The organism is Streptomyces sp. NBC_00090 (assembly GCF_045160815.1).
Lineage (GTDB): Bacteria > Actinomycetota > Actinomycetes > Streptomycetales > Streptomycetaceae > Streptomyces.
On the sequence record NZ_CP108224.1, the window covers coordinates 3,778,106 to 3,833,479 of the forward strand.

General features: G+C 70.3%; 58 protein-coding genes and 1 tRNA gene (1 of these 59 running past the window's edge). 22 read left to right on the top strand and 37 right to left on the bottom strand.

The features are described from left to right. Window positions 1-2,097 carry the 5' portion of a penicillin acylase family protein gene (locus OG361_RS16545; protein ID WP_405854299.1) on the bottom strand. Its footprint begins 651 nt before the window's first position, so only the first 2,097 of its 2,748 coding nucleotides appear in the window; its start codon is at window positions 2,095-2,097; the stop codon falls past the left edge of the window. 259 nt (window positions 2,098-2,356) lie between these two features. On the opposite strand from OG361_RS16545, the gene OG361_RS16550 reads away from it, so the two are divergent. The 6 genes from OG361_RS16550 to mscL all read left to right on the top strand — a co-directional run bounded on the left by OG361_RS16550 (window position 2,357) and on the right by mscL (window position 8,261). After that, window positions 2,357-3,925, top strand: a complete 1,569-nt coding sequence (locus OG361_RS16550; RefSeq protein WP_405854301.1) for a potassium/proton antiporter — start codon at window positions 2,357-2,359, stop codon at window positions 3,923-3,925. Window positions 3,926-4,176: 251 nt separating this feature from the next. After that, window positions 4,177-5,448, top strand: coding sequence for an MFS transporter (locus OG361_RS16555; protein WP_405854303.1), 1,272 nt, complete (start codon window positions 4,177-4,179; stop codon window positions 5,446-5,448). Window positions 5,449-5,516: 68 nt separating this feature from the next. After that, the gene (locus tag OG361_RS16560; RefSeq protein ID WP_405854305.1) at window positions 5,517-5,867 is read left to right on the top strand and encodes an FmdB family zinc ribbon protein; all 351 of its coding nucleotides are present in this window, start codon (window positions 5,517-5,519) and stop codon (window positions 5,865-5,867) included. 136 nt (window positions 5,868-6,003) lie between these two features. After that, a complete protein-coding gene (locus OG361_RS16565; RefSeq protein ID WP_405854307.1) occupies window positions 6,004-6,849 on the top strand; it encodes an S-methyl-5'-thioadenosine phosphorylase in 846 nt (281 codons plus the stop codon). 257 nt (window positions 6,850-7,106) lie between these two features. Beyond that, the gene (locus tag OG361_RS16570) at window positions 7,107-7,598 is read left to right on the top strand and encodes a hypothetical protein (RefSeq protein WP_405854309.1); all 492 of its coding nucleotides are present in this window, start codon (window positions 7,107-7,109) and stop codon (window positions 7,596-7,598) included. A gap of 117 nt (window positions 7,599-7,715) precedes the next feature. Further along, complete coding sequence (gene mscL, locus OG361_RS16575; RefSeq protein ID WP_405854311.1) at window positions 7,716-8,261, top strand: large conductance mechanosensitive channel protein MscL; 546 nt, start codon at window positions 7,716-7,718, stop codon at window positions 8,259-8,261. 19 nt (window positions 8,262-8,280) lie between these two features. Here mscL and OG361_RS16580 read toward each other — a convergent pair whose 3' ends face one another. From OG361_RS16580 to OG361_RS16610, 7 genes are all read right to left on the bottom strand, one after another. After that, entirely contained in the window at window positions 8,281-8,502 is a 222-nt protein-coding gene (locus OG361_RS16580; RefSeq protein WP_384572008.1) for a hypothetical protein, read from the bottom strand. A gap of 132 nt (window positions 8,503-8,634) precedes the next feature. Further along, window positions 8,635-9,030 (bottom strand): hypothetical protein, encoded by a 396-nt coding sequence (locus tag OG361_RS16585; RefSeq protein WP_384572005.1) that lies wholly within the window; start codon window positions 9,028-9,030, stop codon window positions 8,635-8,637. After that, the gene (locus tag OG361_RS16590) at window positions 9,027-9,683 is read right to left on the bottom strand and encodes a Rieske (2Fe-2S) protein (RefSeq protein WP_405854314.1); all 657 of its coding nucleotides are present in this window, start codon (window positions 9,681-9,683) and stop codon (window positions 9,027-9,029) included. Before OG361_RS16590 ends, OG361_RS16585 begins: the two co-directional genes overlap by 4 nt. Then, the gene (locus tag OG361_RS16595; RefSeq protein ID WP_405854316.1) at window positions 9,680-10,282 is read right to left on the bottom strand and encodes a 4Fe-4S dicluster domain-containing protein; all 603 of its coding nucleotides are present in this window, start codon (window positions 10,280-10,282) and stop codon (window positions 9,680-9,682) included. The genes OG361_RS16590 and OG361_RS16595 overlap by 4 nt, the downstream gene beginning before the upstream one ends. 7 nt (window positions 10,283-10,289) lie before the next feature. Further along, a complete protein-coding gene (locus tag OG361_RS16600; protein WP_405854318.1) occupies window positions 10,290-12,614 on the bottom strand; it encodes a molybdopterin oxidoreductase family protein in 2,325 nt (774 codons plus the stop codon). Continuing rightward, window positions 12,611-13,681, bottom strand: coding sequence for an MFS transporter (locus OG361_RS16605; RefSeq protein WP_405862284.1), 1,071 nt, complete (start codon window positions 13,679-13,681; stop codon window positions 12,611-12,613). Before OG361_RS16605 ends, OG361_RS16600 begins: the two co-directional genes overlap by 4 nt. Before the next feature lie 163 nt (window positions 13,682-13,844). Then, a complete protein-coding gene (locus OG361_RS16610) occupies window positions 13,845-14,120 on the bottom strand; it encodes a hypothetical protein (RefSeq protein WP_405854320.1) in 276 nt (91 codons plus the stop codon). Between the two features lie 39 nt (window positions 14,121-14,159). Between OG361_RS16610 and OG361_RS16615 the strand changes: the two genes are divergently transcribed. The 3 genes from OG361_RS16615 (at window position 14,160) to OG361_RS16625 (ending at window position 17,711) form a co-directional block, all read left to right on the top strand. Next, window positions 14,160-15,335, top strand: a complete 1,176-nt coding sequence (locus OG361_RS16615) for a low temperature requirement protein A (protein WP_405854322.1) — start codon at window positions 14,160-14,162, stop codon at window positions 15,333-15,335. Window positions 15,336-15,664: 329 nt separating this feature from the next. Continuing rightward, a complete protein-coding gene (locus OG361_RS16620) occupies window positions 15,665-16,762 on the top strand; it encodes a P1 family peptidase (RefSeq protein ID WP_384571985.1) in 1,098 nt (365 codons plus the stop codon). Between the two features lie 106 nt (window positions 16,763-16,868). Next, on the top strand, window positions 16,869-17,711 hold the full coding sequence (locus tag OG361_RS16625; protein WP_405854325.1) for a DUF6227 family protein: 843 nt from the start codon (window positions 16,869-16,871) through the stop codon (window positions 17,709-17,711). A gap of 58 nt (window positions 17,712-17,769) precedes the next feature. Here OG361_RS16625 and OG361_RS16630 read toward each other — a convergent pair whose 3' ends face one another. After that, on the bottom strand, window positions 17,770-18,954 hold the full coding sequence (locus OG361_RS16630) for a glycosyltransferase (protein WP_405854327.1): 1,185 nt from the start codon (window positions 18,952-18,954) through the stop codon (window positions 17,770-17,772). Window positions 18,955-19,234: 280 nt separating this feature from the next. On the opposite strand from OG361_RS16630, the gene OG361_RS16635 reads away from it, so the two are divergent. After that, window positions 19,235-20,671 carry a hypothetical protein gene (locus tag OG361_RS16635; RefSeq protein WP_405854329.1) on the top strand — a complete coding sequence of 479 codons (1,437 nt, stop codon included), beginning with the start codon at window positions 19,235-19,237 and terminating at the stop codon, window positions 20,669-20,671. Window positions 20,672-20,826: 155 nt separating this feature from the next. Here the strand turns inward: OG361_RS16635 and OG361_RS16640 are convergent, their stop codons facing one another. Then, window positions 20,827-22,365, bottom strand: coding sequence for an MFS transporter (locus OG361_RS16640; protein WP_405854331.1), 1,539 nt, complete (start codon window positions 22,363-22,365; stop codon window positions 20,827-20,829). A gap of 62 nt (window positions 22,366-22,427) precedes the next feature. Here OG361_RS16640 and OG361_RS16645 point away from each other — a divergent pair, with 62 nt between their 5' ends. After that, window positions 22,428-23,387 carry a helix-turn-helix transcriptional regulator gene (locus OG361_RS16645; protein WP_405862286.1) on the top strand — a complete coding sequence of 320 codons (960 nt, stop codon included), beginning with the start codon at window positions 22,428-22,430 and terminating at the stop codon, window positions 23,385-23,387. Between the two features lie 186 nt (window positions 23,388-23,573). Here the strand turns inward: OG361_RS16645 and OG361_RS16650 are convergent, their stop codons facing one another. Continuing rightward, complete coding sequence (locus OG361_RS16650; RefSeq protein WP_405854333.1) at window positions 23,574-24,575, bottom strand: RNA polymerase sigma factor RpoD/SigA; 1,002 nt, start codon at window positions 24,573-24,575, stop codon at window positions 23,574-23,576. Between the two features lie 499 nt (window positions 24,576-25,074). Here OG361_RS16650 and OG361_RS16655 point away from each other — a divergent pair, with 499 nt between their 5' ends. Beyond that, the gene (locus OG361_RS16655) at window positions 25,075-26,103 is read left to right on the top strand and encodes a questin oxidase family protein (protein WP_405862288.1); all 1,029 of its coding nucleotides are present in this window, start codon (window positions 25,075-25,077) and stop codon (window positions 26,101-26,103) included. 87 nt (window positions 26,104-26,190) lie between these two features. Here the strand turns inward: OG361_RS16655 and OG361_RS16660 are convergent, their stop codons facing one another. Further along, window positions 26,191-26,988, bottom strand: coding sequence for a dioxygenase (locus tag OG361_RS16660; protein WP_405854335.1), 798 nt, complete (start codon window positions 26,986-26,988; stop codon window positions 26,191-26,193). A gap of 94 nt (window positions 26,989-27,082) precedes the next feature. On the opposite strand from OG361_RS16660, the gene OG361_RS16665 reads away from it, so the two are divergent. Continuing rightward, a complete protein-coding gene (locus tag OG361_RS16665; RefSeq protein ID WP_405854337.1) occupies window positions 27,083-27,589 on the top strand; it encodes a MarR family winged helix-turn-helix transcriptional regulator in 507 nt (168 codons plus the stop codon). 123 nt (window positions 27,590-27,712) lie between these two features. Here OG361_RS16665 and OG361_RS16670 read toward each other — a convergent pair whose 3' ends face one another. Both OG361_RS16670 and OG361_RS16675 read right to left on the bottom strand, forming a co-directional pair. Beyond that, on the bottom strand, window positions 27,713-29,242 hold the full coding sequence (locus OG361_RS16670) for an MFS transporter (protein WP_405854339.1): 1,530 nt from the start codon (window positions 29,240-29,242) through the stop codon (window positions 27,713-27,715). 156 nt (window positions 29,243-29,398) lie between these two features. Beyond that, the gene (locus OG361_RS16675; RefSeq protein ID WP_405854341.1) at window positions 29,399-30,064 is read right to left on the bottom strand and encodes a TetR/AcrR family transcriptional regulator; all 666 of its coding nucleotides are present in this window, start codon (window positions 30,062-30,064) and stop codon (window positions 29,399-29,401) included. Between the two features lie 382 nt (window positions 30,065-30,446). On the opposite strand from OG361_RS16675, the gene OG361_RS16680 reads away from it, so the two are divergent. After that, the gene (locus OG361_RS16680; RefSeq protein WP_405854343.1) at window positions 30,447-31,718 is read left to right on the top strand and encodes a M6 family metalloprotease domain-containing protein; all 1,272 of its coding nucleotides are present in this window, start codon (window positions 30,447-30,449) and stop codon (window positions 31,716-31,718) included. On the opposite strand, the gene OG361_RS16685 is transcribed toward OG361_RS16680, so the two are convergent. Further along, window positions 31,705-33,345, bottom strand: a complete 1,641-nt coding sequence (locus OG361_RS16685) for a class I adenylate-forming enzyme family protein (RefSeq protein WP_405862290.1) — start codon at window positions 33,343-33,345, stop codon at window positions 31,705-31,707. The two genes, OG361_RS16680 and OG361_RS16685, sit on opposite strands and share 14 nt — an antisense overlap. Before the next feature lie 391 nt (window positions 33,346-33,736). On the opposite strand from OG361_RS16685, the gene OG361_RS16690 reads away from it, so the two are divergent. Further along, window positions 33,737-33,809, top strand: a tRNA-Arg gene (locus OG361_RS16690). Window positions 33,810-33,880: 71 nt separating this feature from the next. Here OG361_RS16690 and OG361_RS16695 read toward each other — a convergent pair. The 12 genes from OG361_RS16695 to OG361_RS16750 all read right to left on the bottom strand — a co-directional run bounded on the left by OG361_RS16695 (window position 33,881) and on the right by OG361_RS16750 (window position 40,794). Then, window positions 33,881-35,026 (bottom strand): tyrosine-type recombinase/integrase, encoded by a 1,146-nt coding sequence (locus tag OG361_RS16695; protein ID WP_405854345.1) that lies wholly within the window; start codon window positions 35,024-35,026, stop codon window positions 33,881-33,883. Beyond that, on the bottom strand, window positions 35,026-35,229 hold the full coding sequence (locus OG361_RS16700) for a helix-turn-helix domain-containing protein (RefSeq protein WP_405854347.1): 204 nt from the start codon (window positions 35,227-35,229) through the stop codon (window positions 35,026-35,028). The genes OG361_RS16695 and OG361_RS16700 overlap by 1 nt, the downstream gene beginning before the upstream one ends. A gap of 2 nt (window positions 35,230-35,231) precedes the next feature. Continuing rightward, window positions 35,232-36,635, bottom strand: coding sequence for a replication initiator protein RepSA (gene repSA / locus OG361_RS16705; protein ID WP_405854349.1), 1,404 nt, complete (start codon window positions 36,633-36,635; stop codon window positions 35,232-35,234). 5 nt (window positions 36,636-36,640) lie between these two features. Next, the gene (locus OG361_RS16710; RefSeq protein ID WP_405854351.1) at window positions 36,641-36,823 is read right to left on the bottom strand and encodes a hypothetical protein; all 183 of its coding nucleotides are present in this window, start codon (window positions 36,821-36,823) and stop codon (window positions 36,641-36,643) included. Window positions 36,824-36,914: 91 nt separating this feature from the next. Next, a complete protein-coding gene (locus OG361_RS16715; protein ID WP_405854353.1) occupies window positions 36,915-37,463 on the bottom strand; it encodes a GGDEF domain-containing protein in 549 nt (182 codons plus the stop codon). Between the two features lie 5 nt (window positions 37,464-37,468). Then, window positions 37,469-37,786 (bottom strand): SpdD-like protein, encoded by a 318-nt coding sequence (locus tag OG361_RS16720; RefSeq protein WP_405854355.1) that lies wholly within the window; start codon window positions 37,784-37,786, stop codon window positions 37,469-37,471. Window positions 37,787-37,799: 13 nt separating this feature from the next. Continuing rightward, window positions 37,800-37,955, bottom strand: coding sequence for a hypothetical protein (locus OG361_RS16725; RefSeq protein ID WP_107097478.1), 156 nt, complete (start codon window positions 37,953-37,955; stop codon window positions 37,800-37,802). A gap of 19 nt (window positions 37,956-37,974) precedes the next feature. Continuing rightward, a complete protein-coding gene (locus tag OG361_RS16730; RefSeq protein WP_055602982.1) occupies window positions 37,975-38,163 on the bottom strand; it encodes a mobile element transfer protein in 189 nt (62 codons plus the stop codon). Between the two features lie 6 nt (window positions 38,164-38,169). Further along, window positions 38,170-38,346: a hypothetical protein gene (locus OG361_RS16735; RefSeq protein WP_327164216.1), complete on the bottom strand. Its 177-nt coding sequence runs from the start codon at window positions 38,344-38,346 to the stop codon at window positions 38,170-38,172. A gap of 20 nt (window positions 38,347-38,366) precedes the next feature. Further along, on the bottom strand, window positions 38,367-39,038 hold the full coding sequence (locus tag OG361_RS16740) for a DUF2637 domain-containing protein (RefSeq protein WP_328487827.1): 672 nt from the start codon (window positions 39,036-39,038) through the stop codon (window positions 38,367-38,369). A gap of 80 nt (window positions 39,039-39,118) precedes the next feature. Next, window positions 39,119-40,459 (bottom strand): FtsK/SpoIIIE domain-containing protein, encoded by a 1,341-nt coding sequence (locus OG361_RS16745; protein ID WP_405854359.1) that lies wholly within the window; start codon window positions 40,457-40,459, stop codon window positions 39,119-39,121. A 2-nt stretch (window positions 40,460-40,461) separates the two neighbouring features. Further along, window positions 40,462-40,794, bottom strand: a complete 333-nt coding sequence (locus tag OG361_RS16750; RefSeq protein ID WP_367822071.1) for a hypothetical protein — start codon at window positions 40,792-40,794, stop codon at window positions 40,462-40,464. A 153-nt stretch (window positions 40,795-40,947) separates the two neighbouring features. On the opposite strand from OG361_RS16750, the gene OG361_RS16755 reads away from it, so the two are divergent. From OG361_RS16755 to OG361_RS16775, 5 genes are all read left to right on the top strand, one after another. Then, window positions 40,948-41,742 carry a GntR family transcriptional regulator gene (locus OG361_RS16755; RefSeq protein WP_405854361.1) on the top strand — a complete coding sequence of 265 codons (795 nt, stop codon included), beginning with the start codon at window positions 40,948-40,950 and terminating at the stop codon, window positions 41,740-41,742. Next, a complete protein-coding gene (locus tag OG361_RS16760) occupies window positions 41,739-42,419 on the top strand; it encodes a YdcF family protein (RefSeq protein WP_405854363.1) in 681 nt (226 codons plus the stop codon). Before OG361_RS16755 ends, OG361_RS16760 begins: the two co-directional genes overlap by 4 nt. 582 nt (window positions 42,420-43,001) lie before the next feature. Then, on the top strand, window positions 43,002-43,466 hold the full coding sequence (locus OG361_RS16765; RefSeq protein ID WP_405854365.1) for a hypothetical protein: 465 nt from the start codon (window positions 43,002-43,004) through the stop codon (window positions 43,464-43,466). Window positions 43,467-44,282: 816 nt separating this feature from the next. After that, a complete protein-coding gene (locus tag OG361_RS16770; RefSeq protein ID WP_405854367.1) occupies window positions 44,283-46,727 on the top strand; it encodes a restriction endonuclease in 2,445 nt (814 codons plus the stop codon). An 81-nt stretch (window positions 46,728-46,808) separates the two neighbouring features. Continuing rightward, window positions 46,809-47,102 (top strand): hypothetical protein, encoded by a 294-nt coding sequence (locus OG361_RS16775; protein WP_405854369.1) that lies wholly within the window; start codon window positions 46,809-46,811, stop codon window positions 47,100-47,102. Here the strand turns inward: OG361_RS16775 and OG361_RS16780 are convergent. The 10 genes from OG361_RS16780 to OG361_RS16825 all read right to left on the bottom strand — a co-directional run bounded on the left by OG361_RS16780 (window position 47,077) and on the right by OG361_RS16825 (window position 54,018). Then, window positions 47,077-48,228 (bottom strand): tyrosine-type recombinase/integrase, encoded by a 1,152-nt coding sequence (locus OG361_RS16780; protein WP_405854371.1) that lies wholly within the window; start codon window positions 48,226-48,228, stop codon window positions 47,077-47,079. The genes OG361_RS16775 and OG361_RS16780 overlap by 26 nt on opposite strands. Beyond that, a complete protein-coding gene (locus OG361_RS16785; RefSeq protein WP_405854373.1) occupies window positions 48,228-48,419 on the bottom strand; it encodes a helix-turn-helix domain-containing protein in 192 nt (63 codons plus the stop codon). Before OG361_RS16785 ends, OG361_RS16780 begins: the two co-directional genes overlap by 1 nt. Then, the gene (repSA, locus tag OG361_RS16790; RefSeq protein WP_405854375.1) at window positions 48,416-49,807 is read right to left on the bottom strand and encodes a replication initiator protein RepSA; all 1,392 of its coding nucleotides are present in this window, start codon (window positions 49,805-49,807) and stop codon (window positions 48,416-48,418) included. Before repSA (OG361_RS16790) ends, OG361_RS16785 begins: the two co-directional genes overlap by 4 nt. Window positions 49,808-49,897: 90 nt before the next feature. Then, window positions 49,898-50,218 (bottom strand): SpdD-like protein, encoded by a 321-nt coding sequence (locus OG361_RS16795; protein WP_405854377.1) that lies wholly within the window; start codon window positions 50,216-50,218, stop codon window positions 49,898-49,900. Window positions 50,219-50,244: 26 nt separating this feature from the next. Continuing rightward, window positions 50,245-50,403, bottom strand: a complete 159-nt coding sequence (locus OG361_RS16800) for a hypothetical protein (protein WP_104860443.1) — start codon at window positions 50,401-50,403, stop codon at window positions 50,245-50,247. 13 nt (window positions 50,404-50,416) lie between these two features. Further along, window positions 50,417-50,611: a mobile element transfer protein gene (locus tag OG361_RS16805; RefSeq protein WP_405854379.1), complete on the bottom strand. Its 195-nt coding sequence runs from the start codon at window positions 50,609-50,611 to the stop codon at window positions 50,417-50,419. A gap of 17 nt (window positions 50,612-50,628) precedes the next feature. Then, window positions 50,629-51,285 (bottom strand): DUF2637 domain-containing protein, encoded by a 657-nt coding sequence (locus tag OG361_RS16810; RefSeq protein WP_405854381.1) that lies wholly within the window; start codon window positions 51,283-51,285, stop codon window positions 50,629-50,631. Window positions 51,286-51,373: 88 nt separating this feature from the next. Beyond that, window positions 51,374-52,741, bottom strand: a complete 1,368-nt coding sequence (locus OG361_RS16815) for an FtsK/SpoIIIE domain-containing protein (protein WP_405854383.1) — start codon at window positions 52,739-52,741, stop codon at window positions 51,374-51,376. A gap of 2 nt (window positions 52,742-52,743) precedes the next feature. Then, window positions 52,744-53,100 carry a hypothetical protein gene (locus OG361_RS16820; RefSeq protein WP_405854385.1) on the bottom strand — a complete coding sequence of 119 codons (357 nt, stop codon included), beginning with the start codon at window positions 53,098-53,100 and terminating at the stop codon, window positions 52,744-52,746. A 138-nt stretch (window positions 53,101-53,238) separates the two neighbouring features. Continuing rightward, window positions 53,239-54,018 (bottom strand): GntR family transcriptional regulator, encoded by a 780-nt coding sequence (locus OG361_RS16825; RefSeq protein ID WP_405854387.1) that lies wholly within the window; start codon window positions 54,016-54,018, stop codon window positions 53,239-53,241. Window positions 54,019-54,036: 18 nt separating this feature from the next. Between OG361_RS16825 and OG361_RS16830 the strand changes: the two genes are divergently transcribed. Next, on the top strand, window positions 54,037-54,507 hold the full coding sequence (locus OG361_RS16830) for an NUDIX hydrolase (protein ID WP_405854389.1): 471 nt from the start codon (window positions 54,037-54,039) through the stop codon (window positions 54,505-54,507). Further along, window positions 54,504-54,860 carry a hypothetical protein gene (locus tag OG361_RS16835; protein ID WP_405854391.1) on the top strand — a complete coding sequence of 119 codons (357 nt, stop codon included), beginning with the start codon at window positions 54,504-54,506 and terminating at the stop codon, window positions 54,858-54,860. The genes OG361_RS16830 and OG361_RS16835 overlap by 4 nt, the downstream gene beginning before the upstream one ends. The last annotated feature ends 514 nt before the right edge of the window (window positions 54,861-55,374 follow it).

Below are 55,374 nucleotides of genomic sequence, written 5' to 3' on the forward strand. Positions count from 1 at the left end.
GATGCAGTCGCCCTCGACGCGGAGCTCCTTGGGCAGCTTGTTCCCGAAGGCGAGCTTGAGGACGTTGCGCCAGACCGCGTTGAAGTAGGCGGCGGCGGCCGAGTCGGGCTCCTGGGTGTAGTCCCAGCCCTCCAGGAGCTTCTGCGCCTCGCGGACGTACGGGTCCGAGATGTCGATCTTCAGCAGGAGCGGGTTGAGCAGCGTCGCGATCTCGCTGCGGTTGTCCGTCTGCATGGTCCGCATGTCGTCCGGCGAGATCTTTCCGCCGTCCTTGATCTTCGACTCGATGAGGTCGTTGATCCGCTGGCTGCGCGAGCCGTAGCCCCAGTCCTTGGTGAGCAGGTCCGGGTAGGTCTTCTCGTCGATCACGGCCTGGTTGGCGGTGACGACGTAGCCGCGCTCCGGGTCGTACTCGTACGGCAGCTGCTCGAAGGGGATGTACCCCTTCCACCGGTAGGAGGAGTCCCAGCCCGGGGCCGGGAGGGTGCCCTCGCCCTTGGTGCGCTGCGGGATCTTGCCCGGGGACTGGTAGCCGATGTGGCCCGCGGTGTCGGCGTAGACCAGGTTCTGCGAGGGGACCTCGAAGTTCTTGGCCGCGGCCCGGAAGGTGGTGAAGTCCTTGGCGCGGTCGAGCGCGAAGATCGCGTCCATCGACTTGCCGGGCTGGAGCGCCGTCCACTGGAGGGAGACGCCGTAGCCGGTGCCGCGGTCGGGGGCTGCGTTGCCGACGGGGGCCTTCTGGCCGACCTTCTCCAGCTCGGAGTTGCGGTCGGAGACGAGGGGGCCGCGGTCGGTGGAGCGGACCGTGATCTTCCGGTCCTCGCCGCCCGCGACCTTGATGACCTCCTCGCGGCTCTTGAACGGCTTGACCTTGCCGTCGACGAGGTAGCCGTCGGGGCCGATCTTCTCCAGGTAGAGGTCGGTGACATCGGCGCCGAGGTTGGTGAGACCCCAGGCGATCTTGTCGTTGTGACCGATTATCACGCCGGGCATGCCGGAGAAGGTGTAGCCGGCGACGTCGTAGCGGCAGGTGGCCGAGACCGAGCGGCAGTGCAGACCCATCTGGTACCAGAGGGACGGCAGCTGGGGCGCGAGGTGCGGGTCGTTGGCGAGGAGCGGCTTGCCGGAGGTCGTGTACTTCCCGGAGACGACCCACGAGTTCGAGCCGATGCCGTTGCCGTTGGGGCCGAGCAGGGCCGGGATCCCGTCGAGGACCTCGGAGAGCGCGCCGAGCTGGGAGCCGATGCCGTCGGAGCTCCCGGAGGAGCCGCCCGGGCCCGTGCCCGGGGTGTCGCCGGTGGTCGCCCCGTCGCCCTCGCCGGCCTCGGCCGCCGGGTCGAACGTCCCGGTCGACTCGTCGACCGCGCCCTTGTCCATGATCGGCTGGTGGAGCGCGTACGGGTACGCCGGGTACAGCTCCTTGATCTGGCTCGCGCTCAGCCGGCTCGTCATCAGCGAGCGGTCGATCTCGTCCTGCATGTTGCCGCGCAGGTCCCAGGCCATCGCCTTGAGCCAGGCCACCGAGTCGACCGGGGTCCACGGCTCGATCGCGTAGTCGTTGGTGAAGGACAGCGCCGCGTACTCGACCGAGATGTCCTCGGGGGCCCGGTCCTTGAGGTAGGCGTTGACGCCCTCCGCGTAGGCCTGGAGGTACTTCTTCGTCTCGGCCGACAGGACCGTGTCGTACTCCTGCTGCGCGACCCGGCGCCAGCCGAGCGTGCGCAGGAAGGAGTCGGTCTCGACCTGGCCCTCGCCGAACATCTCGGAGAGCCGGCCGGCGGTCACGTGCCGCCGGACGTCCATCTCGTAGAAGCGGTCCTGCGCCTGGACGTAGCCCTGGGCGCGGAAGAGGTCCGTCTCGTTGTCCGCGTAGATCTGCGGGACGCCGTTCGCGTCCCGCTTGACCTCGACGTCGGCGGAGAGGCTGTCGAGCCTGATCTCGCCCGTGGTCTGCGGGAAAGAGGCCCGGACGGTGCTGACCCCCCAGTACCCGGCGAATCCGATGCCCGCGGCCAGCGCAAGGACCAGGAGCAGGACGATCAGGCGGGCGCGCCGCCCCTTCTTCTTGGCGGGGGGCGCGGTCGTGTTGGAGGGCATCGCTGTCCTTCGAGGGGCAGGGTGGTCCTGGAGTACGGGAGCAACCTTAGGCGCAGCGTCCGGAGCGACCGGACTCGGTGTCAGGAAGAGAACCGTACTGATGAGCGGGCCGACGCAAAGAAGGCGTCAAGAAAACGTTAAAGATTAGGTAAGGTAACGAAGTGTCGGCCGCTGGAGGAACGATCCAGCTGCATGCGAGGGGAAGGAACGGCCACTGACTGTCCACGAGCTCAACGAACTTCTGCTCATCTGCTCGCTGGTGTTGCTGATCGCCGTCGCGGCCGTGCGGATCTCGTCGCGGAGCGGGCTCCCCAGCCTGCTGCTCTACCTCGGGATCGGTATCGCGATAGGGCAGGACGGCATCGGCAACGTCGCCTTCGACAACGCGGAACTGACGCAGGTCATCGGCTATGCGGCCCTCGTCGTGATCCTCGCCGAGGGTGGCCTCGGCACGAAGTGGAAGGAGATCAAACCGGCCCTGCCGGCCGCCGTCGTCCTCTCCACCGTCGGGGTCGCGGTCAGCGTCGGCATCACGGCCACCGCCGCCCACTACCTCGTCGGCCTCGAATGGCAGCAGGCGCTGATCATCGGCGCCGTCGTCTCCTCCACCGACGCCGCCGCGGTCTTCTCCGTCCTGCGCAAGGTGCCGCTGCCCTCCCGGGTCACCGGTGTCCTGGAGGCCGAGTCGGGCTTCAACGACGCCCCCGTCGTCATCCTCGTCGTCGCCTTCTCCACCGCCGGACCCGTCGACGCCTGGTACGTCCTCGTCGGCACGATCGCCCTGGAGCTGGCCATCGGCGTCGCCGTCGGCCTCGCCGTCGGCTTCCTCGGCGCGTACGGGCTGCGGCACGTCGCCCTGCCCGCCTCCGGCCTCTACCCGATCGCCGTCATGGCCATCGCGGTGACGGCGTACGCGGCGGGAGCCCTGGCCCACGGCTCCGGCTTCCTCGCCGTCTACCTGGCCGCGATGGTCCTCGGCAACGCCAAACTGCCGCACGCCCCCGCCAACCGCGGCTTCGCCGAGGGACTCGGCTGGATCGCGCAGATCGGCATGTTCGTCCTGCTCGGCCTGCTCGTCACCCCGCACGAGCTCGTGCACGACTTCTGGCCCGCCGTCGTCATCGGCCTGGTCCTGACGGTGGTCGCGCGGCCGATGGAGGTCCTGGTCAGCCTGGCGCCCTTCCGGATCCCCTGGCAGGAGCAGGCCCTCATGTCCTGGGCCGGCCTGCGCGGAGCCGTCCCCATCATCCTCGCCACCATCCCGATGGTGTCGCAGATCGACGGCAGCGAGCGGATCTTCAACATCGTCTTCGTCCTCGTCGTCGTCTACACCCTGGTCCAGGGCCCGACCCTGCCCTGGCTGGCGAGGGCGCTGAAGCTGGGCGACTCCTCGGAGGCCGCCGACCTCGGCGTCGAATCCGCTCCCCTGGAGCGGCTGCGCGGCCACCTGCTCTCCGTCGCCATCCCCGAGGGCTCACGGATGCACGGCGTCGAGGTCGCGGAGCTGCGGCTCCCGGCCGGAGCGGCGGTCACCCTCGTCGTACGGGAGGAGAAGAGCTTCGTACCGGGGCCGGCGACCGTGCTGCGCCGCGGCGACGAGCTCCTCGTCGTCGCGACCGACCCGGTGCGGGACGCCACCGAACGACGACTGCGTGCGGTCGGACAGGGCGGCAAGCTCGCCGGCTGGCTGGGGACGGGAGGCGCCGCGGTGACCACGAAGCCCGGCTCCACGGCGATGCGCTTCCACCTTCCCGGCAGCCACGAAAGCGGCGAAGCCAGCCGCGAAAGCAGCCGTGAAGCCGGGCGCGAACGCAAAACATCCGGTTAATCCCAGGCATTAATTCAGGTGCGGGAGCGTTTTCCCAGGCGGGAAGACGCTCTTCCCTGTACCATGAAGGCACACCTGATCGAACCAACTCTGCCTGACGCAGAGCTGGCGCGACCGTATGGCGGCCGAGGCGCCCCTCCGCAGTGGGGCCGGCCCGGTATCTACCGCAGTTCCGCGCATGAGGACAGCTCTCGGCTACGCCCGCACCACCGTGCCGGGGCGCGCTACCAGGCGGCGGAAAGGCAAGGACCGTGGCGTCCACGGTCAACACGGACAAGCGGCCCGGCTACGGCCAGCTGCTGCGCACACCCGGTGCGCTGTCCTTCCTGCTCCCCGGCTTCGCCGCCCGGCAGCCCTTCGCGATGCTGACCATCGGCATCGTCCTGCTCGTCCAGCACACCACCGGCTCGTTCGGCAGCGCCGGAGCCGTCGCCGCCGTCACCGGCGTCTCCATGGCGCTCTTCGCCCCGCAGAGCGGCAAGCTCGCCGACCGCTTCGGCCAGCGCGCCGTCCTCGTCCCCGGCGTCCTCGTCCACACCGCCTCGGTCTCGCTGCTCGTGGCACTCGCCCTGGCCGGCGCCCCGCTCTGGGCGCTGTTCCTGGCCGCCGTGCCCGCCGGCGCCTCCGTACCCCAGGTCGGACCGATGGTCCGGGCCCGGTGGGCGGCGAAGCTCGACGGCAAGCCGCTGATGCCGACGGCCGCGGCCTTCGAGTCCGTCACGGACGAGTTCACCTTCGTCGTCGGCCCCGTCCTCGCGACCGCCCTGTGCACCGGCGTCCACCCGGCCGCGGGCCTGATCGCCGAGGCCGGCCTCACCCTCGTCGGCGGCCTGTTCTTCGCCGCGCAGCGCGCCACCCAGCCCACGTTCGGCGTCTCCGCGGCCACCGCCGCCGAGCCCCACCGCTCGGCCCTCTCCATCCCCGGCGTCCGCGTCCTGATCGTCGCCTTCCTCGGCATCGGCTCCGTCTTCGGCGGCATGCAGGTCTCCCTGACCGCCTTCACCGAGGAGATCGGCAACCCCGGCGCCAACGGCCTGCTGTACGGGGTCTTCGCCGCCGGCAACATGCTCGCCGGCATCGCGATGGGCGCCGTGGCCTGGAAGACCGGCCCCCGCCGCCGCCTCATCCTCGGCTACGCCGGGCTCACCGTCGCGGCCTCCCTGCTGTGGACCGCGCACTCCGTGCTCATCCTCGGGGCACTGGGCCTGGTCGTGGGCCTGTGCATCGCCCCGGCCCTGATCACCGGCTACACCATCGTCGAGACCCTGATCCCGGCGTCGGCCCGTACCGAGGCCTTCACCTGGCTCACGGGCGCCGTCGCGCTCGGCCAGGCCGCGGCCGTCACGGTCGCCGGCCGCCTCGCCGACGCCCAGGGTTCGAGCGCCGGGTTCCTCGTGCCGATGGCGGGCACCGTGCTCGCCATGGCCACGCTCCTCGCCCTGCGGTCGCGGCTGAAGCCGCGCGAGACCAGTCGGGTCGCCGCGCGTGGTATCGGTCACCGCGTGCCGGTGGCGGTGGACTGATCCCACGGAATGCGTCACTATGGATCGTCGTTAGCACTCGATGAGTGTGAGTGCCAGGAGGAAGTCAAGTGCCGACCTACCAGTACCAGTGCACCGAGTGCGGCGAAGGCCTCGAGGCGGTGCAGAAGTTCACCGATGACGCGCTGACCGAGTGCCCGAGCTGCAAGGGACGCCTGAAGAAGGTGTTCTCGGCCGTCGGCATCGTCTTCAAGGGCTCCGGCTTCTACCGGAACGACAGCCGTGGCTCGTCGTCCAGCAGCTCGCCGGCCGCGTCGAAGTCCTCGACCCCGTCCGCTTCGTCCTCGACGTCCTCGACGTCGGACTCAAAGCCGGCCGCGTCGACCGCGTCGTCTTCCTCGACGTCCTCGGCTTCGTCGTCCTCGTCGTCGAGCGCCGGAAGCTCGACCTCGGCCGCCTGATCCGTTCCTCACCGAGGGCCCCGTCGCGTGCGCGCGACGGGGCCCTCGGTGTTTCCCGGGCCTCCGTCCAGGGCCTGTCCGGCGGATCAGGGCCAGCCCGGCCATGATCCGCCGGACAGGCCCTAGGGTGATCGCCATGGCGACCCATGATGCTTACGCGGACATAGGTGTGATCGGCGGCTCGGGCTTCTACTCCTTCCTGGAGGACGTCACGGAGGTGTCCGTGGACACCCCGTACGGCAGCCCCAGCGACTCCCTCTTCCTCGGCGAGATCGCGGGCCGGCGGGTCGCCTTCCTCCCCCGCCACGGCCGGGGCCACACCGTCCCGCCCCACCGGATCAACTACCGCGCCAACCTCTGGGCGCTGCGTTCCGTGGGCGTACGGCAGGTCCTCGGGCCCTGCGCCGTCGGCGGGCTCCGCGAGGAGTACGGACCGGGCACCCTCGTCGTACCGGACCAGCTCGTCGACCGGACGAAGGCCCGGGCGCAGACGTACTTCGACGGGGAGCGGCGGGCCGACGGGGCCGTGCCGAACGTCGTCCACGTGACCTTCGCCGACCCCTACTGCCCCGACGGGCGACGGGTCGCGGTCAAGGCCGCCCGGGGGCGGGGCTGGGATCCGGTGGACGGCGGCACGATGGTCGTGATCGAGGGGCCCCGCTTCTCCACCCGGGCCGAATCGCGGTGGCACGCCGCCGCGGGCTGGTCCGTCGTCGGCATGACCGGCCACCCCGAGGCGGTCCTCGCCCGTGAGCTGGGCCTCTGCTACACCTCGCTCGCGCTGGTCACGGACCTGGACGCGGGCGCCGAGACCGGCGAGGGCGTCTCCCACACCGAGGTGCTGCGGGTGTTCGGCGAGAACGTGGGGCGGCTGCGGGAGGTGCTGTTCGACGCGGTGGGCGCGCTCCCGGCGACGGTGGACAGGGACTGCCTGTGCATGCGGGCACACGACGGCTGGGACCTGGGGATCGAGCTTCCGTAGGGTGCTCAAACCGCCCTCAGGGGTGAGGGAGTTGTCCACAGGCGGTGGGTGATCCCCAGGCCGGAGCGAGGATGCGGCGGGGTCGGGAGAGTGGGGCGTGGCCCTTCTCCCGACCAGGATCGGCGGTACCCGCGATGACCACCACTTCCTTCTCTCCCACGTCTCCTCCCACTTCCTCCTCTCCCGCGTCTCCTCCCGCGTTCTTCTCTTCCGCGTCCTCTCCCGCGTCCCCCCTTTCCTCCGTTCCGGCGCCGTGCGTGGTGCCGGCCTTCGAGCCGGTACGGAGCGGGGGCGCCCGGCGCGGGCCGCTCAGGGCGCTGCGCCGGGCCCTCGGCCGGGGGCGGCGCACCCCGGCCGTGCTCCTGGCGCTGGCCGTCGCCGCCCTCGCCGCGACGAGCGCCGGTTCGGGATCGGGAGCCGCGCCGCCGGGGCCCACCGTGACGCCCCGCGCGCGGCCGCCCGCCGCCGTCCGGATGGTGTCCGCGCCGGTACGGATCGCGGACGCCGAGACCGTGCGGCTGCTGCGGCCCGGCGACCGGGTCGACGTGATCGCCGCGCCCAACTCCCCGATGGGCGGCGCCGGTGAGGCCCACGTGGTCGCGACGGGCGCCCGAGTGGCCGAAGTTCCGCGGTCGGGTGAGACTCGATCGGACGGAGGGGCGCTCGTCGTCCTCTCCGTGCCGCGGTCGACGGCGGCGGCGCTGGCGGGTGCCGGTGTCACCTCCCAACTGGCGGTGACACTGTGCTGATTCGCACTGACTCACTGTCAAGTCACCGGTCCGTGTGTACGGATTGGACGCCTCTGCGTCGATCACGGCGTAATGGCTCCGCACGCAGCACACGCGACGACAACGAAAGGCACCTTGGTGGCCGAGAAGAAGGAAAGCTTGCTCGGAGGCTTCAAGGCCTTCCTGATGCGCGGCAACGTGATCGATCTGGCGGTCGCGGTCGTCATCGGCGCCGCGTTCACCAACATCGTGAACTCGGTCGTCAAGGGGATCATCAACCCACTGGTGGGCGCCTTCGGCACGAAGGACCTGGAGAGCTACTCGTCCTGCCTCAAGGACCCCTGCAGGGTGGTCAACGGCGAGATGCAGGGCATCCAGATCCAGTGGGGCCTCGTCCTCAGCGCCGTCCTGAGCTTCCTGATCACCGCGGCCGTCGTCTACTTCCTGATGGTCCTGCCGATGGCCAGGATCCTCGCCAAGCGCGCGGCGCACGACAAGGCGAAGGAGGGCGTCGCGGAGACGATGGAGATCAGCGAGCTGGAAGTGCTCAAGCAGATCCGCGACCACCTCGTCACCCAGCGCGGCCCCTCCTCCATCGGCACGGGCACGGGCACGGGTTCCGGTACGGGTTCGGGCTCCGGTTCGGGGTCCGGCGGCGGCGCGGGGACGCACCCCACCTCCTGACCGGCGGAGCGCGCCGGGATCAGAGGTGGTGCGGCGGCTTCTCGTCGAGGAAGCGCGCGAGGTCGGCGGCGCTGTCGCTGCCGGCCGGAGGCCGCTCGCCCCATCCGCGGTCCGTGTCGTCCGCGGACTGCTGGTCCAGCGGATCGTCGAAGACGAGTACCGGCTTCGGGGTGTTCTCGGGGCTGTGTCGGGAGCCGGGCCGCTTCGCGTCTCGCGGGCCGTGGGCGGGGGCGGTACTCATACCTTCAGGGTACGCCCGCCACCCCGCCCCGCACCCCTCTGATCAGCGGTCCTCTGATCAGCGGTCCTCTGATCGGCTGTCCTCGGTCACGAGGTCCTTGGATCAGCGGTCCTCGCATCATCCGTCCTCAGATCAGCGGTCCTTCGGGTCGATGAGCCAGAGGCCGAGGACCACGAGGAACGACAGGCAGAGGAAGCCGGTGCCCCACCACGCGGTGCCGGTGTCTCCCGCCATCCACTCGTCCACCACGATCGTCAGCCCCCAGAGCTGGCCGATGACGACCGTGAGCGCCAGCGTGAGACGGGCGGAGAGCTTCGAGGAGCGCTCCGGTTCCTGCTCCGTGCCGGCTCCCGGACCCGGGCCGGTGTGCCGGACCCGGGGGTCGCCGTAGCCGCTGGTGGGCCGGATCTGCGGATAGCGCTCGTGCACCGGCCTGTTCAGTCGCGGCTCGGCGCTGCCGGGCGTGTAGGCCGGCGGCCGCGGGGGTTCCGGTGCCGCCGGGTCCCTCGGGAACGGGGTCTCGCTCATGTCCGCTCACTCCTCTCGGCCTCCGCGCCCGCGGCGACGCCGGGGCAGCCGAGGCGTTCGGCGAGCTCCGGGCGGGTTCCGCCGAGCTGGCGGCACAGGCCCTCGCGGGCGCTCTCGCCCGAGCGTGTGGTGCCGATGGCCCAGACGCTGCCGTCGGCCTCCTCAACGAGCAGCACCTTCGGCAGCCCGCGCGGCGGCGGGCCGGCGGTGACCTCTCCCGTACGGGCGTCGAAGATCCCCTCGTGGCAGGGGCAGTACAGCTCGCCCTCGCTGCCCCGCTCCTTGCGCCACAGCACTGCGCAGGCGAGGTGCGTGCAGACGGCGGAGTAGCCGGCGAGGGTGCCGTCCTCCAGGCGGACGGCGACCGCTCGGTCCTCGTCCCCGGGGTAGCGGAAGGCCAGGGACTCGCCGGGCAGGATCTCGTCGGCGATCCGCTTCGGCTCGGGGGCCCCGTCGCCGTCGCCGTGCCGGTGGAGGATGCCGGAGGCGACGGCGACGCCGCCGACGGCCAGGCCGCCGGAGACGGTCGCGACGATCCGCAGGTAGTCGCGGCGGGTGGTGAGCGAGTCGGCGGCGATCCGGTCGCGGAGCGCCTCCTGCGCCGCGTCGGCCCCGGGGTCCGGCGCGGGCGGCTGGGGGTCGGTGACGCTCATCGGCGGACGTCCCTTCCGTTGATCTCGACGACGGGGAGGCCGCCGGGGACCGGCCATTGGACCTTGTCGGCGGGGACGACCATCGCCACGCCCGTGGTGACGGTCGTGGAGCCGAAGGTGAAGGAGTCGGCGACCTGCACACCGGGGCGTTCGGCCTGGAGCTCTTCGAGGGTTCCGTAGAAGAGGGCGCCGGTGGGGCAGACGGTGGCGCACATGGGGGCGAGTCCGTAGGCGGTGCGGTCGTAGCAGAGGTTGCACTTCATCTGGAGCTTCGCCTGGAGGTCGATCTTGGGGACGCCGAAGGGGCAGGCGTTGACGCAGTTGGCGCAGCCGATGCAGCGGGTGGTGTCGGCCTGCTGCACGACGCCGTCGGCGGTGACGAGGATGGCGTCGGCGGGGCAGACCTCGGCGCAGGGGGCGACGGGGTCCTCGCAGTGCATGCAGACGGTGGGGAGGGAGGCGACGGAGTGGCCCTCGTCGGGGTAGTCGAGGTGGATCATCGACTTGCCGCGGTGGGAGTCGCATTCGCGGCAGGCGGAGACGCAGGCCTGGCAGCCGATGCAGCGGCCCGGGTCGATGAAGATCGTGCGGCCCATCATGTGCGGGTCAGCTCCTCTCCGAGGTGCCGCGGCCCTGGGGGGAGGTGGGGGGCAGCGGGTCGGTGCGGGAGACCTGGGTCTCCGGGTAGGCCTGGTGTCCGGGAGCGGTGGGCGGGGCGGGGACCTCGTCGATGCGTTCGGCGGCCTCGATGCGGGCGGCGCAGACCTTGTACTCCGGGATCTTGGAGCGCGGGTCGAGGGCGTCGATGGTGAGGGCGTTGGCCGCGGTGGGGACGGGCCAGTGGTAGGGGACGAAGACGGTGTCGGGGCGGATGGCCTCGGTGACGAGGGCGGGGAAGACCTCGCTGCCGCGGCGGGTGACGACGCGGACGGGGTCGCCGTTGCGGAAGCCGTGGGAGGGGTGGACCTCGACCCAGGGGCGGGGGGTCTGTTCGACGAGGGCGCCGAGCCGGCGGGTCTGGTTGCCGGAGAGGAAGTGGGCGACGGTCCGGCCGGTGGTGAGCGAGAGGGGGTACTCCTCGCTGTACGGGTCCATGGGCGGGTGCCATTCGACGACCTGCAGGTGGATCTTGCCGTCGGGGTGGTAGGTCGTTCCGTCCTCGAAGAGGCGCGGGGTGCCGGGGTGCTCGGTGCTCGGGCAGGGCCAGGCGATGCCGCCGGTCTCCTCCAGGCGCTCGTAGGTGATGCCGTAGTAGTCGTTGACCGTGCCCGCGGAGGCGATGCGGAGCTCCTCGAAGACGGAGCGGGAGTCCGGGAAGTCGAACTTGTCTCCCGCGCCGAGCCGTTTGGCGAGTTCGCACATGACCCAGGTGTCGGTGCGGACGCCGGCCGGGGGCTCCTGGGCCTTGTTGTGCTTGACGACCCGGGCCTCGGCGTTGGCCATGACGCCCTCGTCCTCGGCCCAGACGGTGACGGGGAAGACGACGTGGGCGTTGGCGGCGGTCTCGGAGAGGAAGAAGTCGAACTGGGCGTGGAACTCGAGGGTGTCGTAGCCGTCCTTGACGGTGGCGTAGTTGGGCAGGGAGACGAAGGGGTTGTTGCAGATGCCGACGAGTCCGCGGATCTCCCGGCGCTGCATCTGCCAGACCATCTCCATCATGGAGGTGCCGGCGAGGGGGAGTTCGGCCTCGTCGACGCCCCAGATCTCGCAGATCTGGCGGCGGTGCTCGGGGTTGGTGATGGAGCGGCCGCCGGGCAGCAGGTCGGACTTCTGGCCGTGTTCGCGGCCGCCCTGGCCGTTGCCCTGGCCGGTGATGGTGCCGTAGCCGGCGCCGGGCTTGCCGATGTGCCCGGTGGCGACGCAGAGGTTGATGATCGAGAGGCAGTTCTCGACGCCCTGGGAGTGGTGTTCGACGCCGCGGGCGTGCCAGGCCATGGCCTTGCCCGCGCCGGCGAACATGCGGGCGACCTGGACGATCTGTTCCTCGGGGACGCCGCAGATCTGGGCGGAGCGGGAGGGCGGATAGTCGGCGACGGTCCTCCTGACCTCCTCCCAGCCGGTGGCGTGGGCGGCGAGGTAGGTCTCGTCGGTGAGGCCTTCGGCGACGACGACGTGGAGGACGGCGTTGAAGAAGGCGGAGTCCGTGCCGGGCTTGATGGCGACGTGGACGTCGGCGGTGCGGGCGACGGCGGTCTCGCGGGGGTCGACGACGATGAGGGTGGCGCCGCGGTCGCGGGCTCCCCACAGGTACTGGGTCATCACCGGGAAGCACTCGCCGACGTTGGAGCCGGCGATGAGGAGGCAGTCGGTGAGGAGGATGTCGGAGAAGGGGTTGCCGGCGCGGTCGATGCCGAAGGCGAGTTTGTTGGCTCCGGCGGCGGAGACCATGCAGAGACGGCCGTTGTAGTCGACGTGCCGGGACTTGAGGGCGACGCGGGCGAACTTGCCGACGAGGTAGGTCTTCTCGGAGAAGAGGCTGGCGCCGCCGAGGAGCCCGAAGGCGTCGTTGCCGTACTCGCCCTGGATGCGGCGGATCTCGGCGACGGTGTGGTCGAGGGCCTCTTCCCAGCTGACCTCGCGGAACTCCTCGTCGCGGTTGCTCCGCATGAGGGGGGCGGTGAGCCGGTCGGGGTGGTTGACCTGCTGGTAGGCGTTGATGCCCTTGGGGCAGAGCCGCATGCGGTTGATGTCGTGGTTGCGGGGCTCGACGCCGAAGACCTTGCCGCCGCGGTCGACGCGGAGGTACATGCCGCACTGGACGCCGCAGAAGCAGCAGTGGGTGGGGACGAGCGTCTCGCCGTTCTGGTCGGCGTGCCAGCGGTCGGCGGGGATGCCGCCGGCGTCGCGGAAGTTGCGGGTGCCGGGCGGTGCGAGGGAGGGATCGAGCGGCAGCGGCTGCCCGGGGGTGGTCGCGGGGTCGGTCGCGGTCACTTGAAGCCCTTCTTGACTTGGTCGAGGTAGGCGTTGCCGCGAAGGACGCGCTTGCAGCGGGGGCAGTACTCGGCCCACTCGTCGAAGCCCAGGTCGAGGTCGCGCATGGTGCCCTGGAGGTTCTCGACGTAGGGGGCGGTGTCGATGGGTTCGTGGCAGCGGCGGCAGCCGAGGACCGCTTCGTCCTTGCGGCGGGAGGTGTACTTGAAGAGCTGCATGCCGACGGCCGCGGGCCGCTGGACGATGTGGAAGAACTTCCCGAAGGGGATGTAGATGAGGGTGAAGACGACGGACACCATGTGGAGGACGGCGAGGAACTCGTAGTCGCCGCCGTGCAGGAAGATCGACGAGAAGGTGAGCAGCAGCCCCGTCACGGAGATGACGATGAGGGCGATGAGGGGCACCAGGTCGTAGGCGAAGCGCTGGCCGGTGATGGCTCCGCGGTCCTTCATGCGGCGCCAGAGGAAGTAGGCGGCGCCGGCGATGACGAGGACGGCGGCGATGTCGAGCCCGTGGAACATGAGCCAGCCGAGGACGCTGAGGGCGTCGAAGCCGATGATCTTGAAGCCCCAGATCCGCATCTCGTAGCCGGGTCCCGAGCCGGTGGACGAGGTGAAGGTGAACCAGCCCCAGGTGAGGGGGAAGGTGATCGCGGCGGCGAGCAGACAGCCCCAGAAGACGAGTTGGTGGGCGGCCCAGCGGGCGTGGGAGCGGGCGCCGAGGAACTTCTGGAAGCCGAGGTAGGTGGCGATCATCCTGGGCAGGGCGGTGGGTGCCCTGCGGAAGTTCGCGGCGGAGAAGAAGGAGCGCCAGCCCTGCCGGAAGAGCCGGCGGGCGCCGGGGGCGGAGATCCAGACGGTGTAGCGGTAGGCGACACCGAAGGCGAGGAAGACCGTGGCGACGGCGTAGGGCAGGAGGGCCGAGTCGAAGTCGCGGAGCAGGCGGCTGCCGAGGACGATCGCGAGGATCAGGAGCACGGAGACGACGACACCCACGAGGGACGCTCGGCGGCGCACGGCGGCGGGGGTCTGCGGCGCGGGGCCGGCGGCCGAGGGGCCACCGGCCACGGGGGTGGTGGGGGCGGGGTCTCCTGCCGGGTTTCCGGGTGTGGGGCTCGGCTCGGCTGTCTGCGGTGGCTCGGTCACGCGGCCACGGTAAGTGCGTACGTCCGGTTTCGTCCTGTTTTGAGAGGTGCCGGGGTGGGCGCGTCGCTCGGACGGCGCGCAGGTCTCAGACGGCGTACAGGCCGTGGGAAAGGAAGACCTCGCGGACCTCGGTGACCTGCTCGGGCGTCGGGGACGGGGTGTCGTGCAGGGTGAACGGCTTGGCGAGTGCCTGCCACTTCGCTTCGTCGAGCTTGTGGAAGGGGAGGATGTCCACGCGGGAGACGTTGAGGAGCTCTCCGAGCAGATCCGCGCCCTCGGCGAGCTCAAGGCGATGCCCGCTCCCATCCCCGTCCCCGTACGAGTACGACGTCGCCGTCCCCGTCCCCGTACCGCGTGGCATACGACAGGACGCGCCGACCCCTCTGCTGTGCTGGGGCGCATGACACAACCGTTCCTCCCCCTCACCGCGCGCTCCCGCGAGGAGTCGCACCGGGCCGCCACCCCTCTGGAACTCTTCTTCGACCTCTGCTTCGTCGTCGCCGTCGCGCAGGCCGGCGCCGAGCTCGTGCACGCGGTCGCCGAGGGCCACACCGGCGAGGGGATCCTCAACTACGCGATGGTCTTCTTCGCGATCTGGTGGGCGTGGATGAACTTCACCTGGTTCGCCTCGGCCTACGACAACGACGACGTCCTCTACCGCGTCGTCACGCTCGTCCAGATCGCCGGCGTCCTCATCCTCGCCGCCGGCGTCTCGCGCGCCTTCCAGGAGCACGACTTCCTCGTCGTCTACCTCGGCTACCTCGTCATGCGGCTCGCGCTCGCCTTCCAGTGGCTGCGCGCCGCCCACCACGCCACCGACCCCGCCGAGCGCACGATGTGCCGCCGGTACGCGGGCGGGGTCGTCGCCGTCCAGATCGGCTGGCTCGCGCTGGTCCTCGCGCCCGAGCCCGCCCGGGGCTGGATCTTCCTCGTCATGGCGCTGGCCGAGATGGCCGTGCCCGTGTACGCGGAGAAGGACGCCCCGAGCACCTGGCACCCGCACCACATCGCCGAGCGGTACGGGCTGTTCACCATCATCGTGCTCGGCGAGACCGTCGCCGCCGCGACCGTCGCCGTGAAGTCCGGCGTGGTCGAGAACGACGCCCTCGGCGAGCTCCTGCCGATCGCCGTCGGCGGCCTCCTCCTCGTCTTCGCCGCCTGGTGGATCTACTTCGTCGTGCCCGCCCACGACCGGCTGATCTCCAGCCGCCAGGGCTTCCTCTGGGGCTACGGCCACTACGTCATCTTCGCCTCGGCCGCCGCCGTCGGCGCGGGCCTGGAGATCGCCGTCGAGCAGGCCGTGGGCGAGGCCCACCTCTCGACGCTCGCCGCGTCGGCCGCCGTGACCATCCCGGCGGCCGTGTTCCTGCTCTCCGTGTGGCTGCTGCACGCGCGCTACTTCAAGATCGGCATCGCCCAGCAACTGGTCCTGCCCGTCGCCTCGCTCGCCATCCTGCTGTGCACCTTCGCGGGCAGCTGGGCGGTCCTCGCCGCCGGACTCGTCGCGGCGGCCACGGTCGCGACCGGGGTGACCCTGACCGCCCGGAACCCGGCGACCCGCGCCAGGGCCGTCTGAGGCCCTGGAGGGTCCGCCCGCCCCTGGGTGACGATCCGGCCATGATCCTGGACCCGGTGACGCGATGGCGAACAGCGCCTTCGTGGTCGTCTCCGGGCTCCCCGCCAGCGGAAAGACCACCCTGGCCCGCGCCGCCGACGGGGTCGGCGCTCGCCTCAGGGGGTGAGCGCTGCCCGGGCCAGGCGCCGCCAAGGGCTGTCGGCGCCCGGTCGGCGTCGGCGGGCCCGGTCGCCCGTCTCGGCCCCAAGCGCTGGGCCAAGGTGCTGCGCCAGGCGCTGAGCCATGAGCTGAGCCAGGCGCTGGCCCAAGCCGCATGGTAGGCAGGGGACATGACACAGCCCGAGGAGACGGACAGGCCCGGCCGGGACGCGATCACCGATGTGGGCGGGGTGCGCGTGGGGCACGCGCGCGTGGCCGGGCCCGGGGCGCTGAGCGGCACCACGGTCGTCCTGGCCCCGGAGGGCGGGGCCGTCGCCGCCGTGGACGTCCGGGGCGGCGGGCCGGGCACGCGGGAGACGGACGCCCTCGACCCGCGGAACGTGGTCCAGCGGATCGACGCGGTCGTCCTGACCGGCGGCAGCGCGTACGGCTTGGACTCGGCCGGCGGGGTCATGGCCTGGCTGGAGGAGCGGCACCGGGGCGTGCGGGTGGGCCCCGACCCGTCCCACGTGGTGCCGGTGGTGCCCGCCGCTTGCGTCTTCGACCTGGGGCGGGGCGGTGACTTCTCGGCCCGCCCGGACGCGACGACGGGGCGGGCGGCGGCGGAGGCCGCCGACGCGAGCGGGGACCACGCGCGCGTGGAGACGGGCGCGGTCGGCGCGGGCACCGGCGCCGTGGTCGGCGGAATGCGGGGCGGGGTGGGGACGGCGAGCACGGTCCTGGAGTCGGGGATCACCGTCGGCGCGCTGGTCGTCGTGAACGCGGTCGGTTCCGCCGTCGACCCGGCGACGGGCGTCCCGTACGGCAGCTACTTCGAGGGCGGGCCCGAGGGCGGCAGGCCCGAACTCCCGGCGGAGGCGGTGCACGAGGCGGCTCTGCGGCGGCTCGCGGAGGCCCGGGCGGCGAGCGCGCCTCCCCCGCTGAACACGACGCTCGCGGTCGTCGCCACGGACGCGGTGCTCACCCGCGCGCAGGCGCAGAAGGTCGCCGGTACGGCGCACGACGGCATCGCGCGCGCGGTGCGTCCGGTGCACCTGATGAACGACGGGGACACGGTCTTCGCGCTCGCCACCGGGCGGCGCGAGCTGCCGGAGGAGGCCGGTCCGCTCGCCCTGAACGAGATCCTGGCCGCCGGCGCGGACCTGGTGACCCGGGCGATCGTCCGGGCGCTGCTCGCGGCGCCGGGCGGGCTGCGCGGCCCGGGCGGCGACTTCCCCTCGTACGGCGAGCTGTACGGCCCCGGTGCGAACCCGGCGAACCCGTCCTGATCGCCACCCCGTCACCACCGTACTCCCGGTAACTACAAGGGAGTTGACGGAGAACCCGGCGGGAACTTCCGGTGTGCGCCCTTCGTTTTGCTGAACCCCGGACACGATGTCAGACCCAGGGACTACGTTTAGCAAGCACCAAGTGACATGCGGCGACGGCCTGGAGACCCTCTTGAACGATCCGCAGGATCCTCACGATCCCTACGAGACGACCGAGACGCACCTTGAGCGGCTCCTCGGCCAGGCGCTCAACTCCTTCGACCTGCCCGACTCCACCGTCGAGCGCCTCGGCACGGCGCTCGCCCACTCCAGCGCGCTGCACTCCTCGCACCACAGCGCGTCGCTGCACCGCACCACCTACCGCCACACGTACCTGCTCGCCGACGGCAGCGCGCTCAGCGTCTGGGAGCTCACGCACAACGCCGGCCGGGACGGCGCCGAGCAGCACGAGCTGTACATGGAGGAGTCCGAGGCCCGGCTCGCCGCCTCCCGACTGCCGGCCGGGCCGCTGCCCGGCTGGACGGCGGAGCGCGCCGACGGTCGCGCCCTCGACGATGACGACGACATGGAGCTGTTGAGCCTCCTGCTCGCCCGCCCCATACCCGCCCAGCCCCGGATGTACGTGCCGGACAACTCCGCGGACCACGCGCGCCGCGTCCTGCGACGCGCGGAGAACGTGAACCGGCCGGGCGAGCGGACGGCCCGGCGGCTCCGCCTGGCGTTCGCGCACCACATCACGCAGGCGTTCGGGCGGCAGTGCCCGGTGGAGGGGGGCCGGGACGCCGGATTCACCCTCTACGAGCACCAGTTCCTGCTGCTCGACGGCAGCGAGATCAGCCTGTGGGAGGTCGAGCACACCTCGACCCCCGACGGGCGGCACATGTGCGAGGTGTACGAGTCCGAGCGCGCGGCCCGCGAGGCGATGGAGTCCCGCTCCCGCGTCCGCTGACCTCCGGCACTCGGGCCTCCGCCTCTGGCCCCGCCCCTGGCCCCGCCCCTGCGCCTCGTCAGACGAGCGCGGGGGCGGGGTCGGAGTCGGAGGCGGAGGCGGAGGCGGAGGCGGAAGCAGGGTCGGGAACGGGGGCGGGGGCGGGAGCCAGGGCGTCCACGTCGACTCCGGCCTCGGCCAGCTTCCCCACGGCGAACGCCCGGTTGGCACGGGTCTGTTCGCGGTACGCCTTCGGCAGGTCCGGCAGCGCGAGCAGCCGGTCGCAGGCGGCGAGCGAAGCGGCGTGGTCGCCGGTCCAGTACGCGGTGATCGAGTACTCGAAGAGCAGCCCCCACCGGTACACCCAGGGCTGGAGGAACAGCAGGTCGTCGGCGGGCGGCTGCCGGTCGACGACGGCGGAGACGATCGCGTGGGCGGAGTGGTGGCGCCTCGCCTTCCGCAGCCGCGCGGCCAGCTCGTAACAGGCCTCCAGCCGTTGCGGGCGTGACTCCCAGGCCCGGGTGAGGGTGTCCTGGGCCGCGGGCCAGTCACCGGACTCGGCGGTGAGGACACCGGCCTGGAGCAGGGAGTAGTAGACCTCCTCGCCCCAGCCGCCCATGGCCGCGCGCCGCTCGTAGAGGGGGACGGCCTCGCCGGGGCGGCCCATGTCGCGCAGTGTCTGCGCGAGGTAGAAGACCGTGCGGGGGTTGGTCGGATCCCGGTCGAGCTCGGCGCTGAGGAGTCGGGCGTCGCGCTCGAACTTGTCGTGGCGCGAGCCGCCGTCGGCGTAGTCCTCGATGACCAGGGCGTCCAGGTTCCGCTGCACGTGGTCCCGGTCGGCGGTCAGGTACTCGTGGGTGACCCCCTCGTACCGCCAGGGCAGATCACTCCTGACCAGGCGCTTGATCCGGTACTCGAGGGCGCCCTCGTGCCGGATCATGTGCGCGTCCGCGGCCGTCAGGTCCGGCAGCGGGCCGTCCTGTCGCAGGACGTGGTCGGCGTCGAGGAGCAGCAGGTAGTCGGCCCGGCCGCGGGCGTGCGCGATGTTCAGGCTGCGGTTGTGGCCGAAGTTCACCCACGGCTCCTCGCGCAGCTCGCCCGGGATGCCGGCGAGGGCGGTACGGATCAGCTCCTGGGTCCCGTCGGTGGAACCGGTGTCGGAGATGACCCAGGTGTCCACGAGACCGCGGACGGAGGCGAGGCAGCGCTCGATGACGGCGGCCTCGTTCTTGACGATCATGCACAGGCAGATGGACGGCTGCACGGCAACACCACTTCCGGTGGGGGCGGGAGAGCTGTGGGGGGTGGGCGACCCTACGGACGACTTCGCGGGAAGCCGCGAAGGCACGCCGATGAGCGGTTCGAAATTCGCCTTCGCGTACGCATCCATTCGGCTAAGAGCGATACGCCATGGCGTTGGGAGTGCCACGAGACGGTCAAGCCTTCGCAAGCGCGATCCGATGATCCGATTAGAGAAGCGCGAACACGCTTCTTGGACATCAGTCGAACCGGCCGCAGAGCGGCCGGTGGAGGAAGGAGCATGCATGCGTCCTGATGCCAGGACCAGGTCCCCGCTGGGCCCCCTGCCCCGACGACGCCCGTGGATCGTCGGCGGGGCCATCGCCTCTGTCGCACTCGTCCTCACGGGCTTCGCCTCACCTGCGACGGCCGCCCTGGGCAACTCCCCGGGTAGGGCGATGGCGGGCCCGCCGAACGGCGACCACTGCGAGGAGCGGCCCCCGCACCACCAGGACGGACCGCCCCCGCACCACGAGGACGGACCGCCGCCGCACCACCAGGACGGACCGCCCCCGTGGGAGCACCAGGGCGGCCCGCGCCACGCCGGACAGGGCGGCTCACCGGCCACCGGTGACCTCCAGGAGTTCCTGGACAACGAGATCCAGCCCCTGATCGAAGGCTCCCAGTCCCGCGCCCTGCCCGCGGCCCAGGGCGGCGGCGACGACTGCAAGGTCGGCCCGACAGGCCCGACAGGCCCGACCGGACCGCCCGGCCCCACAGGGCCGACGGGGAACACGGGCGCCACGGGCGCGACCGGTGCCACGGGCGCCACGGGTGCCACGGGTGCCACCGGCGAGACCGGAGCCACCGGCGCCACGGGTGCCACGGGAGCCACGGGCGAGACCGGAGCCACCGGCGCCACGGGAGCCACGGGCGAGACCGGAGCCACCGGCGCCACGGGAGCCACGGGCGAGACCGGAGCCACCGGCGCCACGGGAGCCACGGGCGAGACCGGAGCCACCGGCGCTACCGGTGAGACCGGCCCCACCGGAGCCACAGGTGCGACCGGCGAGACCGGAGCCACCGGCGCCACCGGCGAGACCGGCCCCACGGGCGAGACCGGCCCCACCGGCCCGACCGGCGCGACCGGAGCCACCGGAGCCACGGGAGCCACCGGCGAGACCGGCCCCACGGGCGAGACGGGCCCCACCGGCCCGACGGGCGCGACCGGAGCCACCGGAGCCACGGGCGAGACCGGGGCCACCGGAGCCACCGGCGCCACCGGCGCCACCGGCGCAACCGGAGCCACGGGTGCGACGGGAGCCACCGGACCGACCGGGCCGTGCAACGACGTCGACGCCTACGCGCCGAACAACAGCAACGAGGTCAAGGCCGCGATCCACAACGGGATCACCTTCGCGGGCATCCGCCAGATCAGTCCCACCGTGAGCGACTTCGTCTGGTACGACCTGACCGACGGCGACCCCGAGGACAGCTACCCGACGGACGCCTGTTCCGTCTCGGTCAGCAATCAGGCCGGGGACACGTCTGTCCAGGTGCTGACCAGGACCGGTGACGTGTACGAGACCCTGTGTGAAGTCGATCCCGACGCCGACACGCTCGCATGCAACGAGGTGTGGGCGCTCCTCGTGAGCCCCACACAGGGCGACCTGAAGCGGTTCGGCCTGAGCGGTGCCGATCCGAACCACCTGCCGAAGGCCCCGAAGCCGAAGCGGTCCTGACGGTCCGGTGACAGCGAGGAGGGGCGGTGCGCCCACGGTGCGCACCGCCCCTCTCCGTCCGCCCCTCCTGCCCGGGCGGGGGCGGGTATGCCGAAGGGCCCCGCCCCCGGGACGAATCCCGGGACCAGGGCCCCTCTCAGGACGCGGCAGCCACGTCAGTGCGTGAGCGCCGGCTCCTTCTCGACGGAACCGGGGGTCTCGTCGCCCTCGGCGTCGCCGCCCTCCAGGTGCTGCTTCGGCTTCGCCGGCAGCGCGAACATCACCAGGAAGATCGCGGCGAGCACGCCCGCCGCCCAGCCCAGCGAGTTCTGGAACGCGTCCGTGAACGCCGCCGCCGTCCCGGCCGGCGCCTGCTCCAGGTTCCTGTCGTCGATGACGCCGAAGAAGACGACCGACACCAGACCGAGGCCGAGCGCGTTGCCCATCTGCCCCGTCGTGTTGATCAGGCCCGAGGCCGAGCCCGCGTGCTCCCTCGGCACCTCCGAGAGCACCGCGTCCGTCAGCGGGGCCACGATCAGGCCCATGCCCAGGCCCATGACCACGAGCGGCAGGATCATCTGCCAGGGCTCGATCCCGGTCCCGTACCGGCCCGCCTCGAAGAGGTAGAGCAGGACGCCCGCGATCATCGTCAGCGCACCCGCCTGGAGGACCTTCCGGCCGAAGCGCGGCACCAGCTTCTGCACCGAGAGACCGGCGGCCACGGAGACCGCGATCGAGAACGGCACCCCGGTGAGGCCCGCCTTCAACGGGCTCCAGCCGAGCCCGATCTGCATGTACAGCGTCCAGACCAGGAAGAAGATGCCGAGCACGACACCGAAGGTCAGCTGCACGGCGATACCGGCCGCGAAGCTCTTCACCTTGAACAGCGACAGCTCGACGAGCGGCGAACCGTCCTTCTTCGTCTTGTACTTCTCGTAGACGACGAAGGCGGCGAAGACGAGGAGGCTGCCGGCCATCATCAGGTGGCCCCAGAGCGGCCAGTCCAGCTCACGGCCGCGCGTCAGCGGGTAGATCAGCATCAGCAGCGCCGCCGTCACCAGGAGCATGCCGACGACGTCGAGGCGGAGCGCCTTCGGCGCCTTCGACTCGCTGATGAACTTCCGGCCCAGGATCAGGCCCGCGATGCCGACCGGAAGGTTGATCAGGAAGATCGGGCGCCACTCCAGACCGGCGATGTTCCACTGCGTGAGCAGCGCGCCGAGCAGCGGACCCGAGACGGCCCCGAGGCCGATGATCGCGCCGAACATCCCGAAGACCTTGCCGCGCTCGTGCGCCGGGAAGGTGACGTGGATGATCGAGAGGACCTGCGGCACCATCATCGCCGCCGCCGCGCCCTGGAGGAGGCGGGAGGCGACCAGCATCTCCGGGTTGGCCGCGAAGCCGCAGAGCGCCGAGGCGAGCGTGAAGCCGGCGGTGCCGAGGAGGAAGAGCCGCTTGCGGCCGTAGATGTCACCGAGCCGACCGCCGGTGATCAGCCCCGCCGCGAAGGCGAGCGCGTATCCGGCGGTGATCCACTGGATGGCCCCGAAGGAGGCGCCGAGGTCCCGCTCGATGCTGGGGATCGCGATGTTGACGATCGTGGCGTCGACCAGATCCATGAAGGCCGCCGTCATCACGATGGCGAGGGCGATCCACCGCCTCTTGTCGCTCGTGTCCGTGGGGGCCGCGTCCGTGACGGCTTCGTGTGAACTCATACGAAGAAGATAGAAGTCATCTAGGTCAAATGATGTCCTAGATGAGCCGCATCCTGGAAGACATGACGGACACCCCGGTTCGACTCCTGAATCTGCTGTCGCTCCTCCAGACGCCGCGCGAGTGGCCCGGAAGCGAGCTCGCCGAACGGCTCTCGGTCTCCCCTCGCACCATCCGCCGGGACATCGACCGGCTCCGGGACCTCGGCTATCCGGTCGAGGCGACCCTCGGCGCGGTCGGCGGCTACCGCCTCGTCGCCGGTACGGCCATGCCGCCGCTCCTCCTCGACGACGAGGAGGCCGTCGCGATCGCCGTCGGCCTGCGCGCCGGTGCGGGGCACGCCATCGAGGGCGTGGAGGAGGCGTCCGTACGGGCCCTGGCCAAGCTGGAGCAGGTGCTGCCCTCGCGGCTCCGCCACCGGGTCTCCACCCTCCAGAACGCGACGCTGCCGCTGACCCGGGGCGACGGCGCCACGGTCGCGCCCGCCACCCTGACGACCCTGGCGGGCACGGTCACGGGGCGGGAGAAGCTGCGCTTCGGCTACCGGGCGGGCGACGGCGCCGAGACGAAACGGCTGGTCGAGCCGTACCGGCTGGTCTCGACCGGGCACCGCTGGTACCTCGTCGCGTACGACCTGGAGCGCGCGGACTGGCGGACCTTCCGGGTGGACCGGGTGAGCGACCCGCTCGCCACGGGCGCGCGCTTCACCCCGCGCGAACTCCCGGCGGGCGACGCGGCCCAGCTCCTGGTCCGCTCCATGTCCCGCACCCAGGCCGAACTGGAGCTGGACGTCACCTTCGAGGCCCCGGCCGACTTCGTGACGGCCCGCCTCCCGTCCCACCTGGTCCCCACCGCGACGAGCCCCGCCACCTGCCGCCTGCGCACCCGCTCCAACGACTCCGTCGAATGGCTGGCCCTCCGCCTGGCCCTGGTGGACGCCCCCTTCACGATCCACGGCCCGCCGACCCTCCACGGCTACGTCGAGGACCTGGCGACCCGCCTGGCGGCGTCGACGCGGGGGTAGGGGACGGGGGAAGAGACAGGGGCCCGGGGACTTCCGTCCCCGGGCCTCTTGTGGCACTCCGAGCCGCCCACGTCGCCGCCCACATCGCCGCCCACATCGCCGGCACCGCGTCGCCGCCCACCTCGCCGGCCGCGTCGCCACCAACGTCGCCGCCCGCTCGGCGTTCCGCAGGGGCTGTCCCGCCGATCAGGCCACCTGGTCGAAGCCCGTGTCGTGGGCCATCTTCTTCAGCTCCAGCAGCGCGTGCTTCTCGATCTGGCGGATCCGCTCGCGCGTCAGCCCGTGCTCCTTCCCGACCTCCGTCAGCGTCCGCTCGCGGCCGTCCTCGATCCCGTACCGCATGCGGATGATCGACGCCGTCCGGTGGTCGAGTTTGGCGATGAGGTCGTCGAGCTCCTCGCTGCGCAGCAGCGTGAGCACCGACTGCTCCGGCGAGATCGCCGAGGTGTCCTCGAGCAGGTCGCCGAACTGCGTCTCGCCCTCGTCGTCCACCGACATGTTCAGCGAGACCGGGTCGCGCGCCCAGTCCAGGACGTCCGTGACCCGCTCCGGCGTCGAGCCGAGCTCCGTCGCGATCTCGGCGGGCTCGGGCTCACGGCCGTTCTCCCTGTTGAACTCGCGCTGCACCCGGCGGATACGGCCCAGCTCTTCCACCAGGTGGACGGGGAGCCGGATCGTCCGGGACTGGTCGGCGATCGACCGGGTGATGGCCTGGCGGATCCACCACGTCGCGTACGTGGAGAACTTGAAGCCCTTCGCGTAGTCGAACTTCTCGACCGCGCGCACCAGGCCCGCGTTCCCCTCCTGGATCAGGTCGAGCAGCGGCAGCCCGCTGCGGGGGTAGCGCCGCGCGACGGCGACCACGAGCCGCAGGTTGGACTTGATGAAGAGGTCCTTGGCACGCTCGCCCTCGGCGACCAGCGCTTCGAGCTCCTCTCGGGCCGCTCCGCCCGCCTCGCTGTCTATGCCCCCGTCCAGGATCTGCTGGGCGTACACGCCCGCCTCGATCGTCTGGGAGAGCTCGACCTCCTTGGCGGCGTCGAGCAGGGGTGTGCGTGCGATCTCGTCGAGGTACATGCCGACCAGGTCGCGGTCGGCGATGTCCCCGCCCACGGCGCGAACGCTGCTTGCCCGACCGGCCCCGCTCTTGGCGGAGGTCTGACGACGGGCGACGGCACGGGTTGCCATGCGTGCTCCCTTGCTGAGTAGGTCGCGACACCCTTTCGGGTGCCCTGCATCCGACGGAAACAACGACTGGAATCAGGACAGAATTCCCACCAGGCACATGGATTTTCGCGATCATGCAGTATCCTGCGCGGCCGCCGCCCCTTCGGGCATGCCTCGGACACCCACGGAGTCGCAGGTCAGACCAGGCACAGAGGGTGACGCGGCGCCGCTCGCGGGGCCCCCGACCACACTGTCGGTGAGACCGCGATCACATGCGGCGCCATCTCTTCAGACGCGGGGTCGGCCGCGGTGGTTGCCCGACGAAAGTCCCGGAAAGCGCGCCGGAGGCCCCCTCCGCCTCGGCCCCGAGGCCTAGGTCCCGAGCCCGTTACGCCCCGCGCCGACCCGCCCTAGCGTCGTCCCCATGAGCAACGTGAGCGACACGACCGACGTGAGCGACACGACCGGAACGGGGGACAACGCGACCGGAACGGGCGACACGACCGCAACGGGCGACGACATGACCGGCACGGGGGACAACACGACCGGCATCCTCGACGAGGCCCTCGAACGCCTCCACACCACCGGCCCCGAGCGCAACGGCTGGCTCACCAACCACGCCCCGATGGCCGTCGAGGCGCTGGTCCGCAACGGCCAGGCCCCGACCGTGCACCGCTGGCTCGACCGTTACGCGCACAAGCTGGAGGACCTGCCGCCCGCGAACCGCCCCGTCACGGCGGAGGAGTGGCGCGAGGCCCTCGGCGACCCGTCCCGGATCACCGACTGGACGCGTTTCTTCGCGCGGGAGCTCGACGGTCCCGAGGCCCGTCCCTGGCGCGAGGTCCTCGCCGTGTGGTGGCCCCGGCTGCTGCCCGGGATCGCGGCCGGTGCGACGCACCCGGTGATCCGCACCGGTCACGCCGTACGGACGCTGCTGACCTCCCCGGAGACGGCGCCGCGCCGCGCCGAGCTGGCGCACGCCCTCGGCTACTGGGCGGCCCGCCACCAGCCGCTGCCCCCGCTCGCCCCGCTGGCCGTGGCACCGAGCGCGGCGGCCGCCCTGGACGCCGTACCGCCGGTCGCGGAGCAGGACGGCGGAATCCGGAACCGGCTCGACCAGCTGACGGCGTTCCCGCGGTGGGGCGCGGCCCCGGACCCAAACACGGCGAAGGAGCTGCTCACCGAGCTGGTGACGGCGGCCACGCACCGGTACGCGACCCACGGCCACGGCGAGCCGATCATGCTGGTCCACACGGCGACCGCACCGAACGCGGTCCTGCGCGCGCTGCCCGCGCTCCCCCGCGAGCTGTGGGCGCCGAGCCTGGCGGCGGCGTGGACGGCGGCGGCCGCGGTGACCGCCGCCTACACCCCGCCGGAAGCGGCCCGCTTCGAGGACACCGCCCTCACCTCCGAGGAGGTCTTCGCGAGGGCGGCGGCGCACGGCGACGACCACACGATCAAGTTCACCGACACGGCGCTCGACGTGGGCGACCCGCTCGCGCTGGCGGCGGCCGTCCGCTCGATAGAGCTGAACCCGCCGGTCTTCTGACGCCCCCTACCGGCCTCTACCGGCCTCTACCGGCCCCTATCGATCTCCACCGGCCTCTCCACCGGCCACTCCACCAACCCCCACCGACTACCCGAACTGGACGGACCGCTTCGCGAGCCCCATCCAGAAGCCGTCGATCACGTCGATCACGGACCGCTCCGCGTCGAGGTCGCCGGCCGCGTCCGCCGCGCCCATGGTGACGAAGAGGGGGGCGAAGTGTTCCGTACGCGGGTGGGCGAGGCGTCCGGCCGGGGACTTGTGCTCGAAGTCGAGGAGCGCGTCGACGTCCCGGGCCGCCAGGGCGCGGTGCCCCCAGTCGTCGAACTCGGCGGACCAGCCCGGCACCCCGCCGCCGGTGTGGCGGAGGGCGGCGAGGTTGTGGGTGAAGAAGCCGCTGCCGACGATCAGGACGCCCTCGTCGCGCAGCGGGGCGAGCTTGCGGCCGATGTCCATCAGCCGGCGCGGGTCGAGGGTGGGCATGGAGATCTGGAGTACGGGGATGTCGGCGCCCGGGAACATCTCGACGAGCGGCACGTAGGCGCCGTGGTCGAGCCCCCGGTCGGGGATGTCCTGCACGGGCGTGCCGGGCGCGCGGAGCAGCTTGCGGACGGCCTCGGCGAGCGCGGGGGCGCCGGGAGCCCCGTAACGGACCTGGTAGTAGTGCTCGGGGAAGCCCCAGAAGTCGTAGACGAGGGGCACGGTCTCGGTGGCGCCGAGGGCGAGCGGGGCCTCCTCCCAGTGAGCGGAGACCATGAGGATCGCCCTGGGCCGCGGCAGCCGCGCGGACCAGGCGGCGAGCTGGCCGGGCCAGACCGGGTCGTCGGCGAGAGGCGGGGCGCCGTGGGACAGGTAGAGGGCGGGCATCCGTTCGAGCGTGGCGTCCATGGCGACCACCTCCGGTTCCGGTTCTTGAAACTTCAAGCTCACTGCACGCACAGCGTAGACCGATATAGTTCAACTTTCAAGGATGAGTCGTACGATGGGCACCATGGGAGACATGACCGAACCCCGCTGGCTCAGCGACGAGGAGCAGCACGTCTGGCGCTCGTACCTGCACGCCACCACGCTCCTGGAGGATCACCTCGACCGCCAGTTGCAACGCGACGCCGGGATGCCGCACATCTACTACGGGCTGCTCGTCCAGCTCTCCCAGGCACCCCGCCGACGGCTGCGGATGACCGAGCTCGCCAAGAGCGCCAAGATCACCCGATCCCGCCTCTCCCACGCGATCGCCCGGCTGGAGAAGAACGGCTGGGTGCTGCGCGAGAACTGCCCCTCCGACAAGCGCGGCCAGTTCGCCCGGCTCACGGACGAGGGGATGGACGTCCTGCGTCGCACCGCGCCCGGCCATGTGTCAGCCGTACGCCAGGCCCTGTTCGACCGGCTCGCCCCGGAGCAGGTGCGGCAGCTCGGCGAGATCATGCGGGTGATGGCCGAGGGTCTCGAACCGGCGGATCCGGACGCGGACCTGCCCTGGCTCCGCTGAGCACGCGCCCCGGACAGACGTCTGCCCCGGCCCCGCCGAGCAGGCGGAACCGGGGCGGACGGAGAAACGGAGGATCCGTACGCGGAATCCGTACGCGGAACCGTACGCGGATCAGTGGGCGGATCAGTGGGCGATGACCGGCACCTTCAGCTCGTCGTCCGCGCCCTCACCGGACCCGGCGACCACTCCGGTCTCCGGCTTCCCGGTGGTGATGAGCACGAAGGCGATCGAGGCCGAGACGACCAGGATGCCGACGGCCCACCAGATGGCCGCGGAGTAGCCCTCCACCATGCCCTGGAGCTGGAGCAGCTTCTGGGCGTCCGGGGTGGTCGCGCCGGCCGCGTGGTCGGCCAGGTACGCGGTGGTCGCCGAGGCGGCGATCGTGTTCAGCAGGGCCGTACCGATGGCGCCGCCGACCTGCTGCGAGGTGTTGACCATCGCGGAGGCCACACCGGCGTCCCGCGGGTCCACCCCGAGCGTCGCCAGCGACATCGCCGGCATGAACGCCGTACCCATGCCCAGGCCGAGCAGCAGCTGCGCGGGCAGGATCAGACCGGCGTACGAGGTGTCGACCTCCAGCTGGGTGAGGAGCAGCATGCCGACGGCGGCGGTCAGGAAGCCGGGGGCCATGAGCAGCCGCGGCGGGACCCGCGTCATCAGCCGCGTACCGATCTGGGTCGAGCCGACGATCATGCCCGCGATCATGGGCAGGAACGCGAAGCCCGTCATGACGGGCGAGTACCCCTTCACGATCTGGAGGTAGTAGGTCAGGAAGAGGAAGAGGCCGAACATCGCGATGACGGCGAGACCCAGCGACAGGTAGACACCGCCGCGGTTGCGGTCGGTCACGACGCGCAGCGGCAGCAGCGGGGACTTGACCATCGACTCGGTCAGCACGAAGGCGATGAGCAGCACGCCGGAGCCGACGAAGAGGCCGATCGTGCCGGCGTCGCTCCAGCCCGCGGACTCGGCGCGCGTGAAGCCGTAGACGAGCGCGACCAGACCGAGGGTGGAGAGGATCACGCCGGGGATGTCGAGCGTGGCGCGGTTGCGGCCGCCCGCGGGCTCGCGGATGACGAGGTACGCGCCGACGGCGGCGACGATCGCGAACGGGATGTTGACGAAGAAGGTCCAGCGCCAGTTCAGGTACTCGGTGAGGAAGCCGCCGAGGATCAGGCCCACGGCGCCGCCACCACCGGCGATCGCGCCGTAGATGCCGAAGGCCTTGGCCCGCTCCTTGCCGTCGGTGAAGGTCACGGCGAGCAGCGAGAGCGCGGCGGGCGCGAGGAGCGCGCCGAAGGCGCCCTGGAGCGCACGGGCACCGAGCATCATGGCCTCGCCGTTCGCGGCCCCGCCGAGGGCGGAGGCGGCGGCGAAGCCGATCAGGCCGACGACGAAGGTGCGCTTGCGGCCCCACAGGTCGGCGATGCGGCCGCCGAAGAGGAGGAGACCGCCGAAGGCGAGGGCGTAGGCGGTGATGACCCACTGCCGGTTGCCGTCCGAGATCCCGAGGTCCTGCTGGGCGGAGGGCAGCGCGATGTTCACGATCGTCGCGTCGAGCACGACCATCAGCTGGGCGAGGGCGATGAAGACGAGCGCTTTCCAGCGGCCGGGGTCGGCCTGGATCGCGGGGCTCTCGGGGATTTTGGACATGGGGGTAGCCACCTCTTGGCGCGTACAGGTGAAAAAGGACGTAAAGGGCTGGGGGAAGCGCTAGGAATTCGTCACGGGCGGGACGTCATGAGCGGGACGTCACGGGCGGGACGTCATGGGCAGGACCTCGCGGGCATGACCTCGCGGGGCGGGACGTCACGGCTGCCGGCAGGAGTCGCGTCTCAGGTCCTCCAGAGTGGCGGCCGTCCCCGGCAGCTCGGAGCGCGCGGGCGCCTCCAGGCCGTCGAGGAACAACTGCAGATGGCGGTGGACGAACTGGTCGAAGTCGATGCAGGCCGTGCCTGGCAGGGGCCGCGTCAGCTGGGAGACCGCCACCATCAGGTCCCCGACACCGACGTCGGAGCGGAGCCGGCCGGCCCGCTGCGCCCGCTCGACGAGGCCCTGGACGGCCTCCTCAAGTCGCTCGCGCTCGATGGTCAGGTCGGGGTGGTCCTTGTCGAAGGCGCCGTCGAGCATCGGGCAGAGCGCGCCGATGCGTTCGTCGGCGGCGGCGTGGGTGAAGCGGCGGAGGGCGGCGAAGGTGTCGGACTCCTCCTCGGCGGCGCGCTCGGCGAGCTCGGTGACGCGGGCCATGAGGGAGAGGACGACCTCGCGGACGAGGTCGAGACGCTCGGGGAAGTTCCGGTAGAGGGTGGCGTTCCCGACTCCGGCGCGGCGCGCCACCTCGTCGTACGGCACCTGGGGGCCGAACTCGACGAACATCTCGCGGGCCGTCGTCACGATCCGCTCGCGGTTGCGCAGGGCGTCGGCGCGCGGGCGGGGTACGCGGCGGACGGGCGCGGTGTCCTGGGTGCTGGTCACGCCACGACCTCCTCAAGGTCAACAGTCATCGGCCGTCCGGGAGAGAGCGGCCGTCCGAGAACGAGTGGCCATCCGGGGACGGATTCCCCACTTCGCGGAACACAGGGTTAAACGGGGACGTGGTCCCCGCTTATTTCCCCCTCGCGATGTGACCTGGGTCACACCCGCCGCATCGCACGGAATACCCACGCGCGACCCACCACCCGGCGAACCGACCGACGACCCACCCCAGACCGACCGACGACCCACCACCAGGTCCACCGATCGGTCCACCCGGCGCGCGCCCCCGACCCACTCGCCACAGGCTGATCGCACGACGCGGATCCCAGCCCCCCGCACGGGGTCCGTGCCGCAGACCTGCCCCGACCGGAGAGGCGCCCGTATGCAGCACCCCCGCCGACGGATACGCAGACCCGTCGCCCTGGCGGCGGCCACGGCCCTCTCCTTCGCCCTGCTCGCCTCCGCGAGCACCACCCTCCCCGACCCCGCGCCGGCGTCGGCGGGACCGGTGGCCGCCGCGCCGAACGGCGCCCAGCTCGGGCCGTGCCGGATCGCCACCACGATGGGCGTGCAGATGTCGGAGGGGCTGCCCACCGCCCCCGGATACGTACGCTCCACGGGCCGCGTGAGGGCCCTCAACCTCATGATCGACTTCCCGGACGCCGTCGGGGAGGACACCGCGATGAGCCGTTTCCGCGAGTTCTTCCCGCAGACCTCCGACTGGTTCCACACCAGCTCGTACGGGCGCCTGCAGTACAAGGCCGAGGTGCCGATGCCCGACTGGCTGCGGATGCCCCGCGCGTTCTCCTCGTACGGGATCGAACGCGGCTCACCGTACGAGCCGGGCTACCGCTCCCTCGTCGAGGACATCGTGAAGGCCGCCGACACGGAGGTGGACTTCAGCGCGTACGACCTGGTCAACGTCCTGGTCACGCCGAACGCCGGGCCCTCCGCCCTCGACACCGTCCTGTCTGTGACCTTCTCCGGCAACGACGACGCCCCGTACGCCGACGGCGTGCCGCTCGCCAACACGTCCTTCGTCTACAGCCGGCAGGACGACGGCTCCGGCAACTTCTCCGAGACCGGCTACCGCGTCCTGCCGCACGAGAACGGCCACGTCTTCGGCCTGCCCGACCTGTACACCTCGGACGGCGGCGGCACCGTCGGCCACTGGGACATCATGTCCGAGGACTGGGGAGCCAACAACGATCTGCTCGGCTGGCACAAGTGGAAGCTGGGCTGGCTCGACAACGACCAGGTCAGCTGCGCGTCGGGCCCCGGCAGCAGCGACTACACCCTCACCCCGCTGGCGGTCGCCGGCGGGCCCAAGCTCGCTTTCGTCCCGCTCTCCAGCACGTCGGGGTACGCGGTCGAGGTCCGCAGCAAGGAGGGCAACGACGAGGCGGTCTGCGAGCAGGGCGTGCTCGTCTACCGGGTCGAGTCCGACGTGGACACCGGCCACGGCCCGGTGACCGTGTCCGACAGCGACCACGCCAGCGGCGGCTGCACCCGGCGCCCGAACGTCCACGCGGAACTGTCGGACGCCCCGTACCGCCCGGGCGAGACCTTCACGGACCGCGCCAACGGCATCCGGATAAGCATTCTCGGCGAGGACACGGGCGGCGCGTACCGCATCCGCGTCACGCGCCGCTGAAGGACCCTCGCAACTCCCGCTTCAGGATCTTCCCGGTCGGATTCCGAGGCAGCTCCTCTTCCCGTACGAGGACACGGGCGGGCACCTTGAAGGCGGCGAGCCGCGCACCGACGTGCGCCCGCAACCGCTCGACGACGGCACCGGTCCCGTCGTCCGCCCCACCCCGCAATCGCACGACGGCCACGACCTCCTCCCCCAACACGGGATGCGGAACGCCGAGAACAGCGGCGTCGACGACATCCGGATGCTCGTGCAGAACGCCTTCGACCTCGACGCAGTACACGTTCTCGCCGCCGCGGATCACCATGTCCGTGAGCCGGTCGACGACGCTGACGCGCCCGTCCTCGTCGACCCGGGCGAGGTCCCCGGTCCGGAACCACCCGTCGTCGGTGAAGGCGGCCCGAGTGGCGGCCTCGTTCTTCCAATACCCCCGGATCAAGGACTGCCCGCGCAGCCACAACTCCCCCACCCCCTCCCCGTCGGGCCGGTCGATCCGCACCTCGGTGGCGGGCGAGGGACGCCCGACGCTCCCCGGATGCGCCCGGTACTCGGCGCCGACGTTCGAGAGCACCCCACCACAGGTCTCGGTCAGCCCGTAGCCGTTCCGGGGCTCGACGCGTTCCCCGTACCCGGAGGTGATCCCGGCGACGATCCCGGGCGGGGCGGCGGCGCCGCCGGTGCTGAGAAGGGTGAGGCTCTCCAGCGGGTCGCCGACGCTCCGGGCGGCGTCGAGCAGCTGGAGCGCGGTGGTGGGCACCCCCGCGTAGTGGGTGACTCCGTGCTTCCGAATCAACTCAAGGGCCTGACGGGCATCCCACTTCCGCATCATCACCAGGGTCCCGCCGGCCGCCATGACGGCGTAGAAGGAAGTGAAAGCGGCCACGTGGAAGAAGGGAAACGTGGTCAGCGAGACGGGCGCGGGCCCCGTCCCCGGCACGTCCCCGCGCGCCAGCGCGGCCGCGGCGGCGAAGTACCGGGGATTCATCGCGGCCCCGGCCTGCGCGAGGTGCGTGGCGACGGCGCCCTTGGGCCGGCCGGTGGTGCCGGAGGTGTAGACGATGGTGGAGTCGTGCTCGGGCAGGACGTCGACAAGCGGCGGCCCCAGCAGCGGATCGTCATCGACCACATAAGCGACGAACCCCTCCTCCGCCTCCCCCCGGAAAACCACCCCGGGCACACCATGCTCGGCGGCCCAGCCCCGCACGCGCGCAACCCGCTCACCGTCGACGAGCAGCACGCCGGGCGCGCAGTCGTCGAGGGCGTACGTGAACTCGTCCTCGGTCCACCAGGCGTTGAGCGGCACGGCGACGAGCCCGGCGAGCTGGGTGGCCCAGAAGGCGACCTGCCACTCGGGAAGGTTCCGCATGGCGACGACGGCCCGGTCCCCGGGGCGCAGCCCGTACTCCCCGACGAGCCGCCGGGCGAGCCCACAGGCGGCGTCGAAGAACTCCCGATAGGTCAGGGTCAGCTCCTCGGAAACAAGGAACACCCGGTCCCCATAGGCCCAGACGACCTCGACGAACTCCCGCAGGGTCCGCGGCCCGCCGACGTACACCCCGTCCTCGACGGCGAAGGGCGCCCCGGGCGCGCTGAGCCGAGCCTCTCCCGCCTGCCCACCGGACACCATCACGAGGACCTCCTAAGCGCTTGCTCACCCCAGCGCCGCGACGCTATGCGGCTCCCCCGGCCAGGTCAACCCGTCCGGCGACCGTCCCCTTCCCGGTGGACATCGACGACGATACGGTCCGGCCGCATCGACGAAGCAGGGAGGACCGGCCTGGCGAGCGGAGCCCGGACGAACGACAACGGCGGCTCCGGAGACCCGGCTCGACTCCGGGAGCACGCCCCGAAGAGAAGCGCCCCGGCAACAAACCGCCCCACCCGCACCGGGACGGAGGCGCCTCCCTGACCCCGCCCACCCGACGCAGACACCCGCCCCGACGCCACCCCCGGCCGGCGGTATCTCCCCCACGCGGCCGGCACACCACCCGCTACACTGACGGCGGCAAGCACGCCTCGCCTTCGTAGCTCAGGGGATAGAGCACCGCTCTCCTAAAGCGGGTGTCGCAGGTTCGAATCCTGCCGGGGGCACAGCACCAAGGGCCAGCTCAGGGATTGATTTCCCCGATGCTGGCCCTTCTGCATGATCACGGCCGTGCCATCTACGTGCCAGAAGGCCCCGGATCGCTGTCCTTCCGAGCCTGGCGAATCATCTCTCCGAGCTTCCCCGCGATGTGCTGATCACGGTCGCTCGTCATGTGCTGGTAGATCAGCGCGGCCCGGGTCGTGCTGTGCCCCATCCGCGTCATCAGCTCACGCGTGCTGGCCCCGGCGCTGGACGCCAGGGTGTTCCCGGTGTGCCGAAGATCGTGGAAGTGCACGTCCCCGGAGACGCCGGCGGCGGCGCGGGCAGTCGTCCAGTCGTCCCGGAAGTTGCTCCGCCGAAGCAGGCCACCGCGGGGACCCCGGAAGAGGTGACCGTCCTGACCGGCACCGGCGAAGTGCGCCAGGTGGTGAGCCAGCTCGGGAACGAGCTCGGCCGGAAAGGCGACCGGCCGGACCCCGGCAGCGGACTTCGGTGCCTTGTCGGCCAGCGTGCCGTTCTGCAGCTCCAACTGGGCACGGCGGACCAGGACCACGCAACGGGTCAGATCGAGATCCCGGCGGCGCAACGAGGCCAGCTCGCCGAAGCGGAGCGTGGTGAAGGCGGCGAGGAGGACGAGCACCCGGTGGTGCGGCTGGATGGCGTCGGCCACCGGGTACACCTCGGCCACGGTGAGGATGGGCCGCTCCGGGACGTCGTAGCGGTCGGCGCCCTTGATGCGGCACGGGTTGCGACGGATCAACTCGTCGTCCACCGCAGTGTTCAGGATCGCGCGGAGCAGTTGGTACGCCTTGACGACGGTCGGCTCACCCACGCCGTCTTCCAGCAGGGCGGTCCGCCAGGCTCGTACGCGGGGTGTGGTGATGGCGGCGAGCGTCCCGGCGCCGAAGGTCGGCTTGATGTGCAGCCGGATAACGCTTTCGTTCCGCTCCCTGGTGCGGTCCTCTAGCTTGCGGTGCTTCAGCCAGTCGTCTGCGTAGGGCCCGAAGGCGACCTTGCCCGCGTCGGGGGCCTGGTAGGTGCCCCGGATGATCTCCGCCTCGATTGTGGTCAGCCAGACGAGGGCGTCGGTCTTCGTGTCGAAGGTGTGCGGTGCGGACTTGGTCTCGCCCGACAGCGGGTCGCGGTAGCGAGCCTGCCAGCGGCCGGACGCGAGCTGTCGCACAGTGCCGAACCGGCGGCGCTGGCCCTTGCGGTTCGCCATCAGGCCACCTTCCCGTAGCGACGCTCGATGGGCAGCACGGTGTGGGTCTCGATGTACGCCTGGACGGCGGGCTCAGGGATGCGGACGTGACGGCCGACCTTGACGAAGGTGATGCGCCGTTCCTCGATCAGTCGCCGGGGGAACCGGACGGTGGTGCCGAGGAGTTCGGCGACCTGGTCGACGGTGAGCAGACGGGCGGACATGGTCACCACTCCTCTTCGGCTGACGCTTCGAGCTGGGCGCGGAGTTCGCGGGCGTGTTCGCGGTTGTGCTGGATGTCGCGGCGGATGTTGGCGGCGAGCCAGGACTCCCCGGGGGTGGCGCCATGGCCGGCGTAGGCCCAGTGGGCGACGACGAGGAGGGTGGACTCCGGGTGTTCGTCGGGGTCGGGCAGGCCCAGGGCGGCGCGTTGCTGAGCGGCGCGGTAGTCGGCGCGGACCTGGCGTAAGGCGCCGAGGGTGGTGGAGTAGGCGCGGGATTTGGTGGAGAAGTGGCCGCGGAAGCCGAGCATGTGGGCCCAGGCCCTCAGGCGCCGGTCCGGGTAGGCGGCGTCGAGGTCCATGCAGGCTTCCATCAGGCGCCGAGGGTGGTCCGGAACGTCGAGGAGGATCAGGGCTTCCTTGTTGCCCACGCGGTGGTCGACGGAGCCGGTCGTCTCGGCGGCTTTGGTGGCGTACTTGGCGACGTAGGCGGCGACGGCCTGTTCGGTGAGGTCTTCGCCCTGGCCGAAGGCGCCGATGGGCTGGACGTCGAGCTGGGTGCCCCACTCAAGGACCCAGTCGTTGATGAAGCCGTGCTCCTCGTTGGCTGGGACGAAGACGCGGACGCGGGCGGCGGCTGCGCGGATGGCGTCGGTGAGGAGGTCGAGGGTGGCCCAGTGCGGGGGTGGGGTGTGGGGGCCCTGGGGGCCGTCGAAGCGGATGACGGCGTGGAAGTGGACGGCGCCACGCTTTTGGTACTCGGCGACCTTGCCGAAGGAGACGCGGGACTGTTCGCGGGCGGCTTTCTGGGTGAGGCCGGCGCGGGCGGCGATCTCGCGGCGCAGGTAGATGGTGAAGTACCGCCACAGCTCGGAGGCGTGGTTGTTCCACAACACCGCGGCTGCGTAGTCGTACGTGGACAGGTCGAGCGGGGTGCCCAGCTCCGGGGCGTCCTCGGGGTGGCGGGTGCCGCAGCGGCAGGGCCGGGTGCCGGGCCGGTTGTGGACCGGGCCGAAGGACGGGGCGGTCAGGGTGGCGAAGACGCGGGGGTGGTCCCGGATCGTGTCCGGGGTGCCCTTGTCGGGGTTGCCGACGAGTCCGGCGCGTATGAGGTGGTAGGTGTCTCCGGCGTAGGTCCAGGCGCAGGCGGGGCAGCGGGAGGCGCGGCGGTTGCCGCAGGCGACGCGCAGGATGCCGCCGGGTTCGGCGTCGGTGTTGTAGGCGTGGAGCACGGTCTTGGTGGCGGGGTCGAGGGTCTTGGTGCCGCCGGTGAGGCGGATGGGGGCGGTGCAGCCGCCGGTGCGGCGGAGTTGTTCGGTGAGGCGGTCGAAGCCGGTGGACCCGGCCAGCCGGAGCAGGTCGCTCAGGGTGGCCGGGTCCAGGCCCGCCGCGGTGGCGGGGTCGGTCAAGGCGGTCACTTCCCGGCGCGGACGAGGGCGGTCGGGGCGGTGCGGGTGCCGGTGCCCTGGCAGACGGGGCAGGCGGCGGCGAGGGTGCGGCGCTGCCCGTCGGGGGTGCGGCTTCCGGTGGTGATGTGGACGACGGGGAAGCCGTCGCAGTGGGAGCAGACACGGGTGGTCGGGGTCTGGGGCATCATGAGGTTTCCCTTTCGGGTCCGGTGGATCTGGAGGGTGTTCAGGCGCCCGGGGCGGCGGAAGTTTGGCGACGGAGGCCGCCCCGGGGGCCGCTCAGCGTGTGTTGCGCCTGCCGTGGCCCTTGGCCGCGTACATCGCCGCGTCGGCGGCCGAGAGGGCGTCGGTGAGGACCGGCACCGGCAGGCGGTCGCGGTGGCAGTGGCCGACCGACGCGGAGACCGGCAGGACCCGGCCGTTATGGGTGACCGGCTCGTCCAGGGCGATCCGCAAGGCGAAGAGGCCGGCGGTGTGGCCGGGGTCGGTGACGATGGCGGCGAACTCGTCTCCGCCGAGGCGGGCGGCGATGCCGTGGCGTCCGCACCAGTCGGCCAGCCGCTGTGCGGTGGCGGCGAGGACCGCGTCTCCGGCGGCGTGGCCGTGGGTGTCGTTGATGGCCTTGAAGTCGTCCAGGTCGACCAGGAGCACGAGGGCGCCGGGGTGTTTGGCGATGAGGTGTTCGGCGCGGGTGGTCCATCCGGCGCGGGTGTGCAGGCCGGTCAGCGGGTCGCGGCGGGCGGTGGCCAGGCGGCGCCAGAGCAGTCCGCCGTGCAGGGCCCACCCGAGGGCCGGTAAGCCTGCCGCCGCGATCATCTGGGTGTCCATGGGGGTCACCGGCCCTTGTTCAGGTCGCGGACGAGGAGGCGCAGGACGACGGCGATCAGGGCGACGGAGACGCCGGTGATGGCGACCGCGAGGAGCATGGAGACCAGGACGGCGCCGACGACCAGGACGACGGCGCCACCGCCGGCGGCGAGGGCGAGCGCGCTGCCGGGGGTGAGCTGGACCGTGGTGCGGGGCGCGACGGTCGGCGCCGGGACGGCGGTCTGGGCCGGCTCGACGGCGGCCGTGGTCGGGGCGGTGGGCTGGGCGAGCGGGATGACGGTGCCGGTCGGGAGCGGGTTGACCGGGATGCGGGGCTGGAGCATGACGGGGGTCTCCCTACTTGGTGATCGGGTCGATGAGCGGGGCGAGGAGGCTGTCGGCGAGGAGGTAGCCACCGAGGAGAAGGACAGCGACAAGCCACCAGGGCGGGCGGATGAGCTTGATGCCGAGGCCACCGACGACAATCAGGGCGAGCCAGAGCGGGACGTCCACGAGACGGGCTCCTTCGGGTTCAGCGGGGCTGGCAGCGGTGGGTGCGGGCAGCGAGTTCGGCGGCGGCGCGGGTGTTGTAGTCGGCGGAGAACTCGCAGCGCGGGGCGGTGCACACGGCGGTGTGCTTGGTGCGGCCCCGGCCGTCGTGGTGGGTGCCGACCTGCACCGGGCCGATGCGGAGCACGTGGTGGAAGCGGTTGGGGCGCATGGCCGGTCAGACCTTTCCGATGAAGTCATTGGTGTGGTCGTTGAGCCACTGCCGGATCTCGGGGAGTTCGTCATCGGTGGCCCGGTTGAACGCGGCCTCCGCAATGGCGACGGCTTCCACGAACTGGTTGCTGCGGGTCAGCTCCGCAGAGCGTTCGAGGGCGGAGCGGATAGACGGACGCATGAGCGTCTCCTCTCAGAGGGTCAGGCGAGTTGGAGGGCGATGGAGTCCGCGAGGGCCGGGGGCAGGCCGTGGCGGGTGCGGAGGGTTTCCGCGTCGATCGGCTGGCCGGTCTGGGCCCGGTGTGCGTCCGCGATCTTCTGGGCATGGGCCATCAGGGCGGGAGGCACCGGCACGGCAGACGGCGCGGGGACGGGGTCGGGCGCTGGCTCGGCGGGGGCGGGTTCGGCCGGCGGCAGCTCGGGCGCCGGTTCGGGGACGCGCTCCACGACGAGTTCCGGGGCGGCTTCGGGTTCCTCGACCGGCACGGGTTCCGGCTGTGGCTCTGGGGCCGGGGCATGGGCGTGGGCGAGGAGGGTGCCGCCGAGGAAGGCGAGGGCGGGCCATCCGGCGACGAGGATGCGCAGCCAGTCGGGGACGTCGTTCATGTCGAGGAGTCCGGCGGTGGCGACGTTGGCGCCCAGCGATGCGATGAGGGCGATGGCGAACCAGAGCCAGGCGTCCCGGTTGCCGCCGTCTTTGCGCATCCGGCGCCAGGCGGCGACGAGGAGCAGGTCGACGCTGACCGGGTAGGCCCACGCCTTCCAGCCGTCCTGTCCTGCCGCGGCTGCCAGGTCGTGCAGGTGGGCGAAAGACAGGGCACCGGCGATGACGGCCTGGATGAGGACGGCGTCGAGGCGGAGGGTGCGGAACACGAGGGTCACCTCCTTTCGGGCATGGGTCGGGTAGGGACCTGGCGTGAGACGGTCACGCCGACCGAGGGGGGACGGGAGCGCTATGCGGTGGCCGGGGTCGGCTTCACCAGCGGAACGGGCCCGGCAAGGGTGGGGACGTCCGGCCGGTACGGCGCGAGGGCCGGGATATCGGGGGTCAGGTGTGCGTGCTCGGCGCAGATGGCGACCGCGTCGGCGGCGTTCAACTCCGGGGTGCGGATGCGGGACCAGCCGCCGGAGGTGTCACCGGCCACCGCGAGACCGGGCTTGTCGGGCGGGATCGCGGTCACGGCCACCACCGCGTCCGGGGCGATATCACCGAGACCCATCTCGGCGGTCTGCTTGTCGTTGACCCGGTGCACGACCCGGCCGGTGAGCTGAGCCCGGAGCGCGGTGGCGCCCTTGCCGAGGTCGGAGCCGAAGCGCTGGCCGCAGACCTCCAGGAACATGCCGGCCGCGCGGGCCATCTGCCCGAGCCGGATCAGCTGGGTGACCATCCGGTCCCGTCGTTCCTCGTCCTTCTTGGTGGCGACCAGGAAGAGTTCCGCGACCTCGTCTACCAGCAGCACGATCGGCACCGGGCGCAGGCCGTCGGGCAGTGCCCACACGTCGGAGGCGCCCAGGTTGCTGAGCAGGTCAAAGCGGGTTTCCATCTCCGCCACCAGGGCGTCCAGCAGCCCGGCCGCTTCGTCGGGGGTGATGGCCAGCGCGGACAGCCGGGGCGCGAACCCGTTCTGCTCGACACCCCGCTTGCAGTCGATCCCCACCAGGGCCACCGGCAGCCGGGCCAGTCCGGCGATCAGATTCCGCTGGTACATCGACTTGCCCGACTGGTTCGCGCCCAGCGTCAGCGCGTGCGGGACTTTCAGGTAGTCGCGGACGAAGGCGGTGCCGTCCTCCCGCAGCGCGACCGGGACAGCCAGCGAGCCGGGCTGGGCGCCGCGGGGCATCTTGACCTTCCGCAGGACGTCGTAGCCGGTCATGCGCAGTTCGACGAACCCGGGCTTGGTCTCCATCACGTTGACGGAGTGGACGCCCCAGGCGTGCCGCAGCCGCTCGGAGGCCGCCATCACGTCGGCGGGCTCCAGACCGGCCGGGAGCCGCAGGGTGACCCGCAGCCCGGTGGAGGACACCCGCACCCGGCGGATCTTCGGCGGCACCGGCTGGACGTCGCTGCGGCGGGCGAGGTTGCGGACCATGAACGCCCGCAGGCGGGAGGGCTGCACCGTCAGCCCGCACACGTCCATCGTCGAGCGGTACGTCACCGCGAACCGGGTGGCCGCCACCGGCAGTCCGGCCAGCGACCAGAACACGCGCGGTGCACGGACCTTGGCGTAGCCGAGAGTGCCGGCGGTCCCGGCGAACGGGAGGCCGACCTCCCATAACGTCGACAGATCCGTCATTGTCAGGCCCCCATCGGGGTGATGGCGACGGCGCGGAACGAGATGCCGTGCCGGGTCTGGCCGTTGAACGTGTTCTCCCAGTCCCGGGCCTTGAGGCCGATGACCGAGACCGGCATGCCCGGCGCGAGGCCGTCGGGGAGGCCGGTCTCCGGGACGGTGACCTGGTAGAGGTTGCCCTCTCCCTCGTCCGAGATCAGCAGGCCCACCGTGGACAGCCCGGCACCGGTCTCCCGGTCCATTGCGCGCTCACCGGTCTGCTTGCTCACGAGCTTCGGGGCGGGGGCGGTGGCTACGAACACCACAGCGGTCGATGTGTCGATCTTGAAGGACGGCATCAGTACTCCCTACGTTGTTGGGCAGCCCGAATGGGAGCTACCAACTCGCTGTCCTAGGACTGCGAGCGACTGAGTAGATAGTGGCCCGTAGTCCTAGGACTGTCAACAGTCCTAGGACTGTGTTTGACTTGTTCCTGTCGAGAGGGGTACGTGATGGCGCCCAAGTGGCGGGAGCTGGCGGACAAGCTGGCCGAGCAGATCAGGAGGGGTGAGTACGAGCCGGGCCAGGCCTTGCCGCAGATCAGAGCGCAGGTCGAGGCAGGCGAAGGCTCCAAGGCCACCGTCCATGCCGCATACAAGGCCCTGGAGGCGGAGGGTCTGGTCACCTCCACGCGCGGCCATGGGACTGTCGTGCGTCAGCAGGTGCCACTCAAGCGGCTCGGCATCGCCCGGTACGACAAGGCGAAGTGGCGCGACGGCGACGAGGTGGCGTTCATCGCGGACCGGGTCGCCTCAGGGCGGGCGTACCGCCGCAACGAACAGACGCAGACGGTCAACCTCGTCGACGCCCCACCCGCGGTAGCAACTGCCCACGGTCTGGAAACCGGAGCTCCGGTCTACGCCCGGGCCCGGCTGGTGAAGGAAGGTGACCAACCGACGCACACGCTGACCAGCTACTACCGCCCTGAGCACGTCGAGGGCACTCGGATCGTCGACCCCACACCCGGTCCGGCCGGCCGGGGCGGCGGCTACCGAGTCCTGTACGACGCGGGTTACGAGATCGACCACATGAAGGAGTCGCTCTTCGCTCGCACTCCGACAGCGGACGAGGCGAAGCTCCTCCAGCTCCCGCCGGGCGAACCCGTGGTCGAGCTGCACCGGACGACGTACACGGCTGACGGCACAGTGGTCGAGTTCGCCATCGGAGTGCATGCCGCTTCTCGCTTCGCCTGGGAGTACGACTTCAAGGTCCCGGACTCGGCGAAGGACAGGGACGGCCAGCAGTGATCTCCACCCAGGACTGGGCCGACACACAGCGCCTTTGGGACTACCACCAGATGGGCCACACGCCCCGGCCCTGCTCAGTGGCGATCGGACTCGGCAGCCACGACCTGGGCGTGGCCGACGCCGCAGCCAACCTGTACGAGCGCGGCATGGCCCCACTCCTCGTGTTCACCGGGGCGACCAGCCCGACGACTCGCGAACGCATGCCCCGCGGCGAAGCAGTGCACTACCGCGAGCGGGCGATCGAACTCGGCGTCCCCGACTCGGCGGTGATGGTGGAGCCACGGGCCCGCAACACCGGCGAGAACATCCGCTTCTCACGGGATCTCCTCACCGAGGCCGGCATCGAGGTGTCCTCAGTCCTGCTGATCAGCAAGCCCTACGAGGAGCGACGGGCGTACGCCACGGCGCGGAAGCTGTGGCCCGAAGTCGAGATCGTCAGCGCTTCGAGCCCGATGACACTCCAGGACTACGTCGACTCGATCGGCGATGCTCGCCTGGTCATCGACATGCTTGTAGGCGCTCTCCAACGCCTACTGGTCTACCCGGAACAGGGCTTCATGATCAGCCAGCAGATTCCAGCCGACGTGCTCAACGCGTACGACCGACTCACCCAGGGCGGATACACGAACCGCCTGCTCCGCGATAGCAAGGGCGAGGTCCTCAAGCACACCAAGTAGAGCCGCAGGCAAGGCAGCTGTTACAGGTTTCTCTACCTCATCAAGGCACCCGCCGCGCACGGCGCGGCGCGCGCGGCCCGTCGCCCGGGCCTGCGCTCCTGTCTGACGCCCCGCTCCAGCCCGGCCGCCGACCGCACGCCTGACAGCTTGGGTTGATGGATGGCGAACCCCGGAGTAGCCGGGGCAATCGCGCGATGTGCAGGCCAAGACGATGCCTCCGGCGGGGGCGCTCAGGCTCCGGGATGGCGGGGGCTCCGTGAGCGGGTGCCGGCCGTGAAGGGGCTGAGGCGGGGAACTCCCATCCCGTCTGCCATCGACCCAGGACAAGCCGAGCAGACACGGCACCGGGCGTCCAGGTCGTTCGTACAGTGGCGCGCTCCACCTGGACGCCCGGCACCGCGCCTGCTCCACGGTGTGTGGGTCGACGGCAAACGGGATGGGAGTTCGGGGTGGTTGGTGGGCAGAGGCTCGGTGGGGCCCACAAGCTCTGTCTCACACAGAGGACTTGCTCCATCAACATGCGCCACAGCAGCTCCTGCAAAAACGATCGCAGAGCCCCTTCAGCCGTGGTCTTCTACAGGGGTGGAAGCCATAATCGCCAGCGCCATCGCCGTCTTGGGCACCCTGCTTGGTTCGGGGATCACCCTGGGAGTCCAGCGGCGCACCACTGAGAGAGGTCACCAGTTCACACGGGACGAGAAGCTGCGTCAGGAACGGCTGGACGCGTACACGGCCTATGCGGCGGCTTTGATCAACTACCGGCGGTGTCTCGTGCACCTTTGGTTTTGTACGCATGAGCAGCCCCCTCGCGAAGCCGCTGAGGCTGTGCAGATCCGGGCATACGACCTCAGGTCTAAGGCCCAGGAGGCTCTGTTCCGGATGCAGATGCTCACCGACAATGAAGAGCTGAGCCGCAAGGGTGAAAGCTTGCTTGCCGAGATCACAGCCGTACACAAAACAGACAACCGGTCAGAGCTGGATCAGCGCAGGACGCACACGCGGGATGGCATTGCTCATCTAGTAAGGGCAGCGAAGCAACACCTATGAGGCTAGCTGTCTGGTAGTCGGGCCACCTCTAAAGACCGGCACTGACATGAGCGGTGCGTGTCTAACTGCGTGACAACGCCGACGAACAGCGGCGGACGAGCGCGAACGTCTGCGGACCATCAGCGCAGGTGAGAGGCGCAGCAGTCAAAGGAAGTGGCCCCACCCGAGTTGCTTCGTCCCCGTGCCACATCTGTGCCAGATCGTGCGGGGACTCACGGGGAACGAAGGGCGTCTAGGGAGCCTGCTCGGCGGATCCGTCAGCACCGCAACCGTGCAGGTCAGGTCCAGGGACGCCCTCCCGCTCTCCTAAAGCGGGTGTCGCAGGTTCGAATCCTGCCGGGGGCACCAGTTCAGAAGGGCCCCACCTCCAGATTTTCCGGAGGTGGGCCCCTTCTGACATCCACGTCGGACATCAACGGCGACAGCCCGCCACGACTCGGGCCCCTGCCCGACCGCACCTCACCCCTCCTCATCGGCTGGCGATCAGCGCGCTGCGCGACCCGGGCGCGAGGTTGTTCTCGCGGTCCGGAACGGCTCCGCGCACACCCCTCGGCCGAGATCCTTCCTGGAGAGCTAAGCCCCAACAGTGAGCTCTTTCAAAGCGGCCACCGATCGGGCGACGACACCACGAAGCACTGCAGGTCAGCAGCATGGTAACCGCCCTTCGCGCAACCGAGCTGAAAGAGCTCAGTGCTCTGTGGTTTCGTAGACGGGGCCGGCTACCAGCACGTCCTCGTCGGTTGAACAAGGGATGAGAGGCGGGACATTGGAGCGTGGCAGTTTGCGGTATCAGTACGCGGAAGGGAAAGGCGCCTAATGACCTCACCTGACTATGACTTCAAAGACCTCTCTCCCTACGATTTTGAAGTCTTAATCCGGGACCTACTGTCCGTGCATGAAGGGCTGCCGTTTTCCACATACAGAATGGGCCCCGACGGGGGAATCGATCTCAAAGCCCGTAAGGCTGGCCTACTTCACCTTGCCCAGTGCAAACACACGCCGGATGCCTCGCGGGCAAAGTTGAAGAGCCTGGCAGCAAAAGAGCGAGAGAAGCTGTCACGATCCGATAGCTCCATCCACCGGTACATATTTGTCACATCAGCGGACATCACTCCAGGCGTAGAAGAGGAACTACGGCACGAATTCGCGGGATGCGCTGCGACTGTTGAGGTCCACGGCAGGGGATGGCTTAATTCGCTTCTCGCGTTGCACCCCAGGATGGAGCGTCGACATTTCAAGCTGTGGCTCAAGTCCTCGGTAGCGGTTAAGGAAATGATCGCAGGAGGTGTATTTTTTCGAGGACAGTCGCGAGCGCGACGTATCGAGCAGAACTACTTTCGCTTCGTTCATCACGAAGTTTGCGAAAGGGCCGATAGCGCACTGGAATCCACAGGCGTAGTGCTCCTCACCGGTTCGCCGGGCGCTGGTAAGACCGCTGTTGCAGAGTACCTGATCTTGCAATGGTGGAAGCGAGGGTATCGAGTTATCGTCGACCCTCGAACTGTGGACAACTGGTGGGAGTGGCTCGAAGATGAAACCCCGACCGTGTTCTTCTTCGATGACGCTTGGGGGCAAACCCGCCTGCACGATCACGCTACCAGTCATCACGATAAAGACTTTGCCGAGTTCCTAACATCGATTCTGGAGCAGAACTTCTCCGAAAACGGATCTTCCGCCAGAGAAAAGATTGCTGTCGTTACCAGTCGATCGCAGATTCTACATGACACGCGACGCTTCAGTGACGCCACGAGTATATTGATTGAGCATATACCGACTTCAATCGTCGCAGTGGGGGGTCTCACGTCCGAGGTTAAGTCACGGATTCTCTTCAATCATGTGAATATTGCCGTGCCGGACGAGCGTGTTAGGCGGGAGCTAGCGAATGGCGAGTGGTGGAAGTCGGTTTCTAGTCATCAAAACTACTCTCCCCGCATCGTTGAGATCGTTACAGCTAGGCGCCATTTCACGTCGGGACATCAGCTTGTCAAGGAGCTTCATGACGCGCTCGACGATCCGCAGCAGGTTTGGCAGACTTCATTCAATACGTTCTCACCCCTCGAGCAGCTCCTGCTATCCACTCTTGCCGTGTCGGACTCGCAGGGAGTGAGACGCGAGGAACTGAGTGCACGCCTCCATGACTACTCGTCAACCGAATTCTGGAATGCGATTAGCCGGCTAGTTGGAACGTGGGTTGAACGCTCATACGTGAGTGGACGGGATGTTTTCACTCTTGCCGACCCGAGCCAGCGGGACTTCCTCATCCGGCTTATTGCGCGCGAGCCGCTCGTCTGTCTTGACCTGATCAAACACGCGCACTCCTTCGGCGATCTAAAGATCATGTGCGATAGAGGGCGGGCTACGGAGCTTGAGTATCAAACCTCTCTATTCTCACTAGAAAACGATTCCCTGCGCGCTTCTATGGACGAGTGCGCCCAGCCGCTCTTGATCGCTTTGCGCATGATGTGGGATCGACTACTCGAGAGTGTAAATATCGCCCCGCGGGGCGCACTAACTCTTCCGACGGATGCCTTCGTCAACCTATTTTCCACCTTTGCCGAGACGGTCGTTTACCATGCCGACCGCTACGCCGGAAAAGAGGTTGACGCCCTTGCTCTTGATGGCTGGTTTGAGTCGAACATGGGCAAACTCATGAGCTTGCTGAGGGACACAGATCCGGTCTCGTTCCATGAGTCTATAGATGCAGTCGAGCAGATCTACTACGCATTTCACAGCGCGAAGGGGACTAGGGTATTTTCTGGTCCCTGGTCATACCATGCCGAAGCGCTAAATGGAGCAATTCGGGAGGTCTGGGGGACCTGGGACGCAGAGGAGCTTCGAGTGTTCGGCCCAGGTGCGTACTGGGAAAGGCTCGTTGAGGTTCTCATAGATTCAACGCACCTGTTCGTAAATCTTGGGTTTCACGATGCGGCTGCTTCCGTGTTTCACCTGGAGGCGCTTGATGAGGAACTCAGCTCTCGAATCGAGGACGATCCTGACGGATCTGATTGGGTGCGAATTATCGATGACCTTGAGGTACTCCTCGATCAATCATTGCCAGAGTCGAGAAGAACTATCCAGGGGCATCATTCACTTTATGAGGATGACCCGGAGTCGGTCGAGGATGAAGCGGCTCCACCTAAGGGAATTGAAACGAACGAGCAAGTAAACCGTGATGCGTCAACAGGGGTAGTTGAAGCGCTCTTTCGTTCTTTGGCCAACCCATTGGCAGATGGCGAGGCAACACAGCGGAACAGCGGGTGAATTAATGCAGGCTTCAACGTGGCCACTAATCGAGTGACGACGGCCAGGTCGCGGTGAGGGCTGCAAACGCGCGGGGCTCCCATGACGTTGGTCGACGAGGTGTTCGACGTCCCAACCCACCGGCACGGGAGCCTCTTCATCACCGGTCCTGATGGCAAGGTGCTGCGGATCTCGCCCGCGCTGCCGGGCCGCACCCACGAGCTGAACGTGGCCCGCGCTCATCACAACGTCCGGATCTGCGAACGCCAACGCGTCCCAATTTCCACCGCCCGCACCTACCAGGGCTCCGGCCCTGAGTCACCACCGGGCTCAAAAGCCAACGAGGTTATTCCGGCGGGCAGAGAATCCTTTATTTGCGGCCGGGACGCCTCTTGAGCAGCCGGTCCATGTGGCTGATGGCCTCGCGCTGTGTGTCCTGGACGACGTGCGTGTAGACGTCCATCGTGATGCTGATCTGGCTGTGCCCGAGAATCTCCATGACCACGCGGGGCGCGACGCCGGCGGCGGTGAGTAGGGTCGCGCACCCGTGCCGAGCGTCGTGCAGCCGGATGACACGGAGCCCGGCGGAGGCGGCGACGCGGGTGAACGAGCGGTACACGTTCCGCGGCTCGACCGGGCTGCCCGTGCGCGTCGTGAAGACGTAGTCGCTCCCCTTCCACTCCTCCCCCGCCTTGGCCCGCTGATCGTTCTGCCGCATCCGATGCCAGCGCAGGGGCGCGATGCACATGGCGGGCAGCGGTACGGCACGGCGGCGACGCCCCTTGGGATCGTCGTCGTACAGAACACCTCGACGCCGCTGGATCTGCTGGCGGACGTAGAGGACGCGACGGTCCAGGTCCACGTCAGCCCAGCGGAGACCGATCAGCTCGCCCCGCCTCAGCCCCATGGCGATGGCGAGGACGAAGGCCGCGTACAGCGGGTCCCGGCGGGCGGCGGCGAGGAAGTCGAGGGTCTCGTCCAGGGACCAAGGGCTCAGCTCCCGTGCCTTCGACCGGGGCGGCTCGACGAGGGTGGCCACGTTGCGCGTGATCAGCTCCTCGCGGCAGGCAGCGGTGAGGGCGGTCCGCAGGACGCGGTGGGACTCCTTGGCGGTGGCGGCGGTGGTCTTCTTCTCCAGCTGGACGAGGAAACGCCGGACGTCGGCGACGCTCAGGGACTCCAGCCGCTTGGAGCCGATCCCCGGCACGAGGTGGAGACGGACGTGCGTCTCGTACTTGTCGTACGTGCTGAGCTTGCGGCGCGGCTGGACGACGTTGTCCAGCCAGTACGGGAGCCACTCGGAGAGCTTCGCCGAGCGAGTCGGCACGGGGATGCCGTTGTCGGCCTTGTCGAGGAGCTCCCGGCGCTTGGCGTCGCACTCGGCCCAGGTCTTGCCGTACGCGAACTTACGGGCGCGCGTGCCGTCCGGCTGGAGGACGTAGACGGCGGCCTGGAAACGGCCGTCCTTGCGCTGGGTGATGGTGCCGGCGCCGTTCGGGTTGCGCTTGCGCTTGGCGGACATCAGGCGGCCTCTCCGATCTTGTAGGTGATGAAGTCCCGCACGGCGTCGACGGGGACGCGGCGGGCGCGGCCGACGGTGATCGAGATGAGGCGGCGCGATCGGATGAGGTCGTAGACGGTGGAGCGTCCGAGCTTGAGCCGGGCCATGACCTCGGGCACGGTCAGCAGTTCGTCGGTGGTGGCGGTGGTCATGCTGCGGCTCCTTCCGGGGCGCCCAGGGTGAGTTGGTCACGCAGGGCTTCGCGGGCGGTCTGGCGGTTGAGCTGGATTCCGCGCGAGATGGTCGCGGCGAGGGCGGCCTCACCGGGGGTGTGGCCGTGTCCGGCGTACTGCCAGGAGGCGAGGACGAGCACGGTGTCCGGGTCGGCGTCCACGTGTTCCTGGGCGGTGCGGTAGTCGGCGCGGATCTGGCGGAGGGCGCCGAGGGTGGTCGAGTAGCGGCGGGACTTGGTGGAGAAGTGGCCGCGGAAGCCGAGCATGTGGGCCCAGGCGGTGAGCTTGCGGTCCGGGTAGAGCGGGGCCAGGTCGAGGCAGGCCTCGATGAGGCGGCGGGGATGGTCGGCCACGTCCAGGAGGTCGAGCACTTCCCGGTTGCCGATCCGCCGGTCGAGGCTGCCGGTGCTCTCGGCGGCCTTGGTGGCGTACTTCGCGACGTACGCGGCTACGGCCTGTTCGGTGATGTCGGAGCCGTCGCCGAACGCCTTGACCGGACGGATGTCGAGCTGGCGGCCCCACTGGAACCGCCGGCACGGCTGGTCTCCGGCGGCCGGGACGGTGATGGTCGTGTACGCGTGGACGGCGGCGGCGCGGATCGCGTCGTCGAGGAGCCGCACAGTGGCCCAGGAGGGTGGGGCGGTGCCGGGTCCGGCCGGTCCGTCGAGGCGGATCACGGCGTGGAAGTGGATGGCGCCGCGCTTCTGGAACTCGGCGACCTTCCCGTACGAGACCCGTAAGGCGCCCTTCAGCTCGCGCTGGGTGAGCCCGGCACGGGCGGCGAGCTCGCGGCGCAGTCGGTTGGTGAAGCGCTGCCAGAGCTGACCGGCGTGGTTGTTGAAGAGGACGGCTCCGGCGTAGTCGTACGACTCGGGGTCGAGCGCCGTGCCCAGGGCAGGGTCGTTCTCCGGGTGGCGGGCGCCGCAGCGGCAGACGCCGCGGTCGGGCCGGTTGTGCACGGGGCCGAAGGACGGGGCGGTGAGGGTGGCGAAGACCCGGGGGTGGTCGCGGACAGTCGCGGGGATGGCCTTGGACTCGTCGCCGGCCAGGCCCGCGCGGATCAGGTGGTACGTGTCCCCCGCGTACGTGTGGGCGCAGGAGGGGCAGCGGGAGGCCCGGCGGTTGCCGCAGGCGACGCGGAGATGGCCGCCGGGCTCGGCCTCCGTGGAGTAGCGGCGGAGGGTCTCGCCGGACGCGCGGTCCTTGGCGAGGGACCAGCCGGTCAAATGGATGGGATCGGAGCAGCCGCCGGTGCGGTGCACCTGGTCCCGCCAGCGGTCGAAGTCGGGGGCGGCGGCGACTCGGAGGACATCGTGGAGGGTGGCCGGGTCCAGGCCCGCCGCGGTGGCGGCGGTGCGCTGATCCATGATGGGTGTTCCTTCCGGTTGTGAGATCGGCGAGGGGTACGGCTCCCGGGCGGCGGATGCTTGGCGGTATCGAGGCCGCCCGGGGGCCGGTCAGCGGCGCTTGGCCGAGGACGCGATCAGCGAACGGACAACGACGGCGCAGACGGCGACCGATGCGGCGGTGACGGCGGTCGCGAGGAGCATCGAGACCAGGACCGTTCCAACGACCAGGACGACGGCGGTGCCGGCACCGATGACGGCGAGCGCGGCCCCGGGGGTGATCTGGACGGCGGGCCGCTGGGCAGTCGGGGCCGGAGACGACTGCATGGGCTCCACGGCAGTCGGCTGGACGACGGCGGGCGGGATGAAGACGGCGGGCGGGGTGACGAGACCGGTCGGCGTCGGCATGGTCGGGACCTTGGGTCGGAGCATGGGGTGGTTCTCCCTTCCGGGGCGGGTCACTTGGAGATCGCGGTGTCGATGACGGGGGCCAGCAGGCTGTCGGCGAGGAGGAAGCCGCCGAGGAGGAGCACGGCGACGAGCCACCAGGGCGGGCGGATGAGCTTGATGCCGAGAGCGCCGACGACGACCAGGGCGAGCCAGAGCGGGACGTCCACGAGCGGTATCCGTTCAGTCGGAGATGCGGCAGCGGTGGGTACGGGCCGCGAGCTGGGCGGCGGAGGAGCTGGAGTAGTCGGAGGACCAGCCGCAGCGGTCGGCGGTGCAGACGGCGGCGTACTTGGTGCGGCCGTGGCGGTCGCGATGGGTGCCGATCTGTATGGGGCCGATGCGCATGACGGAGTGGAAGTGGTCGCGAGGGGACATGGCGCTCTCCGTTCTGATCAGGCGAGTTGGGCGGCGATGGCGTCCGCCATGGGCGCGGGGACGCCGAGACGGGCGCGCAGGGTGTCGGTGTCGATGGGGTGGCCCGTACGAGCGTGGTGGTCGTCGGCGAGCTTGCGGGCGTGCGCGACCAGGGCGGCGGGGACGGGCACGGCGGGCGCCGAGGACGACGCGGGCTGGGTCGGCTCCAGCTCGGCGACGGCATCGGACTCGGTCTCGGTGACGTGGTCCGCCTCGGTCGACCCGCTTTCTGTCGGCTCCGGCTCGACCACCGGGCGGGTCTCCGAGGCCGTCGGCACCGGTGAGTGCGCGAGCAGCGTGCCGCCGAGGAACGCGACCGCGGGCCATCCGGCGATGCCGAAGCGCAGCCAGCCGGGCGGATGGGCGAGGTCGAGGAACCCGGCCGTGGCGACGTTCGCACCGAGCGAGGCGAACAGGGAGACCAGGAACCAGCACCAGGCGAGCCGGGACGAGCCGTCCGAGCGGAGCCGGCGCCAGGCGGCGACCAGGAGCAGGTCGACGGAGACGGGGTAGGCCCACGCCTTCCATCCGGTCTGACCGGCAGCGGCGGCCAGGTCGTGCAGGTGGGCGAAGGACAGCGCACCGGCGATCAGGGCTTGGACCAGCACGGCGTCGACGCGGAGCTTGCTGGTCATGTCGGCACCTCCTTTGAGGGCGTTCTGGGCATGGCGGGGTAGGGATGTGGCGCGATGCGGTCGCGCCGACCAGGTGGGGCGGGGAGGGTCAGGTGGTAGCCGGGGACCCGGAGGACGCCGGGGCCGGAACCTTGACCGGGTGCACGAGCGGTGCGACGGCGGGCCGGAAGGCGGCGAGGCCGGGCAGGTCCGGGACGAGGTGCGCGTACTTGTTGCAGGCGTTGACGGCCGTACGGAGCGAGGTGTGCGGCGTACGGATGCGGGCCCAGCCGCCGGAGGCGTCGCCGGTGATCGCGAGGCCGGGTGAGTCGACGGGGATCTGGACCGTGGCGAGGACGGCGTCCGGCGCGATGTCGCCGAAGGCCATGTTGGCGCTGGTCTCGTCGTTGACGCGGTGGGCGGTACGGACGCTGAGCTGGGCGCGGAGCATGGTGATGCCCTTGCCGAGTTCTGAGCCGAAGCGCTGCCCGCAGATCTCCAGATAGATGCCGGCGGCGCGACCGAGCTGGGCGAGTCGAGCGAGTGAGGTGATGATCCGGTCCCGCCGCTTCTCCTCCTCCTTCGTGGCGAAGAGGGCGAGTTCGGCGACCTCGTCGACGAGGACGACGACGGGAACGGGCCGGAGGTGGTCGGGCAGGTCCCAGATGTCGGCGGCGATGTCGGCGTCCGGGGTGTCGGCGGTGATGCGCTGCTCGGCGCGGATGAGTTGGTAGACGCCTTCCATGTGCGCGATGAGGGCGTCGAGGAGGTCGGCGGCGGTGTCGGGGTTGTCGGCGAGCGCGGAGAAGCGGCGGGCCAGGGGGAACAGCTCGACCCCTTGCTTGCAGTCGATCCCGATCAAGGCGACTTCCTGGGCGGCGAGTTCGGCGACCAGGTTCCGCTGGTAGACGGACTTCCCGGACTTGGTGGCTCCGATCGTGAGGGCGTGCGGGGTGGCGCGGTAGTCGCGGTAATGAACGGCACCGTCCTCGCGCAGAGCAACCGGCAAGCGCATGGTCGAGCGCTCGACGCCGGCGGGCATCTGAACCCGCTTGAGCACGTCGTAGCCGGTCATCCGCAGTTCGACGACGCCGGAGCGGATCTCCCGCGAGGCCACGCCGTGCATGCCGAACGAGTGCCTGAGCCGGTCGCACGAGGCGGCCGCGTCGAAGGCGTCCTGTCCGGGCCGGAGCCCCAGCCGTAAGACGAGGCCGGTACGGGTGGGCCGAAGCCGAAGGATGCGCGGGGCCCGGGGCTCCGGCACGGGCCGGTTGGCCATCCGGGCGATGGCGAGGCGCCACCGGGGCGGAGGAACGGTCAGGCCGCAGGCGTCCATGACCGAGGAGTACCGACCCAGGACCCGAAGGGTGGCGAGTACGACCCCGTAGATCAGCCAGTACCAGGCGGGACGCCGCCACCGCAGGAGACCGGCGAAGGCGACGACGACCACCACGGCGGAGAGGATCAACCACTCCATGATCAGGCAGCCTTCGGGGTCGCCGCGCTGCCGACGAGCGAGGTGACCGCGACGGCGCGGAAGGCGATGCCGTGCCGACGCTGGCCGTTGAACTCGTTCTCCCAGGGCCGGGCGATCAGGCCGGTGACCGCGACCGGGGTGCCCATGACGAGGTCGGCGGAGACGCCGGTCTCCGGGACGGTCACGGTCAGGATCTCAACCTCGCCGTTCGCCGCGAACATCACGTCCACGGTCGACAGCGCGGCGCCGGTCTCGGCGTCCATGGCGCGCTCGCCGGTGCGGCGGTCCTTCACCTTGGGCTGCGGGGGCTGGGCGACCATCACGGTGGCTGCGGAGGTGTCGACGGGGATCTGACGCACAGAGATCACTCCTCTAGAAGTGCTGAACTCCGTCACTCATGTATATGAGTGACATGAAGAAGAGTGCCTGACTCCTATACATGAGTCAACCCGCCCGGACGAAGAAGTCCGAGCGGGCTGAGGAGAGTTGACCGCGCGTCAGTCGGCGGCGGGGATCCGGTACTCGAAGACGAACTGGTCAGCGGCCATGAGGGTGTCGCAGACCTCGACGACGCGACCGGTCTTGGTGACGGCGTTCCGCAGCAGGTGCACGACGGGGGCCCCGGGGCTCAGGGCGAGTTCGGAGGCTTCAGCCTTGGCGGCCGGCCGAGCCTGCAACGTCTCGACGAACTCGGTGAAGACGTGCCCGTCGTCCTCCAGCCGGGCGTAGATCCCACCGGGCCCGGGGTTCTCGGAGAAGAGCTGAGGGATGTCCTTGACCACGTCCCACGGAAGGTAGGAGGAGGCGGTCTCGACGGGAACGCCGTTACGGAAGTACAGCCGCCGCCGCGCGAGCACCTGCGTACCGGTGTCGACGCCCAGGCGCTCGGCGATGTCCTCCGGCGCTTCCATCGGCCCGATGTAGAGGACGCTCACCTTGGCGGTGGCGCCGGACTGGGCAGACTCTGCGAGGTAAGCAGCCTTCCCACCCCGTCGGTGCGAGGCCCGGAACCGATCCGAGGAACGCAGCCGCACGGGCGGCCGGTCCTTCACGATCGACCCCTTGCCGTGCCGCGTCTCCACGAGCCCGCTCGCACGAACCTCGACCATCGCCTTACGGATGGTCCCGCCGGCAACGCCGTACCGCTCGACGAGCTCGGACTCACTCGGCACCAGGTCCCCGGGCTTGAGAACCCCGGCGTTGATCTGCTGCACGATGTCCTCGGCGATCTGGACGTACCGAGGTACGGCCCTCCCACCTCCTGCTGTCGTTCCCATAGTCCTTCTCACTCTCCTATGCTCCTGTACATGAGTAACAGCGCCCGAGAGACGACGTCAACGCCACTGCACTCCGTGTCCGTCGCGGGCGCGGTCGTACGCGAAGACGGCCGGCTCCTGGCGATCCGCCGCGCGGACAACGGCAGGTGGGAACTCCCGGGCGGAGTCCTGGAACTCGCGGAGGCTCCCGAAGAGGGCGTGGCCCGCGAGGTCTGGGAAGAGACGGGAATCCGGGTAGAGGTCGAAGAACTGACCGGGGTCTACAAGAACACGACCCGAGGCATCGTGGCGCTGGTCTTCCGATGCAAGCCGTCCGGCGGCGAGGAACGAACCTCCACGGAGTCGACTGCGGTCGAGTGGCTCACTCCGGAAGAGATCACCGACCGCATGGCCGAGGTCTACGCGATCCGCCTCTTGGATGCCTTGGACGAAGCAGGCCCCCACGTCCGAAGCCACGACGGCCGGCACCTCCTGAAGAAGTCCGCATGACGAAGTCGAAGCCTCCGACCGAGTTCGAGAACGTCTACGACTTCCTGGACCAGGTCCGCCTGCGCTCCGGGATGTGGGTTCCCGGTAGCTCCCTGGCGCACTTGGACTCCATGCTCCTGGGATACCGGGTAGCCATGGAGGTGCACGACGCCGAAGAGGACTTCCCCTTCTGGACTCCTGGCGGGGACACCCCTTTCGACACCTGGCTCAACGAGCGCAATGGCCGCCCAAGCGCACTGCGTTGGTCAACACAGATCGAACGCGAAGCCGAGACCACTGGCACCCCAGCCATCGAGCTGTTCTTCACTCTGCTCGACCAGTTCCGAGCCGAGCACCAGCAGCCAGCGCGGTAAGAGTTTCCCTACTTCATCAAGGCACCCGCCGCGCACGGCGCGGCGCGCGCGGCCCGTCGCCCGGGCCTGCGCTCCTGTCTGACGCCCCGCTCCAGCCCGGGCGCCGTCCGCACGCCTACGGCTCGGGTTGATGGGGTCGGTACCCCAGCCGCAGGGTCGAGGTTGCCCATCGCAGCCCTGCACTGTCCAAGCGCGCGTTCAGACGCGGCAACTGCCACATGGCATGCGTGGCCGGGAGCGCTGCCGACTGCGGCCGGGACCGCGTGCCAAAAGACGCCAGCAGCGAGGGAGGGGTGGCCTCTTGCGCACGGCCAGCCGACTGCCAGGCCTGAGTTGGGCCAGGCGCCGTACCCCCCGCCTCACGGATGACGGGTGCGTGAGGCGAACGCACCACCGGGAGTGGGCGGGCGGGGAGCAGCTGCTGCCGCGAAGTGGTGGCGGCCGGTGTGGTCGCTCCGCGTCGGTACCGGTCTCGTTGTGGCTGATGAGCGCGCCGCCTCAAGAAACCTTTGAC

Excerpts from the sequence above, each read along its gene's own strand:
- OG361_RS16655 (WP_405862288.1), top strand. The coding sequence starts at position 25,075 with ATGACCGGCACGGGGGACAACACGACCGGCATCCTCGACGAGGCCCTC.
- OG361_RS16700 (WP_405854347.1), bottom strand. The coding sequence starts at position 35,229 with ATGTCCGCCCGTCTGCTCACCGTCGACCAGGTCGCCGAACTCCTCGGC.
- repSA (WP_405854375.1), bottom strand. The coding sequence starts at position 49,807 with ATGGATCAGCGCACCGCCGCCACCGCGGCGGGCCTGGACCCGGCCACC.
- OG361_RS16680 (WP_405854343.1), top strand. The coding sequence starts at position 30,447 with ATGCAGCACCCCCGCCGACGGATACGCAGACCCGTCGCCCTGGCGGCG.
- OG361_RS16565 (WP_405854307.1), top strand. The coding sequence starts at position 6,004 with ATGGCGACCCATGATGCTTACGCGGACATAGGTGTGATCGGCGGCTCG.
- OG361_RS16815 (WP_405854383.1), bottom strand. The coding sequence starts at position 52,741 with ATGGAGTGGTTGATCCTCTCCGCCGTGGTGGTCGTCGTCGCCTTCGCC.
- OG361_RS16615 (WP_405854322.1), top strand. The coding sequence starts at position 14,160 with ATGACACAACCGTTCCTCCCCCTCACCGCGCGCTCCCGCGAGGAGTCG.
- OG361_RS16625 (WP_405854325.1), top strand. The coding sequence starts at position 16,869 with ATGTCAGACCCAGGGACTACGTTTAGCAAGCACCAAGTGACATGCGGC.
- OG361_RS16825 (WP_405854387.1), bottom strand. The coding sequence starts at position 54,018 with ATGGGAACGACAGCAGGAGGTGGGAGGGCCGTACCTCGGTACGTCCAG.
- OG361_RS16745 (WP_405854359.1), bottom strand. The coding sequence starts at position 40,459 with ATGACGGATCTGTCGACGTTATGGGAGGTCGGCCTCCCGTTCGCCGGG.
- OG361_RS16660 (WP_405854335.1), bottom strand. The coding sequence starts at position 26,988 with ATGGACGCCACGCTCGAACGGATGCCCGCCCTCTACCTGTCCCACGGC.
- OG361_RS16805 (WP_405854379.1), bottom strand. The coding sequence starts at position 50,611 with ATGTCCCCTCGCGACCACTTCCACTCCGTCATGCGCATCGGCCCCATA.
- OG361_RS16640 (WP_405854331.1), bottom strand. The coding sequence starts at position 22,365 with ATGAGTTCACACGAAGCCGTCACGGACGCGGCCCCCACGGACACGAGC.
- OG361_RS16735 (WP_327164216.1), bottom strand. The coding sequence starts at position 38,346 with ATGCGTCCGTCTATCCGCTCCGCCCTCGAACGCTCTGCGGAGCTGACC.
- OG361_RS16585 (WP_384572005.1), bottom strand. The coding sequence starts at position 9,030 with ATGAGCGAGACCCCGTTCCCGAGGGACCCGGCGGCACCGGAACCCCCG.
- OG361_RS16775 (WP_405854369.1), top strand. The coding sequence starts at position 46,809 with ATGACGTTGGTCGACGAGGTGTTCGACGTCCCAACCCACCGGCACGGG.
- OG361_RS16780 (WP_405854371.1), bottom strand. The coding sequence starts at position 48,228 with ATGTCCGCCAAGCGCAAGCGCAACCCGAACGGCGCCGGCACCATCACC.
- OG361_RS16730 (WP_055602982.1), bottom strand. The coding sequence starts at position 38,163 with ATGCGCCCCAACCGCTTCCACCACGTGCTCCGCATCGGCCCGGTGCAG.
- OG361_RS16785 (WP_405854373.1), bottom strand. The coding sequence starts at position 48,419 with ATGACCACCGCCACCACCGACGAACTGCTGACCGTGCCCGAGGTCATG.
- OG361_RS16770 (WP_405854367.1), top strand. The coding sequence starts at position 44,283 with ATGACCTCACCTGACTATGACTTCAAAGACCTCTCTCCCTACGATTTT.
- OG361_RS16835 (WP_405854391.1), top strand. The coding sequence starts at position 54,504 with ATGACGAAGTCGAAGCCTCCGACCGAGTTCGAGAACGTCTACGACTTC.
- OG361_RS16810 (WP_405854381.1), bottom strand. The coding sequence starts at position 51,285 with ATGACCAGCAAGCTCCGCGTCGACGCCGTGCTGGTCCAAGCCCTGATC.
- OG361_RS16795 (WP_405854377.1), bottom strand. The coding sequence starts at position 50,218 with ATGCTCCGACCCAAGGTCCCGACCATGCCGACGCCGACCGGTCTCGTC.
- OG361_RS16695 (WP_405854345.1), bottom strand. The coding sequence starts at position 35,026 with ATGGCGAACCGCAAGGGCCAGCGCCGCCGGTTCGGCACTGTGCGACAG.
- OG361_RS16590 (WP_405854314.1), bottom strand. The coding sequence starts at position 9,683 with ATGAGCGTCACCGACCCCCAGCCGCCCGCGCCGGACCCCGGGGCCGAC.
- OG361_RS16665 (WP_405854337.1), top strand. The coding sequence starts at position 27,083 with ATGGGCACCATGGGAGACATGACCGAACCCCGCTGGCTCAGCGACGAG.
- OG361_RS16715 (WP_405854353.1), bottom strand. The coding sequence starts at position 37,463 with ATGGACACCCAGATGATCGCGGCGGCAGGCTTACCGGCCCTCGGGTGG.
- OG361_RS16595 (WP_405854316.1), bottom strand. The coding sequence starts at position 10,282 with ATGATGGGCCGCACGATCTTCATCGACCCGGGCCGCTGCATCGGCTGC.
- OG361_RS16720 (WP_405854355.1), bottom strand. The coding sequence starts at position 37,786 with ATGCTCCAGCCCCGCATCCCGGTCAACCCGCTCCCGACCGGCACCGTC.
- OG361_RS16750 (WP_367822071.1), bottom strand. The coding sequence starts at position 40,794 with ATGCCGTCCTTCAAGATCGACACATCGACCGCTGTGGTGTTCGTAGCC.
- OG361_RS16580 (WP_384572008.1), bottom strand. The coding sequence starts at position 8,502 with ATGAGTACCGCCCCCGCCCACGGCCCGCGAGACGCGAAGCGGCCCGGC.
- OG361_RS16650 (WP_405854333.1), bottom strand. The coding sequence starts at position 24,575 with ATGGCAACCCGTGCCGTCGCCCGTCGTCAGACCTCCGCCAAGAGCGGG.
- OG361_RS16755 (WP_405854361.1), top strand. The coding sequence starts at position 40,948 with ATGGCGCCCAAGTGGCGGGAGCTGGCGGACAAGCTGGCCGAGCAGATC.
- OG361_RS16645 (WP_405862286.1), top strand. The coding sequence starts at position 22,428 with ATGACGGACACCCCGGTTCGACTCCTGAATCTGCTGTCGCTCCTCCAG.
- OG361_RS16620 (WP_384571985.1), top strand. The coding sequence starts at position 15,665 with ATGACACAGCCCGAGGAGACGGACAGGCCCGGCCGGGACGCGATCACC.
- OG361_RS16710 (WP_405854351.1), bottom strand. The coding sequence starts at position 36,823 with ATGATGCCCCAGACCCCGACCACCCGTGTCTGCTCCCACTGCGACGGC.
- OG361_RS16830 (WP_405854389.1), top strand. The coding sequence starts at position 54,037 with ATGCTCCTGTACATGAGTAACAGCGCCCGAGAGACGACGTCAACGCCA.
- OG361_RS16685 (WP_405862290.1), bottom strand. The coding sequence starts at position 33,345 with ATGGTGTCCGGTGGGCAGGCGGGAGAGGCTCGGCTCAGCGCGCCCGGG.
- OG361_RS16670 (WP_405854339.1), bottom strand. The coding sequence starts at position 29,242 with ATGTCCAAAATCCCCGAGAGCCCCGCGATCCAGGCCGACCCCGGCCGC.
- OG361_RS16635 (WP_405854329.1), top strand. The coding sequence starts at position 19,235 with ATGCGTCCTGATGCCAGGACCAGGTCCCCGCTGGGCCCCCTGCCCCGA.
- OG361_RS16610 (WP_405854320.1), bottom strand. The coding sequence starts at position 14,120 with ATGCCACGCGGTACGGGGACGGGGACGGCGACGTCGTACTCGTACGGG.